The sequence below is a fragment of the Pantoea eucrina genome (assembly GCF_001691555.1).
Classification (GTDB): domain Bacteria; phylum Pseudomonadota; class Gammaproteobacteria; order Enterobacterales; family Enterobacteriaceae; genus Pantoea; species Pantoea borealis.
Window position 1 is genome coordinate 2386158 of the sequence record NZ_MAYN01000008.1, and the last position, 57671, is coordinate 2443828.

The window sequence follows — 57671 nt, forward strand, 5'->3', positions numbered from 1 at the left end:
CTTCGCGGTAGTGAGTTTTGAACTGATGGAAGCGTTCTCCGCGCCGTTTGCCCTGCAGGTACGGTTGGTGAGCAGTAACCCGGCGGTGGATTTTACGGCGGTGATGGACGCCCAGGCGATGCTTATGGTGACTGAAACCGGGGTGGTACAGCGCACGGTGAACGGCATTGTCACTGCTTTTGAGCAGGGAGATACCCTGATGCGAATTCAATGCTACAGTTTTCTGATGATAACCCAATCCAAGGTATCGGATTTTCAGTGCCGCTGGTGAACATTGCGAATGACGATGCCATTGATAAGTTGGTGGGAAAAATTTCGGAGCATAGAGAATGCCTCCTAGTACCTAGACTGGCCCCAAAAGAGTAGATTTTTGTTGCCCTCCTGGCGGCCAGCCCACTATCCAATCCTTAAAACGAATGGAAGAAGTAGTACCTATGACCATCAGTGTGCTCTGTTTCTATTGAGACAAGCACCTGCTAACTCGCTAGAATATGCCCATCAGTTCACGTTAAAACTTCAGATAAATGATTGGTCAAAACATCCATACTACAATCGTATCCTCGACTTACGATCTGCTTAAGGAAACCGACTCAGCCCTTTTGAGATTGTGTGACCGGGCTAGCTCGCTGGTGCTAATCGTAAACTCAACTGAACAAGGCATATTGCCTTGTTATCTGTCAGAAGAGATAACGTTGCTCGAGCTATCTGAAGAGCTATGTGAACACTTGCTACCGCTATCACGTGGTGATCGATCCCGTAAGGCACCAGATATCCTCACTCAAATGTTAAATTGCATAGCGTCTGAAGTAGTATGGATTGACAGGATTCAAGCTCTATTTGAACCATCTCTGGAGCTAGATCCTTTGCGCCAGCTACAAGAGCTGGCGCGTATCAAGCCTATCATCGCTATCTGGCCTGGGCAGATTACAGAACAATTTTTAACCTTTTCAGTTCCGGGAAGGGCCGATTATCAATCTTACACAGCGAATGAACTGGCAAATCTGCCCATCATTCACTTTGTTGAGCAGAGGGAATATAAATGAAAAAGTACGGAGAGCTCATTCAATTTGAGCCCGTCACAACTATCATCAAACTCAAGGAGTCTGCTGAACAGCACAAAGCTCAGCAGTTGGTGGCGTCTTATGTTATCTCGGACAAGATGGCACTAAAACTGGCTGACATCATCATTCCACAGTTGCAGTTTGAAGAATCAGTTGATAACAAATCTCTCTGGGTTGTCGGTAACTACGGCTCAGGTAAATCACACCTAATGTCAGTGATCTCGGCAGTTGCTGAGTTTCCAGAACTTGCAAAATGTATTACTAACGACAAGGTTCGCCACGCTGCAGGCAAAATTGCCGGAAAATTTAAAGTCATTCGCTTTGAGGTCGGGGCTAGCAAAAAAGCCTTTGCTGATATCGTCACAGACAACCTGACATCCAGCTTGGCGGAAATGGGGATTGATTATCAATTCCCCTCTATGGATGAAATCTCATCCAATCACAAACCCTACTTTGAAGAGATGATGGCGCTATTTCATCAACGCTATCCAGATCAAGGTTTGCTTTTGATTTGTGATGAAATCCTCGACTACCTGCGCTCACGGAACCAGCAACAACTACCATTGGATATGGCGATGATGCGCGTCATGGGAGAAGTAATTGATGGCACACGCTTCCGGTTTATTTGTGGTGTTCAGGAAGCCATTTTCGACAGCACTCAATTAGCTTTTGCTACGCAGGAAGTCAAACGCATTCGTGACCGTGCAGAGCAGGTATTGATCACACGTGACGATATCAAATATGTGGTCGCTGAACGTTTGCTCAAAAAAGATGCCCAGCAACTGCACTGGATCCGTGAGTATCTGCAACAATTCACGTCTTGTTTTGATCGCATGAATGAAAGACTCGACGAATTTGTTCGGATGTTCCCTGTTCATCCTGACTACATCAATACTTTCGAGCGAGTTCATGGTGCAGGCATCGAACAACGACAGGTATTGCGTAGCCTCTCGCGGCAGATGCAAGCTTTAATGGAGCAACAAGTCCCCCTGGATAAGCCGGGAGTATTCTCTTATGACACCTACTGGGATGAACTCAGAAGTGATCCCAGCGCCAAAACCAATCCTGATGTAGGTCAGGTCATTGATGTCGGTGAAACCCTGTTTACTCGTATTGATCAAGCCTATCCAACCGCAACTGAAATAGACTTTGCCAAACGCCTTGTAGCCGGTTTGGCAATCCATCGTTTGACTGTTGGTGATGTTTATAACGAGATGGGAGCAACAGCTGCCGAGCTACGTGACTCACTCTGCCTCTATCTGCCTGGTATTGAGCAACTGCCCGGAGAAAAGAGTAAAAATCTAGAAACTCAGATCGTTGCTGTACTGACTAAGATTCGAAAAACCGTTAATGGCCAGTTCTTTTCAAAGAACAAGGCAAACGATCAGTTCTTTTTGGATTTGAAAAAGAATGAAGATTTTGATGCTTACATCGAAAACAAGATTCCCTTGCTTACGGATGATAGTCGTAACGGTGCCTATCGTGAAGCTATGCTGCAGATCCTGGAAGAAACTGATATGCAGCAACCCAATATTCAGATGTGGCGGCACGAACTGAAATGGTTGGATCGCAATGTTAACCGTCCAGGATGGATGTTCTTAGGCTCGCCTAATGAACGAGAAACAGCCAAGCCGCCGCTCGATTATTACATGTACTTCATACAGCCATATAACCCGCCAAAACAGAAAAAAGAGCACATCCGCAGCGATGAAGTGCTATTTATTCTGCAAAATGCTGACGGCGATTTTGATCGCAGCCTAAACTACTATGCAGCCGCTATCGATTTACATGCTTCTGCTACAGGTAACGCCAAGAATGTCTACAAACTTAAGGCGGATGGTTATCTGAGAGAGATGCAGAGTTGGCTAAAAAGTCATTTCAAAGATGCCTACATTGCCCAATACATTGGGCAAAGCAAGCCGATGATGGACTGGCTCAAAGGTACATCTGTCCGCAACATTTCTGGGCTCGGCGATAGCCAAATTGGCAGCCTCAAGGATATTTTTGAATCCGTTGCCAGCCATATCTTGGCTAATCACTTTGTTTCGTTGGCACCCGAGTATCCCACTTTTAGTCAGTGGATCACTTATGAAAACATCGAAAGTGCCGCCAAAGATGCGTTAAGTGTTGTCTCTGGTGGAGCTGCGACCAAGCGAGCCAATGCCGTCCTTGACGCACTTGAATTACTGGATAGCGATAAAATTTCCCCGCTACAATCACGCTATGCCCAAGCTGTTTTAGCTGTTTTGCAAAGCAAGCCACAGGGCCAGGTGGCCAATCAGGCAGAACTGCTGGAGGCAATCAATTCCCGACTCTATTTTAAGCCAGAAAGCTTCCGACTAGAGCCGGAATGGCTGTTAGTCCTGATCGCCTGTTTGGTTTATAGCGGCGAGCTTGAATTAGTAGTGGTCGGCCATACCCTGACTGCCAGTGATGCCGTCAAATTCAAATCCGTTCCATTTGATGTACTGAAAGACTTTAAACATATCCAATCGCCCAAGGATTTTAATGTTACCGCATTAAAAGCCCTACTCACTTTGTTGGACATGAATGACGGTTTAGCTACCACGATCCAGCAAGGTGACGAGAGCATCGTACGTGAAATGTTAAAGCGTACAGAATTACTGGTTAACGAACTAGTCAAGGGGCAGCAGAGCGTCAAAGAACGTTTGCCGTTATGGGGACAATTAGTTCTGGAAGAAAGTGAAGAACAAACGCTGTCAACACAACTAGATGAGCTTAAAAACTTTTTGGAAACAATCCAACGCTATGACAAACCAGGTAAGCTGAAAAACCTCAAGGTGACGGCTTCAGAAATTGCCTGTTTCCAGCAAATACTTCACGCATGGCGAAATTTTGTGCAACTCAAGGCGGCAGTTAACGATCTGACCCCATTATGTACTTACCTCAAAGAGGCTCAGTTGGTACTGCCAGAGCAGCACATATGGCAAGAACAAGTGAAATTGGCTCGTGATGGGCTAAGACAAGGTTTTGCGGATCCATCATTACGATGTGATGAGAACTTCAAAGCAACGCAGATCGCTATTCTGTCTGGGCTAAAAACAGATTATGCGAAGTACTATATTGAACTCTATATTCGGGCTCGTCTCGACAGCAGTGAAGAGAAAACTAAATCCAAACTTCTAAGCGACGATCGTCTTGCAGAATTGGATATTTTGAGTGGCATCACCTTGCTCCCTGCCCAACAGTTAGTTGATTGGCGTAAAGAGGCAGCACAATTACAAGCGGCTAAGCCCATTGATCCCAAACAACTGGCGATGAATGCCAATCCGGTAGAATTCAATGCTCGTCAAGAAAGCAGCAAGGCTCCGGCCAGTGAGCAATTAAAAAATCTGGAACAACGATTAGACAGTTTACAAAGCGATTGGCTTAGTAATCTGAATAGCCTGCTCGATGATCCGTTTATTAACCTCGAGCTGCTCAAACCCAATCAAACACAGTTAATTCGCGATTTTATTCAGAACGGTCAGCTCCCTGAGTCACTTGATGCAACCTTTATACAAGCGGTAAACCAAGTACTAGCAGGGTTAGAAGAGTTAAGAATTAACTCGGTCGAACTTATTAATGCCTTGGGAAAAGGCCTTCCCCTGAGCCGTGACGAAGTAGCTGAGCGCTTTAATCGGCTGCTCGACAAGCTTTGTCAGGGTAAGGACATCAATAAAGTTCGTATCATTATCGATTAATATAGACTTGCGGGTAGAACATAGTTCATATCCGCCATAGGAAGCATTATGCAACAAGACAGCTTATTCTCCAACGAGAACTCATTACAGGAACAAAAAGTAGGTCAAGTGACCTGCTTGGGAAAGACTTTCGATAACGATCAAGCTCGTCGAGAATATTTTTTGGCTTTGCTAGCGGAAAAACTTAAAGACCCAGAATTTCGCAAAATAGAAGGATTTCCCATCGGTAGTGATGAGAACATTTTGAACCTAAGTGATCCACCTTTTTACACGGCCTGCCCTAACCCATGGATAGAGGATATTGTTGCAGAATGGGAATCAAAAAGCCTATTTAGAGAAGAAAAATATCATAGGGAGCCATTTGTCGCAGATGTTAGCGAAGGTAAGCAAGAGCCTATTTACAATGCCCATACTTATCATACTAAAGTCCCCCATAAAGCAATAATGAGATATTTTCTTCATTATACTGAACCTGGTGATATTGTCCTCGATGGGTTTAGCGGCTCAGGCATGGCCGGGGTGGCAGCACAGATGTGCGCCAGTCAAGAAGAAATTAGAAAACTAGGCTACATCGTCGATACTCAAGATGGTTCGGTTAGTTCTGACGGAGTTGTTTTCAGTCATGTTGGCGCTAGAAAATGTATTTTAAATGATCTTTCCCCTTCCGCCAACAATATTGCTTTTGGAAGCAACAGTCCAATTGATGTCACTCGTTTGCACAAAATTGCAAATAGCATTTTATCTTCGGTCAAGGAGAAGTATTCATGGATGTTCAAGACTATCGACCCTGAAACGGGAAATACTGTCGATGTCAAATACTATGTATGGAGTGAGGTGCTACAGTGTAATAGCTGCTCTAACGATGTTGTTTTTTCTGACAATGCATTATCCGAGGATTATTCGAAAGTTTCTGATAACTTTCAATGTAAACACTGTGGAGTGACTCTCAACAAGAAAGATTTATTACCTGTCTACGAAAAATACATTGACCAATATAGTAAAAAAATGCTTGAAAGACCAAAAAGAGTCATGACTCTAGTGTGTTTTTCAAGAAAACGAAGAAATATCATTAAAAGACCTGATGAGCACGATCTAAATATTATCAATGAAGTCATGAAGTTAAGTGAGAATATTTACTTCCCTAGTAATGAAATTCCCGACATGCAAATGATGCGAGTAGGGAGGATGAAACCATCAAAAATTAGTCAAATCAATCATTTCTATTATGAAAAAATAAGAATAATCTTATCCAATTTATGGCAAGAAGCTAACTCCATTGATGATTTTGGGATAAGAGAAGCACTATGTTATTGGCTAGATTCTCATTTCGTAAATTTATCTTTAAGGAATAGGTTTAGGCCGGGAGTTTCGTTTCCTTATAATCCAATGGCGGGGGTTTTTTATGTGCCAATGATGAGTTCGGAAGCAAATCCTTTTGTTGCATATGAAAATAAGCTAGAGAGAATACTAACAGCATTCAATTCCATCGAAAAATGCAAAGATAATTTTGTGATAAGCTGTGGTTCAGCTAGCAATCTAAAAATACGCGACAATACAATAGATTATATTTTTACAGATCCGCCATTCGGTGAGAACATTTACTATTCTGATCTAAATTTCTTCATAGAGGCATGGAGAGGTGTTTTCACGAATGTGGAAAAAGAAGCCATTATTGACCGAGTTAAAGGAAAAGACCTAATTACCTATATAAATATAATGTGTGATAGTTTTAAAGAATACTTCAGAGTATTGAAACCGGGGAAATGGATAACAGTGGAATTTTCTAATACACAGTCATCTGTTTGGAATGGAATTCAAACTGCATTATCTAATGCTGGCTTTATTGTTGCTGGTGTTTCTATACTAGACAAAATAACTAATACATTCCAAGCTGTCAACACAACAACAGCGGTAAAACAAGATCTTGTTATCTCAGCTTATAAACCAAATTCAGATTTTGAACAACGTTTCAAAGCTGAGCTTAATACTCCAGATGGTGTTTGGGATTTCATTTTCACACACTTGAATTTCTTACCTGTAATAAAGCAGCAAAATGGTGCGCTAGTTTATATTTCAGAAAGGGATCCGAGAATTCTCTATGATCAACTTGTCGCATATTACGTTAGAAGTGGCCACCCTGTGCCAATGTCTAGTATAGAGTTCCAAACGTCTATAGAACAACGGCTTGTTATACAAGATGGAATGGTATTTTTACCTGAACAATCTGTAGAATACGCCAGAAAGAAGATTTTGGCAAAAGAACTCATTCAAGCATCTTTATTTGTTAAAGATGAAGCAACAGCTATTAGTTGGTTAACTCAATTACTTAAGAGAAAACCTTCAGTTTTTTCAGATGTGAATCCACTATTTATGCAGCAACTAGGAGGATGGAGTAAAAATGAGATTGTTCTGGATCTGCGTGAACTTTTAACACAAAACTTTCTCTGCTATGACGGGCAAGACGAAGTGCCTGATCAAATTCATAGCTATCTATCCAGCAACTGGAAAGAACTTAGAAACCTGCCGAAAAACGATCCCGCATTAGTTGCCAAAGCGAAAGATCGATGGTACCTACCAGATCCAAACAAAGCTAGTGATTTAGAAAGGCTACGTGAAAAATCGTTGCTAAAAGAGTTTGAAGAGTACAGGGCCACCAAGAAAAAACTAAAAGTCTTCCGCATCGAAGCAGTGCGGGCTGGCTTTAAGATGTTATGGGAACGACAGGAGTATCCTGCTTTAATCGCCGTAGCCGATAAATTACCAAGCAGCATATTGGAAGAAGATCCAGTGTTATTGATGTATTTCGACCAAGCGGTTACCTTGAGTCAAGTCGATACCGATGACGAGTGGTGATAAACAATGTGGCAGGTAGGTGACTGGGCCTGGAGTCAGGCCCATCAACAATATGTCAAAGTGATTGAATCTGCTGGCCTCTGGGGCCAGCAGCATTACCGTGTCTGGTTACAGCAACAAGATGTAGTACTCAAGGTATTAGACACCGATCTCTACAACCAACCGGTACAGACAATCGTGACGGCTGATACGTTATGCTACTTGGCCACTGCAGCCAAAATTGCCAACGTCCAGCAGGAAGATACTTTACTGGCACCAATAGAATCGAATGTCATTCCTTTGCCGCACCAGCTGAAGGCGCTCACCAAGGCAATGAGCCAAAAACAGGTGCGCTATCTGTTTGCTGATGAAGTAGGTCTGGGCAAAACCATCGAGGCTGGACTGGTCATGCGTGAATTGAAGTTGCGCGGACTGGCAAAGCGAATACTAGTTTGCGCACCTAAAGGGTTGGTTAGTCAGTGGGTAAGTGAAATGCAGACCCACTTCAACGAGTCATTCCAATTGATGCTGCCCGGTGAACAAAAACCGCAGAATGAACATGACAATATCTGGTCACGTTATGATCAAGTTGTCTGCCCTGTCGACAGTATCAAGCCCATTGAAAGCCGCAAAGGATGGCCACTCAAACAACTTAATGAGTACAACAAGCTTCGTTTTGATGACCTGTTGGCTGCGGGTTGGGACCTTATCATCATTGATGAAGCCCATCGTCTCGGCGGTAGCACCGACCAGGTCGCCCGTTACAAGCTAGGCCAAGGTTTGGCCGAAGCAGCTCCCTATTTATTGTTATTATCCGCTACACCACATCAAGGCAAAAGTGATGCTTTCCACCGTTTGATGGCCCTGCTCGATGCCGAAGCCTTTCCAGATGTAAGCTCGGTCTCACAGGAGCGGGTCCAGCCATTTGTGGTGCGTACTGAAAAACGGATCGCCATCGATGGCGAAGGTAAGCCACTTTTTTGTCCTCGGCAAACAGAAATGGTTGCCGTTGCCTGGCAAGCCCGGCATGAATTACAGCGTCACCTCTATGAAGAGGTGACTGAGTACATTAAAGAAGGCTACAACCAAGCCCAAGCCAAACAACAAAATGCTATTGGCTTTTTGATGATATTAATGCAGCGTTTGGTGAGTTCTAGTAGTGCGGCCATCTCACGAACCCTCGCCCGTCGGCTAAAAGTACTAGAAAATAAGCGGGTAGAAGAAGAATTACCTTTGGCGTTTGCCGATGAGTGGGTGGATCTGGATGGTCAAACCCAGCTGGACGAATTATTAGCTCAGTGCCAAACATCGTTGGAGAATGAAAAAAACGAAGTGCGCCGTTTGCTAGCGTTAGCGGAGCAATGTGTAAGTGCCGAAAATGATGCCAAAGCCGAAGCCTTACTCGATTGGCTCTACCGCCTACAGCAAGAAGAGGGAGATCCATACCTGAAGATGCTGGTGTTCACAGAGTTTGTGCCGACCCAAGAAATGTTGGCGCAGTTCTTAGTTGAACGAGGTATCAGTGTCGTTAGTCTCAACGGCTCAATGGATCTGTCAGAGCGTAAAAAGGTACAAGCTGCCTTCGCCAGTGATACTCGCATTCTGATTTCAACCGATGCCGGTGGAGAAGGTCTAAACCTTCAGTTCTGCCATGTGATTGTTAATTACGATATGCCCTGGAATCCGATGCGCATGGAACAACGTATTGGCCGCGTCGATCGTATCGGCCAACAGCATATCGTTCGCGCACTGAACTTTGTGCTCGAAGATACCGTTGAGCACAGAGTTCGCGAAATTCTCGAAGCGAAGTTACAAATTATCCTCGAAGAGTTTGGCGTTGATAAGACCAGCGATGTATTGGATTCCTCTGCTGCTAATCATCTGTTTGATGAGTTGTTTATCACATCGATCACTGATCCTGCTTTAATGGATCAGGAGTTAGCTAAAGCCCTAGCCACCTTAAGAGACGGTGCAGTGGACAAGCGGCAACAGGATGCACTGTTTGGTGGCGGAGATCCCTTATCTGCTGAGGACTATCGCCAAGCCTTGAACCATCCATTACCCTATTGGGTACAGAGCATGGTCGCTAGTTACTTGCGCTGGCAACGTAGTATGCAGCATCCAGCTGATTTTACTGACGAAATTGATGGGAGTCATACTCTAACTTGGCCAGATGGTGCAACATGGAGTGGAATAACCTTTATTGGGAAAATCGCCCAGCAACAGCCAAGTTTCACGCACCTAACGCTCGAAAACCCCAAGATAAAAGGGCTGTGTAGTCAATTACCTGTTTGGAGTCAAGCACAACCCATCCCCAGTGTTGCTGTTAAGTCACTACCAGCCGGAGCGAATGGTTATTGGGCATTATGGAGTATCCGCCTTGTGGCTGGCCATGAGCGACGCTGCCAATATATGCCAGTCTATATCAAGCCCAACGGTCAATATTACGCAACAGCATCCCAAAGAGTCTGGGATGCTGTCTGTAGTAAAGAATTTGATATTTTACCTCAAGACTTAGCAGTCGATTCTTTTTTACATCAGTCGATCTATGCTCTTATGCATAAGGCGGCACAAGAGGAAGGAAAAGCTATCTTCGAAAGCATGTTGACAGCTAATCAGACCGATTTAGATAACCAGGTTGAAAAAGGTGAATACTCATTTAATGCAAGAAAAAAAGCAATAGAACGAGTTGGATTACCAGAGGTTCGCCAATTTCGCTTGCGTCAATTAAGTAGTGAATATGCTCTGTGGCTCCAGGATATAGATAAAAAACGCAGGGTGATTCCTGACATGGTTTTACACACCATTATTGAAATTAAAGGATGAATATGACTTGGCAGGATGACGTTATTCATAAAGTAAATTTGGATGGGGATTTTGTATACATCATAAACGATCCAGATGGACTACTATATGAGCCTGTTATAGCAACCTCACTTCAAGAAAAAAATGCGTTCATTTTTGATGATGATGACCCATTAGCATTACGTCTGGCCTATGAAACATGGCGTAGTGATGAGAATAAAATATCTTTCCTTATTCGACTGGCGGCAGAGAGTGATATTTTTATACCTCATGATATCCATCGTGAGTCAAAAGAGATTGATTTTCATCTATCAGAATTTTTCCAGGATATTGATTCAGATATACTAAGATTACTACCAGCTGAGTTTTATCAGTCAGTCATGGATGCACTGAAGTCATTTGCACCAGGTAGGCTTAGCCCACAATCCAGTCTAGATTTCTTATTGCGCCATATATATAGAATTGCACCTGAGATAATCCAATCCAGTACGGACCTCGTTAGGTTATTGATTAGAAAGCATTATATTGGTATTGAAATGCCAATGCCAATTGAAACGAGACTAATTCATCTACTGAGTTTAGTGCCGAGTTTTGGTTTATGGAATGTCAATCAGCTTATTTCCAATAAATCTTATTTTTTTGATTTCCTTCAAAAACAATGGGAAATATACTTACAAGATGAAGAAAAGAGTTCTATCTCCTTTGCACCTCGACCAAATACTCAGCTAATTGTTCCCTTTGCTGATGGTGACGTTCGCATTTTTATTGATAATCTTTTTGCTGAAGGCATTATAAAACCAGTAGCGATAAAAAACTTACCTCCTGAACACTGGGCATCATTTGCTGTATTAAAAGAACCAAAACTAACAGAAAAAGAACGAATACTACACCTACTTAATAATGCAAAAAAAACATTCAACCAATACTCAGATGAAAGTGCAAATGCAGATTTCTGGCTTGAGCAGTCACGTTCTCTTGGTATCATGAATGCCATTTTTTATCAAAATAAAAAATTGCCTGCAGTTGAAGTTTTGTTTGATGACATTAAAAATATTAACACTGATGTGGATGAATTATTTCAACGTTGGTTACTAATCAACTATGCGAAAATACAAACCATACCAACTGTTCGTTACCCATCTATGTTGCATAAAGTTCCTGACTGGATATCACGCAGGATAGATTCTGGCAATAAAATTTGTTTGCTTGTTTTAGATGGTATGGGGGCTCGCCAATGGCCATTATTACGTAAGCAATTGCAAATATGCGAAAATATTTCAATAGAAGAGCACTCTTGTTTTGCTTGGGTGCCAACGATAACATCAATTTCACGGCAAACCTTGTTCTCAGGGAAACGTCCATTTTTGTTTGGTGAATCCTTACTGACTACAAATAAAGAAGAACAACTATGGATTAATTATTGGATGGATAAAGGCTTAAGCAAACGAGAAATTAAGTATGCAAAGAAAATTGAGAACTATTCAGTCGATGAATGGCAATCACTAGTTGGGTCACTACCAGTTAAAATTGCCGGTTTAGTCATAAATTTTATCGATGAACAGATGCACGGAATGAAAATGGGAATGGCTGGACTAAATGTATTGGTTGATAGCTGGCTGGCCGAATGGAAATTCAAAGATAAAATTTCAGACCTGCTGGAGAATGGGTTTGAAATTATAATTACTTCAGACCATGGTAACCAAGAGGCTATCGGTATGGGATATATAAATGAAGGGGTAAAAGCGGAGACTCGGGGAGAACGAGTACGAATTTATAATAACCCCAGTCTGCGAGACAGCTCTGCTGCAAACTATCAAGATTCTGTGATAGTATGGCCCGGTCCTGAGATGGGCCTGCCAAAAGGGACATATCCTTTGCTAGCCTGCTCTGATAAAGCCTTTAAAAGTAAAGGGGATGTCGTTGTAGGGCATGGCGGAATCAGCCTCCATGAGGCAATAGTGCCTTTCATTATTGTTAACAAAAAGTAGTTAGTTATGATTAAAACTCCAGGTTTCTGCCGCCACATCGAGAAAGAATGGCTTGAACAAACGCTCCGCTGGGTTGCTAGCGAAGCAGATAGTGTGCAATTAAATAAAAACCTGGAAGTATTCCTTGGTACGTATATAGCGACTAAAGAAAATCGGCGCAAAGCTCGAAATTTATTAACCTCAATTTGGATGCGACCAAAAAATAAAGATGTTTTTTTTGAGACAGGCATTCAATTACATCAAGAGATAGATGCATTTTCATTACCTATTCACTGGGGAATGTTAATCGCAAAAAAACCTTTCTTTGCTGAGGTTGCTCGTTTTATCGGCCGACAAGCTAGGCTAAATGACGTATTTACCTTTTCTCAAGTATTTAGCCGAATGAGTATGTTATATGGCGAGACACAAGCAACCAGTAGAGCACTAAGTGCTGTTTTAAGGACTATGATCGAATTAGGGGTGATAGATAGAAGTAATAAACTAATATCATATTCGATCGTTCCAATTCAAGAAAAAGTTAGCAACAATATCGCAAATTGGTTAACCACCGCTGCTATGATTTCATTGAATAAAGTTAGCATTAGTCTTGATGAAGTATTAGCTGATCAAGTGTTCTTCCCATTTCAAATTGATATCAACTTGAATACACTTGATGTATCAACATTTGAATACTTGCAGCAAGGAAACTCAATAGTCGTTTTCAAAAGGAATCTTTACTCATGAAACCCATTATTGGATTCAATCGGCATTTAGAGATGGATTGGCTTGTTCAAACCGCATCCTGGTCGGCGAATGGGATTCACGGGCAGGCATTGAAAAATAAAATTGATAGTTTACTTGCCCCTAGTTTTGACAGCAAAGTAGCACAAGATAAAACTAGAAATCTTCTTTTTGGCATTTGGGATTCAGAATCGAAATCGGTGCCCAAAGCATTTCATTCCGACGCCTGCAAATTGCTCATTGAACACAGTGAAATAAATATAGCTATTCATTGGGGAATGATGCTTGTTAAATACCCCTTCTTTTATAATATCGTAATACAAATTGGTAGAATGACCAAGCACGAAGGTCTGTTCATTTACAATCAATTAGAGCAACGCATTACTGAAAGCTATGGGGATACTTCAACTATCAAGCGTTGTATGCAATTTGTTGTTCGAACCCTAATAAATCTAGAATTGTTATCTAACCCTAAATCAGGCACATACCAGTTGCGAAAATCAATTGCGATTAATCACGATAACGTTATCGCTTGGCTGACTGAGGTATCAGTCAGAGCTCAAGGAAACTCTAGCAAAAGTATGTCTGCTATTATTAATGACCCAGCTTGGTTCCCCTTCGATATAAACTTTAATGAAAACAGATTATCGTCTAATATACGACTAGATGTTCATCACCAGGCTAATGATGCCATTATTTTCCTATGATGATAATTTTGTTAAATTTTAACATCACTTCTATCACATGCTTGGTTAGTATAACTTTAGGAAACTAACCCAGCATATGCAACCAGATAAAAATAGAACGCTCATTTTTGAAATAATGAGCCCCCCAATAAATAAACCACTATAAACATTTAATTAAAACAACAATTCACCTCTGACACAACTTAGATTTCGCTTTATCATTCACAATAAATCATGACTGAAAAAAGATGATTCATTTATATAAACCTTAATAAGAATTCAATGTAAGGCATAACAATTTTTAATTAATACACATTAGTTATTAAAACCAAAAAAAATATACTATAGGCACATAAAACATGCGACATTTTAGATTGCAATAATGGGGACGGTTAACCGTCCTTTTTTACAACCAATGTTTTGGAATGGATAATTCAAATGTACGAGCAACATAGTCGAGCGTTTTAATGTATTCATTATGCTTCGCTACATCAATAGGTTGCCCTGCTTTACGTAGTTCCAACATTTGCTGCAGCTCAGGAAGGTTAAACATTCCTAGTTTATAGAAACTCCCCCATGATGGCGTACCAAAGAGATTATAAATAACGATTGTGTTATCGCGCTCGCTTGCTAATCTCTTCTTTCCAGATATTTTAGTTAATGCATTTTCTGCTTCATCTTTATCTTCGTATGTATTAAGAAGCTTCATCTTTTTAGCCCATAAAAATTAATGTTCAAATTCAATTAATTGTTTCCGGGTAGCGGTTGCTACCCGGAAACAATTACTTATTTACTTTAGCAAAATCAAACGGACTAACCCCCTTATCCCGATTCGCATCCAGATAATCCGCCCACCACTGCACCATCAGCCTACGCTCCCCCAAGTGTTCAGCCTTATGAATATAAGCAGCACGCACAGAGTTACGCTCCTGATGACTCATCTGCCGCTCTACCGCATCTTTCGACCACAACCCCGATTCAATCAATGAACTACATGCCATGGTTCTAAAGCCATGCCCGCAAACCTCTACTTTCGTATCGTAGCCCATCACCCGGAGTGCTTTATTAACCGTGTTCTCACTCATCGGTTTACGCGGATCGTGATCACCAACGAAAATCAGCTCTCGGTTTCCACTTATGCTTTTGATCTTTTCCAGAATGGTCAGAGCCTGACGTGATAAAGGAACAAGATGAGGAGTACGCATCTTTGATCCTCGATGTGAATGCTTCACACCTTTCAATGGCTCACGTTCTCCCGGAATCGTCCACATTGCAGTGTCAAAATCGACTTCTGACCAGCGTGCAAAACGCAGTTCACTAGATCGAATGAAAACCAACAACGTTAGCTCCACAGCTAAGCGTGTTAGTGGTCTGCCGGTATATGAGTCGAGACGATGAAGTAGTTCAGGAATACGATTAAGTTCTAGCGCAGCACGATGTTGCCGTTTAGCTGTGGCGACGGCTCCAGCGATCTCTTGGGCAGGGTTGTAATCGATTAAACCACTTTGCACGGCAAATCGCATAATTGCTGTAGTTCGTTGCTGTAAACGCGCCGCCACCTCAAGACGTCCAGACATCTCTACGGCCTTGATGGGTATAAGTAACTCTCTGGTTTTTAATTCAGTTATATTCCGCTTACCAATCGCATCGAATAGATTATCTTCAAGACTTTTAAGAACCCGGCCACTATGTGACTCAGACCATTTTTGATTGCTTGCGTGCCAGTCTCTGGCAACAGATTCAAATGTGATGACCTCTTTAGCCTGTTCTTCTTTTACTGCACGCTTATGTTCACGAGGATCGACGCCAGCAGCAACAAGTCTCCTGGCCTCTTCCCTCTTTTGACGAGCATCAGCCAGAGATGTCTCTGGATAAACACCAAAAGCCATCAGGTGTTGTTTACCGCCAAAGCGGAAACGAAAGCGCCAGTATTTGGAGCCGTTAGGATGTATCAACAAAAACATGCCATCGCCATCGACGAGCGAGTATTCCTTTGCTTCTGGTTTTGCCGAACGCACCTTGGTATCAGTCAGGGCCATGATGGTATTCCTTCCATATGCTGCCGTGAGTATATAAGCATTATCGAACCAGCATATATACTCGGTTCTATACTCACAAGCATGTTGATGTGGGGTAACTCAGATTGACGTCAGTTGACTGATAAGCGGGGTAAAGCCTTGCGGGGACTGGATTTTAGGCATAAAAAAAGACCTCAATTGAGGTCTATTTACATACTAATGGTGCCGAAGGCCGGACTCGAACCGGCACGTATTTCTACGGTTGATTTTGAATCAACTGCGTCTACCGATTTCGCCACTCCGGCATGGATAAGGATACGGAAAACGCTGGCGATTATACCGTTACCCGTGGGGTGTGCAACCGCTATTGAGCAGTGCGTGCGCTGAGCGTTGAAAAAAACAGCGTCATCATCGCCTCTGAAACCAGAACACTCTCAATCTGCATGGCCCTGCCCGCTTCTCCGGAACTTTCTGAGATCCTGTGCCTCATATCCTGCATTATCGGCGTCTGAAAGACGGAACCATGAGGTTACACATGAGTAAATCAATGCAACGCGGCGTTTGGGCATGGGGTATGGCAGCAGCACTGGTCGCGGGCAGCGCATCGGCGGCGAGCTGGCAGGATCAGCTGAGCAGCGCTGCTTCTCAGCTCTCGCAGCAGCAAAACAGCAATACCATCACCAGCAGCAACGGCGCGCAGAGCGGCGGGCTGTCGCTCTCCACGCTGACCGGCCTGCTGAACGGCGGCGATAAAGCGGTGAGCGCCAGCAATATGACCAACGCGGCGGGCGTGATGGAGTACTGCGTGCAGCATAACGTGGTGGATAACAACGTGAAGTCGGTGAAAGAGCAGATGCTGAGCAAACTCGGCCTGAGCAGTCCGGCGGCGCAGGAGCAGAAAACCGATTATCAGCAGGGTATCGCGGGCCTGCTCAACACCGGTAACGGCCAGCAGCTTAATCTGCAGAGCCTGAGCAACTCGCCAATGGGTGAGAAGCTTAAAACCAAAGCGTGTGATGTGGTGCTGAAGCAGGGTAAAAAATATATCGGCATGTAATCAGCGCCGTGTGCCGGGGCGCTGTCCCGGCCTTATCGTGCTGATGAATGAGATTTTTTATGGCCGGATGCGTACGCTGCTGGCCTCCCCATGTTTTTCCGGGCGTCCTGACGCTATAGTGAGATTTTGCAGCAAACAGGACAGCGCGCATGAAAGGCATCAACATAGCGATTTACTTCGATCCCGATCTGATTCGACTCTGCGTACATGAGCAGGATGACAGCTACCTCAACCAGACTTTTCAGTATGACGACAGCGTCATTGAAGAGATTTATCAGTGGCTGGAACAGTACACGCCAAAGCGCACCCATATCTGTCTGATTGAGCACGACACCGCCGATATCCTCGCCGATGAGCTGACCGATAACGGCTATCACGTTCATCAGGTGAGCCAGCATGACCTGCTGAGCTGGTTCGCCAGCGAGCCGCCTGCTACGCCGGATGGATCGCCGGTGCGCGCCCTGCTGCGCTATCTCGAGAGCGAACGCCCGGCGGAGTATGAGTCGCGCACGCCGCAGATCGAAGCGCTGATGGATCTGCTGGATGAGCTCGATGCGCTGGAGGGCGTGGATGAGGTTGAGGATGAAGATGGCCTGCCAGACAACGTGCTGCGCCTGATGAAACAGAAAAAAATCAGCGCTGAAGATGCCGCGCAGCGCCTGCTGCCGGACGTTAACGAGCGCATCCGCGAACACCTTATCAGCTACCCTGAACTGATGACGCCCGAGCTGCTGGAAGATTTTTTCCCCGAGATGATCGAAGCGCTCGACACGCCCAAGCACTGAGTAATACGTCCTGTCGCAGGGCTGCGCATGCGGCCCTGCCCTGCGGAGATGCATCATGCTGGAACTCTTCAAAGCGATAGGCCTCGGGCTGGTGGTGATCCTGCCGCTGGCGAACCCTCTGACGACCGTGGCGCTGTTTTTAGGGCTGGCGGGCGAGATGAATTTTCAGGAGCGTAACCGTCAGGCCCTGCAGGCGTCGGTCTATGTGTTTCTGATCATGATGGTCGCCTGGTATGCCGGTAACGCGGTGCTGCACACGTTTGGCATCTCGATTCCCGGCCTGCGCATGGCGGGCGGGCTGATCGTCGCCTTTATCGGCTTTCGCATGCTGTTTCCGGCAAAGCCGGTCGGCCATTCGGTAGAAGCGCGCCATAAAAAAGATGAGCAGGATGCCAGCGACGATCCGCGCGAGACGGTGAATATTGCCTTTGTGCCGCTGGCGATGCCCAGCACCGCCGGTCCGGGCACCATTGCGATGATCATCAGCTCAGCCTCAACGGTGAAAGCCGGCGTCGATTTTCCCGCCTGGGTGGTGATGGTCGCCCCGGTGCTGACTTTCCTGGTCGTGGCGCTGATTTTATGGATTTCCCTGCGCAGCTCCGGCGCGATTATGAAGCTGGTGGGTAAAGGCGGCATTGAAGCGATTTCGCGCCTGATGGGTTTTCTGCTGGTCTGTATGGGTGTGCAGTTTGTGATTAACGGCGTGCTGGAAGTGGTGCGCACGTTTCATTGAGTTTTGTGCGGATATCGGCCGGGGCGCCATTAATGGCGTCATTAAATCACGTGCGGAAATCGGCCAAGGCGCCATTAATGGCGTCATTAAATCACGTGCGGATATCGGCCAGGGCGCCATTAATGGCGCCCCTACGGGGGATGGATATTATTGAATGTCGTACGAACCCCGCAGGGGCGCATTTATGCGCCCCTGGTCAAATCCAGGCGTCGTTGAATCACGTGCGGTATAGGCCAGGGCGCCATTAATGGCGCCCCTACGGGGGATGGATATTATTGAATGTCGTGCGAACCCCGTAGGGGGCGCATTTATGCGCCCCTGGTCAAATCCAGGCGTCGTTGAATGTCGTGCGGATATCGGCCAGGGCGCCATTAATGGCGTCATTAAATCACGTGCGGAAATCGGCCAGGGCGCCATTAATGGCGTCATTAAATCACGTGCGGAAATCGGCCAGGGCGCCATTAATGGCGTCATTAAATCACGTGCGGATATCGGCCAGGGCGCCATTAATGGCGCCCCTACGGGGGGATGGATATTATTGAATGTCGTACGAACCCCGCAGGGGGCGCATTTATGCGCCCCTGGCTGAGGATATTATCCGGGCGTTCCCGTATAGCGGTTAATGCAGGGTTTTGCGGACGTCGGCGACCTGCTCTTTGGTCACGGCCGCGGCGCGGTTGCTCCAGCCCTGGCGAACGAAGGTGGCGAGCTGTGCGACCTCTTCGTCGCTCAGGCGCTGGCCGAAGCCCGGCATCGCCAGCGTTGACGGCGCTTTAGCCGTTGAAGGCTGCTGCGCGCCGACGAGGATCGTGTGGATCAGCCCCGTCGGATCGCCTGCGTTCACGATCGTTGCCTGATCCAGCTCGGGAAAGATCCCCGGCGCACCCTTGCCGGTCACGAAGTGGCAGGCGCCGCAGTTGTCGAGATAGAGACGCTCGCCTTCGCTCAGGTTCTTCGCGGCCGTCAGTTTCGCTTCGGTCTGCTGCTGCGCCTGCACGTTGTAGGCCTGCAGCGGCGGATTACCGCCGAGGAACTTCAGGTATGCGGCAATCGCTTTCAGATCGGCGTCGGTCATATGGGAGCTGGAGTGCTCAATTACCGACTTCATCTCACCGCCTACCGCAGCTTTATCGTTCCGCCCGGTCTGCAGGTAATCGATCACCTCCTGCTCGCTCCAGTGCGGCATGCCGCGCAGCGACGGCACATCCCAGTTATTCAGGCTGCCGCCGGCGAGGAAAGTTTTGTCGCTGCTGTCGAGCGATTTCTCATTCATGCCGAGACCGCGCGGCGTGTGGCAGCTGCCGCAGTGGCCAAGACTCTCGACGATATAGGCACCGCGATTCACTTCAGCAGAAGCGCCGCCAATCGGCTGAAACGGCTTGTCGGAGGTAAACGCCCAGTTCCAGAAGCGCATACCCCAGCGCTGGCTGAACGGGAAGCTCAGCTTCGTCTCCTGCGGCTGCTCGCTGCTCGGCTTTACGCCCTTCATAAAGTAGACCCAGAGCGCGTGCATATCGGCATCGCTGATCTTCGCGTAGTCCGGATACGGCATGGCCGGATAGAGGCGTGAGCCATCCGGCAACACGCCTTTACGTACCGCGTCAGAGAACTGCTGTTCGCTGTAGTTGCCGATGCCGTGCGCTTTGTCCGGCGTGATGTTGGTGGAGTAGATCGTGCCCAGGTTCGACTCAATCGCCAGCCCGCCCGCGTAGGCCGCTTTACCTGCCACGCTGTGGCACGCCATGCAGTCACCCAGCCGCGACAGATACTCGCCCTGCTTAATCAGGGCCGCTTCATCTTCCGCCTGCGCCTGCAGCGCCACGCCGCTCAGCGCCAGCGCTGCCAGTAATGCTAATTTTTTCATCTGCTTATGCCTGTACCAGTGGGCCGGGGTTCTTCAGATACTGCTCTTTGATCGCCTGCGCCGCCATCAGGGTGATCGCACCGATGGTATCGGTCGGGTTCGCCTGGAAGTTTTGCGGGAAGGCGTTGCCGCCCGGCACAAAGACGTTATGCACGTCCCAGCTCTGCAGGTATTTGTTCAGCGCCGAGGTTTTCGGGTTATCGCCCATCACCGCGCCGCCCACGTTGTGGGTCGAGACATATTTGGTGAGGTCAAAATCAGCGCCCATCGGCAGGAAGCTCATGCTCATGCTGTCCGGGTTCAGCTCTTTGGCAATGTCGCCCACGATGCCTTTCAGATGCTGCTGCAGCTTCAGCTCGTTCTCTTTCCAGTTAAAGGTCATACGCAGCAGCGGGTTGCCGCGATGATCGGTGTAGTGCGGATCGAGATCGAGATAGATATCGCGATAAGACTGGCAGGTGGTGGTGATGCTGATCTTCATCGAATGGTTGTACCACTGCTCCAGCCCCTCTTTGTATCCCATGCCCCAGGCAGGCGTGCCTTTCGGCAGCGCAGCGGCCATCGGCGTACCGGTCGCCTGCGAGCTGTGGATCTTGGCGCCGCCGAGGAAGCCGAGGCCCGGGCCGTCAAAGTTGCCTGGCGAGATGTCATTGAACATCTGGCCGGTCGCGCCGGCGGTGGCGTAAGAGTTAAAGTTCTTATCTTTAAAGAACAGCGTGGCGCCGCCGTTGGAGAGAAACGCATAGTTGCGCCCTACCACACCCTCTTCGGTGATCGGGTTATACGGCTTGCCGATACCGGATAGCAGCATCAGACGCACGTTGTAGAGCTGGAAGCTGGAGAGCACCACAATTTTGGCTGGCTGGAATACTTCGTTGCCATCCACGTCGTAGTAGATCACGCCTTTTGCGGTTTTGCCATCCTCGTGCAGCACGACTTTAACCACTTCAGCGTTCACTTCGTAGGAGAAGTTCGGCAGACGCTTCAGCGCATCCATCACCGCCGTCTGCGGTGATGCTTTGGAGTAGTTCAGGCACGGATATTTTGAGCAGTAGCCGCAGTAGTTGCACGGTGCAATCTGGTTGCCGTAAGGGTTTTTCCACGCGCGCGATACGCAGGCTGAAGGGTTCGGGAACGGGTGATAGCCGAGCTTCTTCGCCGCCTCTTTAAACATGACGTTGTTGAGCGTGTCGTCCAGCGCCGGCAGCGGGTAAGGCTCTGAGCGCGGCCCTTCAAACGGATCGCCGCCTTCGAGGATCTGACCACGCAGGTTACCGGTAGTGCCGGACTGCCCGCAGATCAGCTCAAACTTATAGAAGTAAGGCTCAATCTCTTCCCAGCTGAACGGGAAGTCCATAACGCGCATATCATCCTGCAGAATGCCCGGCTTATACGCCTGATCAACATAGGTTTTCAGTTTGATATCGGTCGGGGTCGGACGGATCAGTACTGCCGTCCAGTGCATACCTGCGCCGCCCACGCCGGTGCCGGGTGCAAAGGCGCCCCATTTGCGGGTAGGCAGTGCAGTCTGATCCATATTGTAACGCACCGTCACCGCCACCTCTTTCGGCGTGGCGAAGACTTTGTTACGTACGTTATAGGCGTATTCATCGGCCGGCTTCGGGTAGGCGAAGTCGGGATAGTCGCGCTCGCCGCCGCGCTCCAGCGCGCGCACCTCGAGTCCGGCCAGCGCCAGCTCGATACTCATCAGCGAGCCGGCCCAGCCGAGGCCGCATACAACGACATCGACTTCTTTTTTTGTAATCTGTGCCATGTTAATTCTGTCTCACATACCAAATAGGGAAATTCAGGCGCGCTGGCCCAGCAGGCTGACCGGCCCGAGCGGATACGGCACGTTGTGCTGCTTCACCCATTCGGTAAAGCTGGCGCGGGCGCCCGGGAAGCCGATAGCGATCCACGCTTTCATGCCTTTATTGCCGCCATACATCGGGTCGGCAAGATAACCATGTTTGGTATCAGCCAGCAGCTGGCTGAAGAACTGTGAGGCTTTCAGCGCCGGCTCGCCCAGCGCCGCAAAATCGAGACCATCATTCTTGTTGATACGGGTCAGCACGGCATCTTTCTCTTCCGTGCTCAGCTCGTGGAAGGCTTTCTGATAGGTCGTCTGCGTCCACTGATCCACCAGCTTGATGGCGGTGCGGTACATCTGCTGCGGCGTAAACGGGATCTGATACCCCATGGTCGCCGGGGCGTGCACATCAAACGGTCCCTGCAGATAGATTTCTGCACCGAACTCCGGCGTGTGCAGCTGCTGGTCGATAAAAATCGGCACGTTGGTTTCCAGCGCGCCGGGCGCCTTGCCGCTGCCGCCAGCCGGGATCAGACGGTCGGTTGCTGCCAGGATAAACTGCCATTCACTGGCGCTGAAAAAGATCGGTTTATAATCGGCGAGTTCCGGCGCGGCCATTTCTGCCGCCTGCGCGGCGGTAACGCCTTTTAATAGCAGGTCGCTGACCGGCAAAGCCAGCAGCGCCCCGAGTAAAAATTTACGTCTGGTGGTGGGTTTTTCTAACAGCATGGCGCGACAATTCTCACTAGCTAAGAAAGATAATTTATATTTTTGTTAATGACGTTATAAATCGGCAAACAAGCGGGCAATCTTATGGATACAAATATTTCAGGATGTAAAAATTAAATTAAAAATGTTTTTTAAATGAAGAATGGTTATTTTTTTGCGGTGTACACGGTACATAGCAGTGCCACTTATTAACTGAAATTGTGGTTTAAACCCGCTAAAAGCAGGGGTTTTTAGCGCTTTATCTTGATATAACGCTGAAAGCGCTGCATTGAAGAAATAATCGCCCGGCGCAACTGTTGAAAATAAATCACGCTTAAAAGGCAGTTATTGTGAGCGTAAATATTCAGCTTTGTTAACTTTGAGCCAGATTTCTCTCTATCTGCGTTTTATTTATCCAGCTGGCGTATAAAAATCAGGCACAATAATTAATTTCGGGTATTAATTTTATATTCTGGCAATGCTCAGCATAAACCGGCTTATTGATGTGGTACCGTCTGTCTTTATTTGCCGGGAGGATGACGTTGATCCCAGCGCCCGCATCTTTGCCTGTAACCTTCCGGTGGCCTCTGCTTTTTCAGGCGATCAGTTGCGCTACCGCAGGCTGCGCTTGCTATCCTTGGTGTCATAACGCATTGCTGAAGAGCGAGAGATTATGACCACTCCCCTGCTGATTGCTCAAACCCCCGATATCCGGCTGTCGCTGCTCCCGGCGATGGCAAACCGTCACGGGCTGATCGCCGGCGCCACCGGCACCGGTAAGACCGTTACGCTGCAGAAACTGGCAGAATCCTTTTCACAGGCTGGCGTGCCGGTGTTTATGGCTGACGTCAAAGGTGATTTAAGCGGCATTGCCACCCCCGGCAGCGCCTCTGAGAAACTGCAGGCGCGGCTGGCGCAGATTGGCGTCAGCGACTGGCAGCCGCACGGCAACCCGGTGATGCTATGGGATATCTTCGGCCAGCAGGGCCATCCGGTACGTGCCACCGTTACCGATCTGGGTCCCCTGCTGCTCGCCCGTCTGCTGGGGCTGAATGAGGTGCAGTCGGGCGTGCTGCAGATTATTTTCCGCATTGCGGACGATCAGGGACTGCTGCTGCTCGATTTCAAAGATTTGCGCGCCATGACGCAGTATATCGGCGATAACGCCAAAGCCTTTCAGACGCAGTACGGCAACATCAGCAGCGCATCCGTGGGTGCGATCCAGCGCGGCCTGCTGGCGCTGGAGCAGCAGGGAGCAGAGCATTTCTTCGGTGAGCCGATGCTCGATATCCGCGACTGGATGCGCTGCGACGAGCAGGGACGCGGCTATATCAATATTCTCGCAGCCGAAAAACTCTATCAGCTGCCCAAACTCTACGCCACCAGCCTGCTGTGGCTGCTGGCGGAGCTGTATGAGCAGCTGCCGGAAGCGGGCGACCTGGATAAACCGAAAATGGTGTTCTTCTTCGATGAGGCGCATCTGCTGTTCAGTGATGCGCCGCTGGTGCTGCTGGAAAAGATTGAGCAGGTGATCCGCCTGATCCGCTCCAAAGGCGTTGGCGTCTGGTTCGTGACGCAGAACCCGTCAGATATTCCGGATAAAGTACTGGGCCAGCTCGGTAATCGCGTGCAGCACGCCCTGCGCGCCTTTACGCCGCGCGACCAGAAAGCGGTAAAAAGTGCCGCTGAAACCCTGCGCGCTAATCCGGCGTTCGATGCCGTAACGGCGCTTCAGGCGCTCGGTACCGGTGAGGCGCTGATCTCTTTCCTCGATGAGAAAGGCAGCCCATCCATCGTGGAACGCGCTATGGTGATTGCTCCCGGCTCACGCATGGGGCCGCTGACGCAGGATGAGCGCAACGCCCTGATCAACCACTCGCCGCTTTATGGCAAATATGATGAGGAAGTCGATCGCGAGTCAGCCTTTGAGCGGCTGCAGCAGGGCGTCGCCACTGCACCGCAGCAGTCGGCGGCACCGGACGTTAAAGGCGCTGACGTGAAGGTTGAGAGCGGTATTCTCGGCGGCCTGAAAGAGATTCTGTTTGGTACCACCGGACCGCGCGGCGGTAAACGCGACGGCGTGGTGCAGAGCGTGGCCCGCAGCGCAGCGCGCCAGGTGACCAGCCAGATCGTGCGTGGCGTGCTGGGCAGCCTGCTCGGCGGTCGCCGCCGTTAAGGACTCTCTGCTAAGATCGGGTTATGGATAAATATCAACAACTGAAGCGCAGCAAACAGCTGGCGCTGGCGCTGCTGCTGGCGGCAGCGGCAACCTTTATCGTTACGCTGTTTCTGCCACCCAATTTCTGGGTACTGGGCGTTAAAGCGATCGCGGAAGCGGCCATGGTCGGCGCACTGGCCGACTGGTTTGCAGTGGTGGCGCTGTTTCGCCGCGTGCCGCTGCCGCTGATTGCGCGCCATACGGCCATTATTCCGCGTAACAAAGATCGCATCGGCGAGAACCTTGGTCGCTTTGTACAGGAGAAGTTTCTCGATACCGATTCGCTGCTGGCGCTGATCCGCCGCAATAATCCGGCACAGCTGCTGGCGCAGTGGCTGAACGCGCCGGGCAACGCCGATCGTGTAGGGCGTCATCTGCTGCAGGTCATGCGCGGCTTTCTCGATCTCACTGACGATGCACGCATTCAGCAGTTTATGCGCCGTGCCGTGCATCGCGCGCTGGATAAGGTCGATCTGACGCAGTCCAGTGCGATGATCCTCGACAGCCTGACTAAAAATAACCGTCATCAGGCGCTGCTGGATGCGGCGATTGAACAGCTGCTGCAGCTGCTGCACAAACCCGGCACGCGTGAGTTTATCGCCCTGCAGATTGTGCGCTGGCTGAAGCGTGAACATCCGGTTAAAGCCAAAGTATTGCCGACCGAGTGGCTGGGCGAGCACAGCGCCACGCTGGTGGCTAACGCGGTGGATTCGATTCTCGATGAAGTGGCACGCGATCAGGGGCACGAGCTGCGTCTCGGCTTTAACCGTGCGGTGCAGCGGCTGATTGACCAGCTGAAAAACGATCCGGAGATGGCGGCGCGCGCAGAGTCAGTTAAGCAGTGGCTGAAAGAGGATGAGTCGCTGAATCGCTATATCGGTGAGCTGTGGCAGGATCTGCGCGCCTGGCTGAAGCGCGATCTCAGCAGCGATGATTCCCGCGTGCAGGAGCGGGTACGGCTGGCGGCGCTGTGGCTGGGAGAGACCCTGCTGGCCGATGAGGCGTTACGCAGTTCGATGAATCAGCATCTGGAGGATGCGGCGCGCAGCGTGGCACCGGAGTTTGCTGCTTTTCTGACGCGTCACATCAGCGATACGGTGAAAAGCTGGGATGCACGTGATATGTCACAACAGATTGAGCTGAACATCGGGCGCGATCTGCAGTTTATCCGCATCAACGGCACGCTGGTCGGCGGCACCATTGGCCTGCTGCTTTATCTGCTGTCGCAGTTGCCCGCGCTTCTGCAGACGCTGCGCTGACCGGCAGAGGCTGAGCCAGGGCGCCATGATTAACCCAGGGTGCCATGATTAACCCAGGGCGCCATTAATGGCGCCCCTACAGTGCTGCTCGCAGAGGGCGCATTAATGCGCCCCAGGTTCAGGCCAGAAACCAAACAAGCAGGATGCCATAAATAACCCAGGGCGCCATTAATGGCGCCCCTGCGTTTATCTGTAGGGGCCTCATTAATGAGGCCCTGGCGCATAAATGCGCCCCTGGTTCAGGCCGAATACCAAAAAATAAGGGCGCCATAAATGGCGCCCTGGATCTGTCCCGCTTAGCGTCGTTTCAGCAGCAGATAGAGGCTGATAGCGAAGAAAGCGCCGCTGGGCAGGATTGCCCCCAATATTGGCGGCAGGCCGTAGACCAGGCTCAGCGGACCAAAAATCTGATCCAGCACGTAGAACAGGAAGCCGAAGCTGATCCCGGTCACCACGCGCACGCCCATCGATACGCTGCGCAGCGGGCCGAAGATAAAGGAGAGCGCCATCAGCATCATGACCGCCACGGAGAGCGGCTGGAAGATTTTACCCCACATATTGAGCTGATAACGGCCCGACTCCTGTCCGCTCTGCTTCAGATATTTGCTGTAGTTATACAGCCCGCTGATTGAGAGCGCATCCGGGTCCAGCGCCACCACGCCCAGCTTGTCCGGCGTCAGGTTGGTTTTCCACTCGCCGTTCAGGCTCTGCGAACCGGTGATCTGCTTTGGATCGGTAAGGTCTGACTCATCGACCTGTGCCAGCTCCCACCGTTTACGCGCCTGATCCCAGGTCGCGGTGGCCGCATAGCGCACGCTCTGCAGACGGCGGGCGTCGTTAAAGCGGTAGATGCTGACACCATCAATCTCATTGTCGCCTTTAATGCGTTCAATATAGATGAAGTCGTTGCCATCCTTCGCCCAGAGGCCGTTCTGCGTGGAGACCAGCGATCCGCCGTAAAGCTGCTGCGCACGGAAATTACGTGCCATCTGCTCGCCCTGCGGCGCTACAAACTCACCGACGGCCATGGTCAGCAACACCAGCGGGATCGCGGTTTTCATGACGGAAAGCGCCACCTGCAGGCGGGTAAAGCCGGACGCCTGCATCACCACCAGCTCGCTGCGCTGCGCCAGCGTGCCCAGGCCCAGCAGCGCGCCAAGCAGCGCCGCCATCGGGAAGAAGATCTCGATATCTTTCGGCACGCTCAGCAGGGTGTAGTAGCCCGCGTCCAGCGCGGAATACGCGCCCTGCCCGGTTTTGCGCAGCTGATCGACAAACTTGATAATGCCCGACAGCGACACCAGCATGAACAGCGTCATCATGATGGTGTTGAAGATGGTTTTACCGATATAGCGGTCAAGAACCTTAAACATCACACCGACCCTCCGCGGCTGAAACGCGCCCGCAGACGACGCATCGGCACGGTATCCCAGGCGTTAAGCGCGACTGCCAGTGCCAGATACGCGATGTTGACGGTCCACATCCAGATCGCCGGATCGAAGCGCCCTTTGGCCGCATTGGAGCGCAGCGAACTCTGTAGCAGGAAGAAGATCAGATAGAGCAGCATCGCAGGCAGCATCGACAATACGCGGCCCTGACGTGGATTGACCACGCTAAGCGGCACCACCATCAGCGCCATAATCAGCACCGAGAAGACCAGCGTCAGACGCCAGTGCAGCTCGGCCTGGAACTGCGGCGTTTTGGTGTTGATCAGCGTAAGCAGATCGGCCTGATCGGCATCGTTAGGATCGAGCGTCGCTTCTTTGTAGCCCACTACCGCCTGATAGTTCACAAAGTCAGTGATGCGGAAATCACGCAGCAGCGCGGTGCCCTCAAAGCGGGTACCTTTATCCAGCGTCACCACCTGTGAGCCATCTTTACGCTGCTCCATATGGCCGCTGTCTGCCAGCACCACCGACGGACGCGCGTTGCCTTTGGGCCGCAGCTGCGCCAGGAAAACGTTGCCGAAGGTGTTGCCTTTCACATTCTCGACAAACAGCACGGTATTACCGTCGCTTGAGGTCTGGAACTGTCCCGCAGCCAGCGCAGCAGCGCCCGGGTTAGCCTTGGCATTCTGCGTAACCTCATCCTGATAACGCGATGACCAGGGGCCGAGCCAGATAACGTTGACCGCCGCCACCAGCGAGGTCATCAGCATCAGGATCATCGCCGCTTTAACCAGTAACCCTTTACCCAGACCGCAGGCGTGCATCACCGTAATTTCACTTTCGGTGTATAGCCGGCCCAGCGTCATTAAAATCGCCAGAAACAGGCTTAAGGGTAAAATAAGTTGCGCCATTTCAGGCACACCGAGTCCTAACAAGGTCAGAACCAGATTTGTGGGGATTTCGCCATCCACCGCTGCCCCTAAAATCCTGACTAACTTCTGACAAAAGAAGATCAGCAGCAGGATAAACAGGATAGCCAGCTGGCTTTTGAGCGTTTCCCGAACCAGATATCTAATAATGATCACGCTTAGTACGCCTGTGAAAACTTGTCTTTTTGCAGGAAAATCGCTAGTTTCAACGCTTATCAGCCATTTTTCTTCATCAATGGCCGTATTGGTCGCTAAAATGGTCTGTTAATGCGTCAGGGTGGTGAAAAAACATCACATTGTCACCCCACTCATTATGACCAGCGGCGTTAAATTGTCATGGCGTCGCGCCAAATAATGGGTGACGAACGCGCTACATTCTAACGACAGCTACGGCCGTTGTCTTTAAGATTCAGGAGAGTGCATGGAGTTCAGTGTAAAAAGCGGCAGCCCGGAAAAACAGCGGAGCGCCTGCATTGTTGTAGGCGTTTTTGAGCCGCGCCGTTTATCGCCCATTGCCGAACAGCTGGATAAAATCAGCGACGGCTATATCAGTGCGCTGCTGCGCCGTGGCGAACTGGAGGGCAAAGTCGGTCAGACGCTGCTGCTGCACCATGTGCCGAATATTCTCTCTGAACGTATTCTGCTGATTGGCTGCGGCAAAGAGCGCGAGCTGGACGAGCGTCAGTATAAGCAGGTGATCCAGAAGACCATTAATACGCTGAATGACACCGGCTCCATGGAAGCAGTCTGCTTTCTGACCGAGCTGCATGTTAAAGGCCGTAATACCTACTGGAAAGTGCGCCAGGCGATTGAGACCTCGAAAGAGGCGCTCTACAACTTTGATCAGCTGAAAAGCAATAAAGTTGAGCCGCGTCGCCCGCTGCGCAAGCTGGTGTTCAATGTGCCAACGCGTCGCGAACTCACCAGCGGTGAGCGCGCCATCCAGCATGGCCTCGCCGTAGCAGCCGGTGTGAAAGCAGCAAAAGATCTCAGCAATATGCCGCCAAATATCTGTAATGCGGCCTATCTCGCCTCGCAGGCTCGCCAGCTGGCGGATGCTTACAGCAAAAACGTCACCACCCGCGTTATCGGCGAACAGCAGATGAAAGAGCTGGGCATGAATGCCTATCTTGCGGTCGGCGCCGGTTCGCACAATGAGTCGCTGATGTCGGTCATTGAGTACAAAGGCAACAGCGATCCTGACGCGCGTCCGATTGTGCTGGTGGGCAAAGGGCTGACCTTTGACGCCGGCGGTATCTCTATCAAGCCTGCTGAAGGCATGGATGAGATGAAATATGATATGTGCGGCGCGGCCTCGGTTTATGGCGTAATGCGCATGGTGGCAGAACTCAATCTGCCGCTGAACGTGGTAGGCGTGCTGGTGGGCTGTGAAAACATGCCGGATGGCCGTGCGATGCGCCCAGGCGATGTCCTGACCACGATGTCAGGCCAGACCGTTGAAGTGCTGAACACTGACGCTGAAGGCCGTCTGGTACTGTGCGACGCCCTCACCTACGTTGAGCGTTTTGAGCCTGAAGTCGTGATTGACGTGGCGACCCTGACCGGTGCCTGCGTGATTGCGCTGGGTCACCACGTCAGCGGCCTGCTTTCGAATCACAACCCGCTGGCGCATGAGCTGATCAGTGCTTCTGAGCAGTCAGGCGACCGCGCGTGGCGGCTGCCGATGGCCGATGAGTATCAGGAGCAGCTGGAGTCGAACTTTGCCGATATGGCGAATATCGGCGGACGTCCGGGCGGTGCAATCACTGCGGCCTGTTTCCTGGCCCGCTTTGCACGCAAATATAACTGGGCGCACCTCGATATCGCCGGTACCGCATGGCGCTCCGGTAAAGCCAAAGGCGCTACCGGGCGTCCGGTGCCGATGCTGTCGCAGTTTCTGCTGAACCGTGCAGGCCTGAACGGCGACGATTAATCGGTATTGCGCGTCCTGTGGCGGCATTTCCCCCGTAGGGGCGCCATTCATGGCGCCCGGTTTGATGCGCGTGCGGAACGTGATGACGCCATTCATGGCGCCCGGGGTTGATACGCATACGGGACGTGATGACGTCCAAACGGTGCGGTGTTTGACCAGGGGCGCATTAATGCGCCCCCTGTGGCGGCATTCCCGTAGGGGCGCCATTCATGGCGCCCGGGGTTGATACGCGCACGGGACGTGATGACGTCATTAATGGCCCCTCTGCGATTGATACCGGCCTTAATATTGGACGCACGCCGCGCGCTGAAGCACAATGCTCTCTGTTGTTACTGATGGAATTTAGCCCGCCATGAAAAACGCCACCTTCTATGTTTTAGAGTCAGAAAGCGCCAGTGATGGCCTTAGCGCGATTGAAGCGCTGGTGTGCGATCTGGCTGCTGCCCGCTGGCGTGAAGGTAAACGCATTCTGATCGCCTGTGAAAGCGAAGCGCAGGCGAACCGGCTTGATGAGGCGCTGTGGCAGCGTCCGGCAAACGCCTTTGTGCCGCATAATCTGGCCGGTGAAGGTCCGCGTTATGGTGCGCCGGTAGAACTTGCCTGGCCACAGCGGCGTAGCAGCGCGCCGCGCGATCTGCTGATCAGCCTGCTGCCGGCGTTCGCAGATTTTGCCACCGCTTTCCATGAAGTGATAGACTTCGTACCGTATGAAGAATCCCTGAAACAACCGGCGCGCGATCGCTATAAAGCCTATCGCAGCGTTGGTTTCCAACTGAAAACGGCGCCACCACCCCCGCCGCAAACGACATAGCAGAAATGGACAAGACATATAACCCGCAAGATATCGAGCAGCCGCTCTACGAGCACTGGGAACAGCAGGGCTACTTTAAACCAAATGGCGATACCAGCCAGGAAAGCTTTTGCATCATGATCCCGCCGCCGAACGTCACCGGCAGCTTGCATATGGGTCACGCCTTCCAGCAGACCATCATGGATACCATGATCCGCTATCAGCGCATGCAGGGTAAAAATACCCTGTGGCAGGCGGGCACTGACCATGCCGGTATTGCGACGCAGATGGTTGTGGAGCGTAAAATCGCCGCTGAAGAGGGAAAAACGCGTCAGGATTATGGCCGTGACGCCTTTATCGATAAAATCTGGCAGTGGAAAGCGGAGTCCGGCGGCACCATCACCCGCCAGATGCGCCGCCTCGGCAACTCCGTGGACTGGGAGCGCGAGCGCTTCACTATGGATGACGGCCTCTCCAATGCGGTGAAAGAAGTGTTTGTGCGCCTCTACAAAGAGAACCTGATCTACCGCGGCAAACGCCTGGTAAACTGGGACCCTAAACTGCGCACCGCTATCTCCGATCTGGAAGTAGAAAACCGCGAAAGCAAAGGCTCGATGTGGCATATCCGCTATCCGCTGGCGGATGGCGCGACCACCGCAGACGGCAAAGATTATCTGGTTGTCGCCACCACCCGTCCGGAAACCCTGCTGGGCGATACCGGCGTTGCTGTTAACCCGGAAGATCCCCGCTATAAAGATCTGATCGGTAAAGAGCTGATCCTGCCGCTGGTAGATCGCCGCATTCCGATCGTCGGTGATGAGCACGCCGATATGGAAAAAGGCACCGGCTGCGTGAAGATCACCCCGGCGCACGATTTCAACGACTATGAAGTGGGTCGTCGTCACAAGCTGCCGATGATCAACATTCTGACCTTTGACGGCGATATTCGCGCCCGGGCAGAAGTGTTCGACACCAACGGTGAAGCAAGCACCGCCTGCTCCGATGAGATCCCGGCTGCGTTCCAGGGCATGGAGCGCTTTGCCGCGCGTAAAGCGATTGTCGCTGCCGTGGATGAGGCGGGCCTGCTGGATGAGATCAAGCCACACGACCTCACGGTGCCGTACGGCGATCGCGGCGGCGTGGTCATTGAGCCGATGCTGACCGATCAGTGGTACGTGCGTACCGCGCCGCTGGCGAAAGTCGCGGTGGAAGCGGTTGAAAACGGCGATATCCAGTTTGTGCCGAAGCAGTATGAAAATATGTACTTCTCCTGGATGCGCGATATTCAGGACTGGTGCATTTCACGCCAGCTCTGGTGGGGTCACCGCATTCCGGCGTGGTATGACAATGACGGCAACGTCTATGTCGGCCGCACCGAAGAAGAGGTGCGTCAGGAGAATAACCTGGCCGCAGACGTGGCGCTGCGTCAGGATGATGACGTGCTGGATACCTGGTTCTCCTCCGGCCTGTGGACCTTCTCTACCCTTGGCTGGCCGGAGAACACCGAAGCGCTGCGTACCTTCCACCCGACCAGCGTGCTGGTGAGCGGCTTCGACATTATCTTCTTCTGGATCGCGCGCATGATCATGCTGACCATGCACTTCATCAAAGATGAGAACGGCAAGCCGCAGGTGCCGTTTAAGACCGTCTATATGACCGGTCTGATCCGCGATGAAGAGGGACAGAAGATGTCGAAGTCGAAAGGCAACGTCATCGATCCGCTCGATATGGTTGATGGGATTTCGCTGGAAGCGCTGCTGGAGAAACGTACCGGCAACATGATGCAGCCGCAGCTGGCGGAAAAAATCCGCAAGCGTACCGAGAAGCAGTTCCCGGACGGCATCGTGCCATCAGGCACGGACGCCCTGCGCTTTACGCTGGCCGCGCTGGCCTCAACCGGACGCGATATCAACTGGGATATGAAGCGTCTTGAAGGCTACCGCAACTTCTGTAATAAGCTGTGGAACGCCAGCCGCTTTGTGCTGATGAATACCGAAGATCAGGACTGCGGGCAGCAGGGCGGCGAGCTGAAGCTGTCGCTGGCGGACCGCTGGATCCTGAGCGAGTTCAACCGCACGGTGAAAGCGTACCGTGAGGCGCTGGACAGCTATCGCTTCGATATCGCGGCCAATATTCTCTATGACTTCACCTGGAACCAGTTCTGCGACTGGTATCTGGAGCTGACCAAGCCGGTAATGAACAGCGGCAGCGAAGCGGAGCTGCGCGGCACGCGTAACACGCTGGTAACGGTGCTGGAAGCCCTGCTGCGTCTGGCACACCCGATTATTCCGTTTATTACGGAAACTATCTGGCAGCGCGTAAAAGTGCTGAAAAACATCGATCATGACACCATTATGCTGCAGCCGTTCCCGCAGTATGACGCGGCGAATGAGGATGCCGCAGCGCAGGCAGACATTGAGTGGATGAAACAGGCGATTGTCGCGGTACGTAATATCCGTGCTGAGATGAACATCGCGCCGAGCAAGCCGCTGGATGTCCTGCTGCGCGACTGCTCCGCTGACGCACAGCGTCGCGTGGAAGAGAACCGTAACTTCCTCTCCCGTCTGGCGCGTCTTGCGAGCCTGACGATCCTGCCGGCGGGCGAGAAAGGCCCGGTCTCTGTGACCAAAATCGTTGAGGGAGCAGAACTGCTGATCCCGATGGCCGATCTGGTCAACAAAGAGGCGGAGCTGGAGCGTCTGGCGAAAGAGCTGCTGAAGCTGGATGTTGAGATTGAGAAGATCCAGACCAAGCTGGCGAACGAAGGCTTTGTGTCGCGTGCACCGGAAGCGGTGGTCGCGAAAGAGCGCGAGCGCGTGGCGGAGATGGAGCAGTCAAAAGCAAAACTGATTGAACAGCAGGGCGTGATTGCGGCATTGTAAGCGCTTAAGACCTGTTCGCTAACCGAAGCCGGGCTCTGCCCGGCTTTTTTATTACCGGAATTCTGCCATGAGCACCCTCACCTCACTGAATCTGCAGGTCCGTCCGATCTGCGCCGCGGACAACCTGCCGATTGCACAGGTGATCCGCACGGTGTCAGCCGAGTTTGGCCTGACCGCGGATAAAGGCTATACCGTCGCCGATCCTCAGCTTGATCGCCTGTTTGAACTCTACAGCACGCCTGCAAGCGCCTACTGGGTTGTGGAGCTGGAGGGCAAGGTTGTGGGCGGCGGCGGCATTGCGCCGCTGGCGTGCAGCGCACCCGATATCTGCGAGCTTCAGAAAATGTATTTTCTGCCGCAGGTGCGCGGGCGCGGTCTGGCACGTGAGCTGGCGCTGCGCGCGCTGGAGTTTGCTCAGGCACAGGGATTCCGCCGCTGCTACCTGGAAACCACAGCCAGCCTGACGCGGGCGATTGCGCTTTATGAAGCGCTGGGATTTACGCATATTGACCGCGCCATGGGCTGTACCGGTCACGTCGATTGCGAAGTGCGGATGCTTAAAACGCTGGCGTAGAGAGCCCTATTCAGAACGCAGGCACGCCGCTGTGAAAACGCAGTTCCGCATCCGGCTCGCCGATCAGGCGCGCTTCCGCCGCGCCGATCGCCTGTACGCGCGGTGTAATATCGCGCGGCGAGATCTGCGCCGCCAGCGCAAGATAATCCTGATAGTGACGCGCTTCTGAACGCAGCAGCGAGATATAAAACTTCTCCAGCTGCGCATCCAGATGCGGTGCCAGACTGGCAAACCGTTCGCAGGAGCGCGCTTCAATATAGGCGCCGCAAATCAGCTTATCCACCAGCGTATCGGGCTCATGGGTGGTGACTTCACGCAGCAATCCTTTGGCGTAGCGGCTGGCGGTGATTTTGCGGTAAATCAGGCCTCGCGCCTGCATGATCTCCCATACCTGGTAAAAGTGGTGCAGCTCCTCTTTGATCAGCAGCACCATCTTCTCTACCATCTCATCTGCCCACGGCAGCTCGTTGCGCACGATAACGCTTTTGGTCAGATTTTTATGCGCATTAATGAAGTCGCTGCTGTGCGCTTCGCCAAAAACAAACGCCTCATAGGGTTCAAGCCACGCCAGAATGGCCTCGCCGCTCGGTTTATCCGCCACATATTTCCGGATCAGCCACACGGCGGTCTGCGCAGCTTTCAGCTCGCACACCATGTGATCGGTCAGCAGCAGCGTAAGATTTTCCGGCTTGCGCGCCTCCAGGATCCACGCCTCAGGCGTGCGGCAGTGCAGGAACTGGTGAATAGGGGCTAATAGCGGAGCGTAATTCATTGGTGGTCTTTACAGGCAGGTAAGTGAAACGGGCGACAGACGCCGCCCGGTACGATCAGTGACGGACGCCGTTATCCTCGCCGTCATCGTCCATCTCTTCATCTTCGTCTTCGTCATCTTCCGCGTTGGGATCTTCGAAGTAGGTGCCCCAGCCGTCATAATCAACGTTGTATTTGCCCACCAGGTTCACCAGCTGCTCAACCTGTGCATCGATCAGTTCAGGTTTCAGCGCAGATTCGCTGAGGATATCCACACACATCACCGTGGTGCCATCTTCCAGCTCCAGCTCTTCCGGCTCGGTGACTTCATAGCCCAGCTTAAACGCATCAACGGCGGCTTTTTCCAGCGAGTCGAAGTTGTTGCAGGAGAGATGGTGTTCAATGGTGTAGAGCGCATCCGGATCGCTTCCGTCATCCAGCAACTCTTCGATGATCAGACGCGTCTCTTCGCGCTGTTCTTCCAGCAATGCTTCGTATGCCATGGGTAAGTCCTCAAAATGGTGGCAGTGAATGCAATTATTTTCCCATACTGCCTCGCGCGCCACTACACAAAACAGAAAGTTTATTTGCGCCGGGGTTGAAAATGAATATTCATACGGTTAGATTGAATTTTAATTCATTATCGAACGGCTTACGGAGCAAAGCATGAGCCAGTTATATTTGAAACATTTCCTTCGGTTACTGGATTTTACCCCGGCAGAGATCGCCAGCCTGCTGTCGCTGGCCGCTGAATTGAAACAGGCTAAAAAAAGCGGCAGTGAACCCCGCTACCTTACCGGCAAAAATATCGCGCTCATCTTCGAAAAAGACTCGACCCGTACCCGATGCTCTTTCGAAGTTGCCGCTTACGATCAGGGTGCGAATGTGACATACCTCGGGCCAGGCGGCAGTCAGATTGGTCATAAAGAGTCCATGAAAGATACCGCCCGGGTGCTGGGACGCTTCTACGATGGCATTCAGTATCGCGGCTATGGTCAGACCCTGGTGGAAACACTGGCTGAACATGCCGGCGTACCAGTCTGGAACGGCCTGACCGATGAGTTTCACCCTACGCAGCTGCTGGCCGATCTGCTCACGATGCAGGAGCAGCTGCCGGGTAAAGCGCTGAGCGACATGACGCTGGTGTATGTGGGCGACGCACGCAACAACATGGGCAACAGCATGCTGGAGGCCGCCGCGCTGACGGGGCTGGATTTGCGTCTGGTCGCCCCTGAAGCATGCTGGCCGGAGACGGAGCTGGTAGAGACCTGCCGGGCAGCGGCGGCGCAGACCGGCGGAAAAATTACGCTGACGGAGAATATTGCCGAAGGCGTACAGGGTGCAGACTTTATCTATACTGACGTCTGGGTCTCAATGGGCGAGGCGAAATCGGTATGGGAAGAGCGTATTGCTCTGCTGCGCCCCTATCAGGTTAACCGCGCGATGCTGGCGCTGACCGGTAATCCGCAGGTGAAGTTTCTGCACTGTCTGCCCGCTTTTCATGATGATAAAACCACCCTGGGCCAGCAGCTGGCCGCACAGTACGGGCTGGAAGAAGGAATGGAAGTCAGCGACGAAGTATTTGAGTCGGCGCACAGCGTCGTGTTCGACCAGGCGGAAAACCGCATGCATACCATTAAAGCGGTGATGGTGGCCACGCTGACCCAGCGCTGATTAACGCCAGGCAAACGTTTACTTAGCGCTTGCTGCCCGCCTGTGAATGCGTATAATGCGCCACAATTTGCCGGAGGAAACATGCCACAGCGCCAGCCACATTTTGCTGCTCCCGTCCGCCTGAACGCAGGCGGCACCGCTGTTTCTTTCCGCTATTCACCGATCGTTATAAAGCCCCTGTAAAGGGGCTTTTTTTTGTCCGCTATCCGGCAGCACTGAGGAGAAAGCTATGGCTAACCCGCTATATCGCAAACACATCATTTCCATCAACGACCTCAATCGCGATGAACTGGAGCTGGTGCTGCACACCGCTGCCCGGCTTAAGGCGCAGCCGCAGCCTGAGCTGCTGAAGCATAATGTGATTGCCAGCTGTTTTTTCGAAGCCTCTACCCGGACCCGCCTCTCGTTTGAGACGGCGATGCATCGCCTGGGGGCATCGGTGGTCGGGTTCGCCGACGGCGGTAACACCTCGCTGGGCAAGAAAGGCGAAACGCTGGCCGACACCATTTCCGTCATCGGCACCTACGTTGACGCTATCGTGATGCGCCATCCGCAGGAGGGTGCGGCGCGTCTGGCCACGGAATTTTCCGGCGGCGTACCGATCCTCAACGCCGGCGATGGTGCGAATCAGCATCCGACGCAAACCCTGCTCGATCTCTTTACCATCCGTGAAACGCAGGGGCGGCTTGATAACCTCAGCGTCGCGATGGTCGGCGATCTGAAATATGGTCGCACCGTGCACTCGCTCACGCAGGCACTGGCGAAGTTCACCGGCAACCGTTTCTATTTCATCGCCCCGTCTGCGCTCGCCATGCCCGCTTATATCACCGATATGCTGGATGAACAGAACATTGTCTGGACGCGGCACGACAGCATTGAAGAGGTGCTGCCTGAGCTGGATATTCTTTATATGACGCGGGTTCAGAAAGAGCGTCTCGATCCGTCAGAGTATGCCAACGTAAAGGCGCAGTTCATTCTGCGCGCCGCCGATCTGCATGGCGCGCGCGCCAATTTGAAAGTGCTGCACCCGCTGCCGCGTGTGGATGAGATCGCCACCGATGTCGACAGCACGCCCCACGCCTGGTATTTCCAGCAGGCGGGTAACGGCATTTTTGCCCGCCAGGCCCTTCTGGCGCTGGTACTGAATAGCGAACTGGCAGAATAAGGAGCAATCGATCATGACTCAGGATAATAAACTGCAGGTAGAGGCCATTAAACGCGGCACGGTCATCGACCATATTCCGGCACAGACGGGGTTTACGCTGCTGTCGCTGTTCCGCCTGACAGAAACCGATCAGCGCATTACCATCGGCCTTAACCTGCCTTCCGGCGAGATGGGACGTAAGGATCTGATCAAAATTGAGAACACCTTTCTCACAGAAGATCAGATCAACCAGCTGGCGTTCTATGCGCCGCACGCCACGGTGAACCGCATCGATGAATATGAAGTGGTCGCCAAGATTACGCCAGCGCTGCCGGCGCGCATTGAGCAGGTGCTGACCTGCCCGAACAGCAACTGCATCAGCCGCAGCGAGCCGGTTTTCTCCAGCTTTGCCGTAAAACAGCGTGATGACGATATCCACCTGCAGTGCAAATATTGCGAGAAGTCGTTTGCCCGCCATGTGGTACTGGGTCACTGGTAATCATCTGACTGCTCCCTATAATGGGAATCCTGGCTTACGCGGCAGGCGTCCCGCCGGTCGCGCACTTCTGAGGAGAAACGATGTCTCGCGAAATCAGTACGGAACAGGCACCCGCCGCTATCGGTCCCTATGTGCAGGGCGTGGATCTCGGCAGCATGATTATCACCTCCGGACAGATCCCGGTTGATCCGGCAACCGGTGCGGTCGCGGAGGACGTGGCGGCACAGGCGCGCCAGTCGCTGGAGAACGTAAAAGCGATTGTTGAAGCCGCAGGCCTGCAGGTCGGCGACATTGTCAAAACCACGGTCTTTGTCAAAGATCTCAACGATTTTGCCACGGTTAACGCCACTTACGAGGCGTTCTTTACTGAACATCAGGCCAGCTTCCCGGCGCGCTCCTGCGTGGAAGTCGCCCGCCTGCCTAAAGATGTCAAAATTGAGATTGAAGCGATCGCCGTACGTCGCTGATCCCCTGTCCCTCTGCCTGTCGGGAGAGGGACTCGCCACTTCCTTGCGGCATATCAAGCCATACGCGATTAATCCCCGCTCAGACACAACATATAGCCATTACACTACCTGGAATATCTATATATAGTCCAGGGAGCGTGTATGCCGGTAACAGTAATAAAGCGCGACGGCTGCAAAGTAGCGTTTGACACACAGCGGATTGAACAGGCCATCGCGGCGGCGGCAGAGGCCGTGGCGCAGTACGATCCCGCCTGGTGCCGGGCACTGGCTGAAGAGATCGGTCAGCGGCTGGCCACCCATGCAGAAGTTGATATTCATGAGATCCAGCAGGCGGCGGAAGACGCGCTGATGCATGCCGGCAAGCCGGCGGTGGCGCGCGCGTGGATTGAGTATCGTCACGACCGCGATCGGGCGCGCGAGCAGCGCAGCAGGCTGCATCATGCGATCAGGGGGTTAGTGGAGCAGACCGACACGGCGCTGCTGCATGAGAACGCCAATAAAGACAGTAATGTGATCCCGACACAGCGCGACCTGCTGGCGGGCATCGTGGCAAAACATTATGCGCAGCAGCATCTGCTGCCGCGTGCGGTCACAGAGGCGCATGAGCGTGGCGAGATCCACTATCACGATCTCGATTACGCCCCTTTCTTTCCGATGTTCAATTGTATGCTGGTCGACCTGCGCGGCATGCTGACGCAGGGCTTTAAAATGGGCAATGCGGAGATTGAGCCGCCCAAATCGATTGCCACCGCGACCGCTGTCACCGCGCAGATCATCGCGCAGGTCGCCAGTCATATTTATGGCGGCACAACCCTAAACCGTATTGATGAAGTGCTGGCGCCGTTTGTGGAATTAAGCATGGCGAAGCATCGCCGGATTGCCGCGGCGTGGCAGATCGAAAGCGCTGAAGCGTATGCCCGTGAACGCACTGAAAAAGAGTGCTTTGACGCGTTTCAGTCGCTGGAATATGAAGTCAATACGCTGCACACCGCCAATGGACAGACCCCCTTTGTGACGTTTGGCTTCGGGCTTGGCACCTGTGAAGCCGCGCGCATGATCCAGCGGGCGATTCTGCATAACCGGATCGCCGGACTGGGTAAAAATCATAAAACGGCGGTATTTCCCAAGCTGGTATTTGCCATCCGCGACGGCATAAACCGGCGACCAGGCGACATGAATTACGATATCAAACAGCTGGCGCTGCGCTGCGCTGCTAAACGTATGTACCCCGACATCCTCAATTATGACCAGGTTGTGGCGGTGACCGGCTCATTTAAAACGCCAATGGGCTGCCGCAGCTTCCTTGACTGCTACGAGGAGCAGGGAGAGCCGGTACATGACGGGCGCTGCAACCTTGGCGTGGTGACGATCAACCTGCCACGCATTGCGCTGGAGGCGCAGGGAGATGACGATCGCTTCTGGCAGCTGCTTGACCAGCGGCTGGCGCTGACGAAGCAGGCGCTGATGACGCGTATCGCGCGTCTTGAACGGACCAAAGCGCGCGTAGCGCCCATTCTCTATATGGAAGGTGCCTGCGGCATACGGCTGCAGGCGGATGAAGAGATTGGTGCCCTGTTCCGCAACGGGCGGGCGTCGGTTTCGCTTGGCTTTATTGGCCTGCATGAGACGCTGAATGCGCTGAGCGGAAACAGGCAACACCCTTACGATTCACCCGAACTGCGGGCAAAAGGGCTGGCCATTGTTTCCCGCCTGCACGCGGCGGCCAGCGCGTGGAAAGCGGAGAGCGGCTACGGCTTTAGCCTCTACAGTACGCCGAGTGAGAACCTGTGCGATCGCTTCTGTCGCCTCGATGCAGCGGAATTTGGTGTGGTTCCGGGCGTGACCGATAAAGGCTACTACACCAACAGTTTCCACCTTGATGTAGAGAAGAAGGTAAATCCGTACGACAAAATCGATTTTGAAGCGCCCTATCCGGCGATCAGCAGCGGCGGCTTTATCTGTTACGGCGAATATCCCAGCCTGCAGCATAACCTGAAAGCGCTGGAAGATGTCTGGGATTACAGCTACCACCGGGTGCCCTACTACGGCACCAATACGCCGATTGATGAATGCTACGCCTGCGGCTTCAGCGGTGAGTTCAGCTGCACCAGCAAAGGCTTTACCTGTCCCGCCTGCGGCAATCGCGATCCCGCCCGGGTTTCCGTCACGCGCCGCGTCTGCGGCTATCTTGGCAGCCCGGATGCCCGCCCCTTCAATGCCGGTAAACAGCAGGAGGTGCAGCGACGCGTGAAGCACATGAGCGGCGGGCTGCCAAAATGATGCGTATTCATGGCTATTATGACATCGACGTGGTGAACGGGCCGGGTACGCGCTGCACGCTGTTTGTCGCGGGCTGCAAGCATCAGTGCCGGGGCTGTTATAACCCGCGCACCTGGCGTACCGACACGGGCACACCGTTTACGCTGCAGATGGAAGAACAGCTGATTGCCGATCTCAACGATACGCGCGTGCCGCGTCAGGGCCTGTCGCTCAGCGGGGGCGATCCGCTGCATCCGCACAATGTGCCGCATATTCGCCGGCTGGTGCGCCGCGTACGCCGCGACTGTCCCGGTAAAGATATCTGGCTCTGGACCGGCTATGAGCTGGCTGAACTTTCTGCCGCCCAGCGGGTAATACTCGACGCTATTGATGTACTGGTTGATGGCCGGTTTGTTGAGGCTGAAAAGGATGCAAAGCTGCAGTGGCGGGGCAGCCGGAACCAGACAATCTGGTGGTTGCGTCTGCTGCCGCTGACGCCGCCTGCAGAAGACATTACGCCGTCCGGCTTGCGTTTCAGTCATTAGCGTCCAGACTTGTCAGGTCACTCATGCAACGAACCCTGCGTTCGCGAACCACATGGAGAAGAGAAGATGGGCAAGAAAATAGCGGTTCTAATCACCGATGATTTTGAGGATTCTGAATTTACCTCACCAGCGGATGCTTACACCCAGGCGGGCCATGACGTGGTCACCATTGAGATGCAGGCAGGAAAAACGGTTAAAGGTAAACAGGGCAAAGCGGAAGTGAAGATCGATAAAGATATCGATCACGTCAGTGCAGCGGAGTTTGATGCACTGCTGCTGCCGGGCGGTCATTCCCCTGACGCACTGCGCGGTGACGATCGTTTTGTGCAGTTCACCAAAGAGTTTGTTGCCAGCGGCAAACCGATTTTCGCCATTTGCCACGGGCCGCAGCTGCTGATCAGCGCCAACGGCGTGCGCGGCCGCAAGATGACCTGTGTGAAAGCGATTGCGATCGATCTGCGTAACGCCGGTGCCGATTTTTACGACAAAGAAGTGGTCGTGGATGATGACAAGCTGGTCACCAGCCGCACCCCGGAAGATCTGCCGGCATTTAACCGTGAATCGCTGCGCATCCTGAACGCCTCGTAATACCCCGGACGATCGTTGTGGCCAGGGCGGCATGAATGCCGCCCTTACAATTGCACGATCTGTAGGGGGCGCATTCATGCGCCCCTGGTTTCTGCGATATACCTGAGCCAGGGCGGCATGAATGCCGCCCTTACAATTGCACGATACTTAGGGGGCGCATTCATGCGCCCCTGGTTTCTGCGATATACCTGACCCAGGGCGGCATGAATGCTGCCCTTACGATTGCACGATCTGTAGGGGGCGCATTCATGCGCCCCTGGTTTCTGCGATTTACCTGAGCCAGGGCGGCATGAATGCCGCCCTTACGATTGCACGACCTGTAGGGGGCGCATTCATGCGCCCCTGGTTTCTGCGATATACCTGAGCCAGGGCGGCATGAATGCCGCCCTTACGATTGCACGATCTGTAGGGGGCGCATTCATGCGCCCCTGGTTTCTGCGATATACCTGAGCCAGGGCGGCATGAATGCCGCCCTTACGATTGCACGATCTGTAGGGGGCGCATTCATGCGCCCCTGTCATTATGCGGTACGCTGCCAGCTGATTTTCTTCCCAAAACCCAGCGTGTTATCCGTCATCTTCAGCTCATCTATCGTGAGCTGCCAGAGCGGAGCAATCCTTTTTTTAGCTACCGGAAAACGGCGCTGATAGGCGCTTAATGCCTGCGCGTCCTCGCTGAGTTGCACCCGTCCACGATATTGCACACCTTTAAGCAGCTGAACACTTTTTGGCTGGCCATTGATGGTGCCTGCGACCTGCGGGTTATGCAGCATCATTGCACCATGCCGCGTGGCGGTGTCGCTCATCAGCCAGAATGCCATCTGTGCTTCATCAAACAGATAGTAGCAATTAGCGCACCACAGCTCTTCCGGTGCGCTGGCACAGATCGAAAGCACATGCTGTTTCTTCAGATAACGCAGTAAATGAGACAGATCGGACAAAGGTCGCTCCCTGCACATAGCCGTGAACGCGGCGGCGCGTTACACTGCCGGTGCTTTGTTTTGAGGTCTGAGAAATGGAACAGAACTGGCAGCTTTATATGCTGCAAACCGCTGCCGGGATGATCTATACCGGGATTACTACCGATGTGGCGCGCCGGCTGCAGCAGCATCAGCAGGGACGCGGCGCCCGCTCGCTGCGCGGCAAGGGACCACTGACGCTGATGTTTCACTGCCCCGCCGGTGACCGCGCTGCGGCCTCACGCCTGGAGTATCAGGTCAAGCAACTCGCCCGTACCCATAAACTGCTGCTGATCGCGCAGCAGCCGGCGTGTCTGACGACCTGGTTTACTCAGCGTGGTTGAACGGCGCAGCAAATACGACTAACCCTTCCGCGCCGCTGAACGCATCGTCAGCCAGCTTATAAACCTGAAATGCGCTTTCGCTGTCGGGCCAGCGGCAGTGCAGCCCATGGCGCGCCGCCGGCTCGAAACCCAGCGGCTGGTAAAAAGCGGGATCGCCCAGCACCACGACCGCGCTGTAGCTGAATTCGTTCAGGGAATCGAGCCCCTCATAAACCAGCTGCTTTGCAAGACCCTGCCCGCGCAACGAGCTGTCAACAGCCAGCGGGGCCAGCGCCACCCAGTTACGATCTTCACCCTGCAGCGTCACCGGACTGAAAGCAGCGTAGCCCAGCACCTGACCTTCATCGTCGGTCGCCACCACGCCCAGCGTGAGCAATCCATCTTCGCGCAGCTGCTGTACCCGTTCAGCCTCAGCTGTCGTCGCAAAACTGCGTTTTAGCAGGCTATCGATGCCGGCAGCATCAACGCCAATCTCAGTACGAATTAACATGGCATCCCCGTGCGTGACGCATAAGCCTGCGCCTCCTGTTTCCTTTCTGCTTTAGCCAGAGCAGCTACCAGCAGCAAGTCATTGGCTTCGCCGCGAAACCCGGCATCTGCTTCGGCATCGCGTGAAACGGTCAGACGCCGCCTGCAGCGTAGCGATGCGGCAAAACTGACTCGCAGCAATCCGATCGCCCAGGCCGCGCCCTTGCAGAAAGTCTAACTCACCTTTGACGAAAACATGACGAAATTGCGCGTTTAAGAGTTGTTGCAAAAGACTTTTTTCCGTCCGGTTTCCGGTTACGCCCGCAATAAACGCGTAATCAGAAGACTTTTTCCGCCAACAGGCAGTGTACAGACGCGAACAGTGTAGCGCAGCGCATTCTGTAAAATGTGATCAATTATGCCACGTCAGTCGCACGGGGTTCTGTGCTGAGATCAACAAGGTGGTCACTGCGCGTCAGGAAAAGCGGGAGACCCCGCGGGAAATGGTTAATAAAGGCACAATCCGGCTATATCCCTGCCCGTAATAGCAGTTTTAATATGGGTAATGTTGCGTAATACTTATGGCAGCAGGCTGCTCAACGCCTGCGCCATCATTTGCTGGAGTACTCATGTCTGAGAAAAAACCTGTTCGCCTGTCCGTGCTGGATCTGGCTCCTATTCCGCAAGGCGCGTCTGCGCGCGACGCCTTTCACAACTCACTGGCGCTGGCGCGCCAGGCGGAAGCGCTGGGTTTCCACCGCTACTGGCTCGCTGAGCATCACAACATGACCGGCATTGCCAGCGCAGCAACTTCGGTACTGATTGGTTATCTCGCAGCAAACACCGAAACTCTGCGGCTTGGCTCCGGCGGGATTATGCTGCCCAATCATGCGCCGCTGGTGATCGCCGAACAGTTTGGTACCCTGGAGTCGCTCTACCCTGGCCGTATCGATCTCGGGCTGGGCCGTGCACCGGGTTCCGATCAGCGCACGATGATGGCGCTGCGCCGTCATCTCTCCAGCGCTCAGGCTGACAGCTTCCCGGAAGATGTCGCTGAACTGCTGCGCTGGTTTGACGCTGAAGAGGGCGAACATCATCCGGTACAGCCTGTGCCGGGACTCGGCCTGAAAATTCCGGTATGGCTGCTCGGTTCAAGCCTCTATAGCGCCCAGCTGGCGGCGAAGCTCGGGCTGCCGTTTGCCTTTGCCTCGCATTTTGCTCCGGATCTTCTGCTGCAGGCGCTGCACCTGTATCGGGAAAAATTCCAGCCTTCAGCGCGGCTGGCAAAGCCATACGCTATGGTGTGTGTGAATATAGTCGCGGCGGATAGCGAACGCGACGCGCGCTTCCTGTTTACCTCTATGCAGCAGCAGTTTATCAACCTGCGCCGCGGTAAACCGGGCCCGCTGCCTGCGCCGGTGGAAAATATGGACAACCTCTGGTCACCGTCAGAGCAGTATGGGGTGCAGCAGGCGCTGAGCATGTCGATAGTGGGCGACAGCGAAAAGGTGCGTCACGGTCTGGCTGCGCTGCAGCGTGAAACGCAGGCGGATGAGATCATGGTTAACGGTCAGATCTTTGATTCCAGCGCGCGGCTGCGCTCCTTTGCACTGGCAATGGAAGCCGCCAGCACGCTGTAACGGCTGAGCCAAAAAGATAAAAAAAGGGACGCCATATGGCGTCCCTTTTTACTGCTTAACGTTTAGCGATTATGCATCACGACGACGTGAGGTGCCTTCGTCGCGACGTGGGCCACGGCCCGCTTCACGGCTAAAGCGTCCGCCTTCGCGGCCACCTTCACGACGCTCTGAGAAGCGACGCGGTGCGCCTTCACCACGTGGTGCACTGTCGCCACGCGGTGCGCTGCTGCGACGCTCGCCACCGAAGTCACGACCGCCACTGCGGCGCTCAGTACGTTCGTGCGGCTGCGCATCACCCAGCAGCTGCATATTCATCGGCTTGTTCAGAATACGCGTGCGGGTAAAGTGCTGCAGAACCTCACCCGGCATGCCTTTTGGCAGCTCGATGGTAGAGTGCGTGCCAAACAGCTTGATGTTACCAATGTAGCGGCTGCTGATATCACCTTCGTTAGCGATAGCACCCACAATGTGGCGAACTTCAACGCCGTCATCGCGGCCCACTTCAATGCGGTAAAGCTGCATTTCGCCAACGTCACGACGCTCACGACGCGGACGATCGCCATCACGGCTCTCACCACGGCTGTCACGGTCACGACGCGGACGATCAGCGCGGTCATCACGATCGCGGAACTCACGACGCTGCGGACGCGGCGCGTCAGCCGGTACGATCAGCGGACGTTCACCCTGAGCCATTTTCAGCAGGGCTGCTGCCAGCGTTTCGATATCCAGCTCTTCTTCCGGCTGCATTTTGCTCAGCAGTGCACGATACTGATCCAGATCGCTGCTTTCCAGCTGCTGCTGAACTTTAGCGGCGAACTTAGCCAGACGACGTTCACCCAGCAGCTCTGCGTTTGGCAGTTCTACTTCCGGAATAGTCAGCTTCATGGTGCGTTCAATGTTGCGCAGCAGACGACGCTCGCGGTTCTCAACGAACAGCAGCGCACGGCCAGCACGACCCGCACGACCGGTACGGCCAATACGGTGAACATATGATTCCGCATCCATCGGGATATCGTAGTTTACGACCAGGCTGATACGCTCTACGTCCAGGCCACGGGCCGCAACGTCGGTAGCAATCAGGATATCGAGACGGCCATCTTTCAGGCGCTCCAGCGTCTGCTCACGCAGTGCCTGGTTCATGTCGCCGTTCAGCGCGGCGCTGTTGTAGCCACTGCGCTCTAAGGCTTCAGCCACTTCCAGCGTTGCGTTTTTAGTCCGCACGAAAATGATCGCTGCATCAAAATCTTCTGCTTCCAGGAAACGCACCAGCGCTTCAGTTTTACGGCCGTAAGCGGTCCAGTAAGACTGTGAAATATCCGGGCGCGTGGTTACGCTTGACTGGATACGCACTTCCTGCGGATCTTTCATGAAGCGTTTGGTAATACGACGAATCGCTTCTGGCATAGTTGCAGAGAACAGTGCGGTCTGATGACCTTCCGGGATCTGCGCCATGATGGTTTCAACGTCTTCGATGAAGCCCATACGCAGCATTTCATCAGCTTCGTCCAGTACCAGACCACGCAGGTTAGAGAGGTCCAGAGTGCCACGTTTCAGGTGGTCCAGCAGGCGACCCGGGGTACCCACAACAATCTGTGGTCCCTGACGCAGGGCGCGCAGCTGTACGTCATAACGCTGGCCGCCATACAGGGCCACGACGTTGACGTTACGCATGTGTTTAGAGAATTCTGTCATTGCTTCAGCCACCTGCACCGCCAGTTCGCGGGTCGGTGCCAGCACCAGGATCTGTGGTGCGCGGACAGAAGGATCAACGTTGTTTAACAGCGGCAGTGAGAACGCCGCGGTTTTACCACTACCGGTCTGCGCCATACCCAGAACATCGCGGCCCGCCAGCAGGTGAGGAATACACTCAGCCTGGATTGGGGAAGGCTTAACGTAGCCCATACCGTTCAGAGATTCGAGGATGTCGGCGTTCAGGCCCAGATCAGCAAAAGTGGTTTGAATATCAGTCATGTAGTACACGTGCCTCTTAGATTGCGGCGGCCAGTCTACATAACTCGTCGTGAAAATTTTCAGTCATTTTCATCAAAAAGTGTGAACCGGCTCAAATTAGAAGTTTTGACGAACAGAAAAGCCCTCACCTCTTAAGGTGATGACTTTACAGGTACAACAGGCAATAAAAGTTCGTCAGCTATTGCTGGTCAGATTCTGATAAATCGTCTTGTGTCTGGCCGAGTTGCGCCAGTTCCAACAATGCGTATCGGTGTTCAACAAAGTTGTTAACGTTGTTAGACACCGCCAGTTTGAACAACGCTTTCGCGTCGTCCTTCTCCCCCAGACTTAGGTAGTACTTACCTAAATAGAAGTTGGTTTCACTGAGATGTTCAGCGAGCGAGGTGTTATCCGTTGCGTCCGCCTTGAGACGTTCCATCAATGTTTTTTCACTGATGTCGCCCAGGTAGAACTCGACAATATTCCATCCCCATTGGTCCTTAGCCGCTTTGTCATAACGCTGTTTCAGCGCTACTTTAGCCTGGTCTTTATCCATCTCGCGTTCAGTGAGATAGAGCCAGAGGCTGCGGAACGGATCGTTAGGATCGTCTTGATAAAACGCCAGCAGATCATCTTGCGCTAACCTGTATCGACCACCGTAGTAGAGAGCGATACCGCGGTTCAAATGCGCATAATTGTAAGTTGGATCAAGCTCAAGTACAGAATCAAACGCTTCGTAGGCGGCATCAAAGTTGCCAGCCTGCGTTAAGTATATACCAAGATAGTTAAACACTTCTGGCATATCTGGTCTTATAGACAGCGCTTGCGAGAAATCGTTCCGCGCCAGTGCCCTCAGACCCAAACTATCATACAACACTCCGCGCTCATATAACAGCTGTGCGCGTTCATCGTCGGTCAGGGCCCGACTGGCAAGAATTTGTTCCATTCGCGCCAGAATGACCTCTTGCTGCAGTGTGGGCTGCAAAGGTACTGCCAGAACTTCGTTCTTACGCCAATTGGAGTTGCTGCATCCTGCCAGCGAAATAGCTGTCGCAACAATACACCAGCGCAAAAAAGGCTTCATTTCCCACTCCCGATACAAACATTGGGATAACCATCCTGTCATCCGCCTGCTATGCACAAGGGTTCCCGCCCTCGCGATGATACCCCGGCGGTGTCAACTTATCGGCACAGCCGCCGAAATCTGACGCTACCAGGGTATACAAACACCCCTTCCCGCCAGGCAGGAAGGGGCTAATCAGGACACGCTTATTCGGCGTCAGAAGCGTCCACAGCAGCAGCGGCGTCTGCCGGCTTCTGCTCAGTGGCTTCTTTGATGCTCAGACGTACACGGCCCTGACGATCAACTTCCATCACTTTAACCGGTACTTCCTGACCCATCTGCAGATAGTCAGTCACTTTCTCTACGCGCTTGTCGGCGATCTGAGAAATATGAACCAGACCTTCTTTACCGCCACCGATAGCCACAAACGCACCGAAATCAACGATACGGGTCACTTTACCGGAGTAGATGCGGCCTACTTCGATTTCAGCGGTGATCTCTTCGATACGACGAATCGCTTCTTTCGCTTTCTGACCGTCGGTCGCAGCGATTTTTACGGTACCGTCATCTTCGATTTCGATGGTAGTGCCGGTCTCTTCGGTCAGCGCACGGATCACCGAGCCGCCTTTACCAATCACATCTTTGATCTTGTCAGAGCTGATTTTGATGGTGTAAATACGCGGTGCGAATTCAGAGATTTCCTGACGCGGCGTGCTGATAGCCTGTTCCATAACGCTCAGGATATGCAGACGCGCACCTTTAGCCTGGTTCAGCGCAACCTGCATGATTTCGCGGGTAATGCCTTCAATTTTGATGTCCATCTGCAGCGCAGTAATACCATCACGGCTACCGGCTACTTTGAAGTCCATATCGCCGAGGTGATCTTCATCGCCCAGGATGTCAGACAGCACGACAAACTTCTCATCTTCTTTCACCAGACCCATAGCAATACCGGCAACGGCTGCTTTGATCGGGACACCTGCATCCATCAGGGCCAAGGAAGCACCGCACACGGAAGCCATAGAAGAAGAACCGTTTGACTCAGTGATTTCTGATACAACACGTACGGTGTACGGGAACTCTTCCTGCTTAGGCATCACTGCCAGCACGCCGCGCTTCGCCAGACGACCGTGACCAATTTCACGACGCTTCGGTGAGCCAACCATGCCGGTTTCGCCCACGGAGTATGGAGGGAAGTTGTAGTGGAACAGGAAGCTGTCGGTACGCTCGCCCATCAGCTCATCCAGGTTCTGCGCATCACGTGCGGTACCCAGTGTGGCAGCAACCAGCGCCTGCGTTTCACCACGGGTGAACAGTGCAGAGCCGTGCGTGCGCGGCAGTACGCCGGTACGGACGTCCAGACCACGGATCATATCTTTCTCGCGACCATCGATACGCGGTTCACCGCTCAGAATGCGGGTACGAACCACGTTCTTTTCCAGGCTATGCACGATATCGCCGATTTCTGCATCATCCAGCGCAGCATCTTCAGCCAGCAGCGCAGCAACCGTTTCATCTTTGATCACGCCAACCTGCGCGTAACGCTCCTGCTTGTCGGTGATGCGGTAAGCATCAGCGATGCGCGCTTCAGCCAGTGCCGCAACGCGTGCAATCAGCGCATCGTTAGTGGCTTCTGGTTTCCAGTCCCAGCGCGGTTTGCCCGCTTCGGCAACCAGTGCGTTGATGTTTTCGATAACAACCTGCTGCTGGTCGTGGCCAAATACCACAGCGCCCAGCATCTGCTCTTCAGTCAGAATATCGGCTTCAGATTCAACCATCAGTACCGCATTCTGGGTACCGGCAACCACCAGGTCCAGACGTGACTGTTTGATCTCATCTGCGGTCGGGTTCAGGACATACTGGTCGTTGATGTAACCAACGCGAGCAGAACCGATTGGGCCGTTGAACGGAATACCTGACAGTGACAGCGCAGCGGAAGCGCCAATCATTGCAACGATGTCCGGGTTAACCTGAGGGTTAACAGAAACCACAGTCGCGATAACCTGCACTTCGTTAACGAAGCCTTCCGGGAACAGCGGACGCACCGGGCGGTCAATCAGACGCGCAATCAGAGTTTCGCCTTCGCTTGGACGGCCTTCACGGCGGAAGAAGCTGCCCGGGATACGACCAGCAGCGTAGGTACGCTCCTGATAGTTAACGGTCAGCGGGAAAAAGTCCTGGCCTGGCTTCGCTTTCTTCTGGCCAACCACGGTAACAAATACCGCGGTGTCGTCCATGCTTACCATCACTGCTGCGGTAGCCTGACGTGCCATCATGCCGGTTTCCAGCGTGACAGTATGCTGACCATATTGGAATTTGCGTACGATCGGATTCAGCAAAATTAACATCCTTAAATTCAGGGCAGAGCCATTGCGGCCCGCCAGTAGTAACCGATCTTTGTCGCATCCTCGCGACTAATGACAACCCTCAACCGCCCCTGCGGCAAAGCCTCTCATTAGCCGCGCGAACCTCTGCAAACAAAGATCACACTCAGCAACAATACATGACTTTGGTCTGGATTGCTGCGGATTGCTCGAAAAAAGGGGCCTTAAAGGCCCCCTTTTCGCGAAACTCGCACAAATCTGATCGTCAGATGCGTTTTTTTGCATAATGCATGTAATACATCCTTGATCAGATTCTTCAGACTTAGCGACGCAGACCCAGGCTTTCGATCAGGCTGGTGTAGCGAGCAACGTCTTTACGCTTCAGGTAGTCCAGCAGCTTACGACGCTGAGATACCATGCGCAGCAGACCGCGACGGCTGTGGTGGTCTTTCTTGTGCTCAGAGAAGTGACCCTGCAGGTGGTTAATCTGAGCAGTCAGCAGAGCAACCTGAACTTCAGTTGAACCGCTGTCATTAGCGCCACGACCATATTTAGCAACGATCTCTGCTTTAGCTTCTACGCTTAGAGACATAATAAACTCCAGTAAAAAAATGAATGTATGGGTGCCGATCTCTAATTCAGCAGCCCGCTTTTAAAGCCGAACTATTCTACTCTGCGCCCGCAGGCAACGCAAATGCGCTGTTGCAGCGAAGCTGAGCAGCGCGGTCAGCCAGGAAACTCCACCACCAGACGGCGGGGCGCGACCCGTCCATCGGCGGCTATTTCAGCCATGCCGATAAATTTTTGTGTTTCGCCTTCCGTTACCCGCACAAGTCCTGTTGCCGGCGCGTTTGCAGCCTGAACGGGCATACCCTGCTTAAAGCAGGCAGCAACGGCTACAGGCAGATTGACTACCGGAAAGTCTTCTGCCGGGCTGTCCATAGGCAACAGCAGCGCATCAAGTGCACTGTAGTCAGGCGTTTCAGCCGCTGTCGCGTCTGCTGCCACCGCCTGCAGCTGCTCCAGCGTCATCATTCGTGCAATCGGGTAGCGTGCGACCTGCAGGCGACGCAGCATAATGACATGCGCACCACAGCCCAGCTTCTCGCCCAAATCGTCGATAATGGTACGAATATAGGTACCTTTGGAGACGTGGATCTCCAGCTCCAGCTCATCACCTTCCCAGCGAATAAACTGCAGCTCAAATACGGTAATTGGCCGGGCTTCACGCGGTACGGTTACGCCTTCGCGCGCATACTCATACAGTTTACGCCCCTGATATTTCAGGGCCGAAAACATGGTCGGCACCTGCATCGTATCACCGCGAAAACTCTCCAGCGCTGCATCCAGCTCAGGCTGGCTGAAGGTCACCGGACGCGTTTCCACAATGTTGCCATCTGCGTCGGAGGTATCCGTACGCTCGCCCAGCCGGGCGATAACGCGATAGCGCTTATCAGAGTCGAGCAGATATTGCGAAAACTTAGTGGCTTCGCCCAGGCAAACCGGCAGCATGCCGGTGGCAAGCGGGTCCAGCGCACCGGTATGACCCGCTTTGTTGGCATTAAACAGGCGCTTAACTTTTTGCAGCACATCGTTAGACGACGCGCCCTGATGCTTATCGAGCAGGAATACACCGTGTACGTCGCGGCCGCGACGACGAGGACGACTCATCAGTCCTCCTTGTCATCTTCCGCCGGGGTTTCACCGCGCCGCTCTGCATCGTTTCTGATCACGTTAGAGACCAGATTCGACATGCGCATCCCTTCAATCAGTGAATTGTCATAGAAGAAGGTCAGCTCCGGCACGATGCGCAGACGCATCGCCTTGCCCAGCAGAATGCGGATATAGCCTGACGCCTCTTTCAGCGCTTTCAGACCATTTTTTACCGCTTCCTCATCCTGATCGTTCAGGAAGGTCACAAATACTTTGGCATAGGCCAGATCGCGCGACACTTCAACGCCAGAGACCGTCACCATCATGCCCAGACGCGGATCTTTGATTTCGCGCTGCAGAATAATCGCGATCTCTTTTTGCAGCTCCTGAGAAACCCGCTGCGGGCGACCAAATTCTTTCGCCATAATGATATCTCCCAAATAATTCGGGAGGCCAGTGGCCTCCCAAATTGCAGTACATCGATAATAGAATTATGCGATGGTGCGTTTAATTTCAATGATTTCGAACACTTCGATCATATCGCCAACGCGAACGTCGTTGTAGTTCTTCACACCGATACCACACTCCATGCCGTTACGCACTTCGTTGACATCATCTTTGAAGCGACGCAGGGATTCCAGCTCGCCTTCATAGATAACCACGTTGTCACGCAGAACACGGATTGGGTTGTGACGCTTGATGTTGCCTTCGGTAACCATACAGCCCGCGATCGCGCCAAATTTCGGTGATTTAAACACATCACGTACTTCGGCCAGACCGATGATCTGCTGTTTGAATTCCGGCGCCAGCATACCGCTCATCGCAGCTTTCACTTCGTCAATCAGATTATAGATGACAGAGTAGTAACGCAGGTCGACGTTTTCAGAATCAATCACGCGACGCGCAGATGCGTCAGCACGGACGTTAAAGCCGAGGATAATTGCGTTGGAAGCAGCCGCCAGCGTAGCGTCGGTTTCGGTGATACCGCCCACGCCAGAACCGATAATCTTCACCTTCACTTCGTCGGTGGAGAGTTTCAGCAGCGAGTCGGAGATCGCTTCTACCGAACCCTGTACGTCAGACTTCAGTACGATGTTCAGCTCGGAAACTTCGCCTTCAGTCATGTTCGCAAACATATTTTCCAGCTTGGACTTCTGCTGACGCGCCAGTTTCACTTCGCGGAATTTGCCCTGACGATAGAGTGCGACTTCACGCGCTTTCTTCTCGTCACGCACCACGGTCGCTTCATCACCCGCTGCCGGCACGCCAGACAGACCGAGGATTTCGACCGGAATGGATGGGCCTGCTTCCTGTACTTCACGTCCCAGCTCATCACGCATCGCACGTACACGGCCATACTCGAAGCCGCACAGAACGATATCGCCCTTGTTCAGCGTACCTTCGCGTACCAGCACGGTAGCAACCGGACCACGACCTTTGTCGAGGAAGGATTCGATAACTACGCCGCTCGCCATACCTTCACGAATTGCGGTCAGCTCCAGCACTTCCGCCTGCAGCAGAATGGCGTTCAGCAGATCGTCGATACCGGTACCTGCTTTCGCAGAAACGTTAACGAACATGTTTTCGCCGCCCCACTCTTCCGGAATGATTCCGTACTGAGTCAGCTCATTCTTCACACGGTCCGGATCGGCTTCTGGCTTATCACACTTGTTCACGGCAACCACAACCGGTACGCCGGCCGCTTTTGCGTGTTGAATCGCTTCGACGGTCTGTGGCATCACGCCATCGTCCGCTGCAACGACCAGGATAACGATATCCGTTGCCTGCGCACCACGAGCACGCATAGCGGTAAACGCGGCGTGTCCCGGGGTATCCAGGAAGGTGACCATGCCGTTTTCAGTTTCAACGTGATAGGCACCAATGTGCTGGGTGATACCACCCGCTTCGCCAGAGGCGACTTTCGTTGAGCGGATGTAATCCAGCAGGGAGGTTTTACCGTGGTCAACGTGACCCATGATGGTCACAACCGGCGCACGGCTTTCCTGTGCTGCATCGGTATCACGATCGTCCATTACCGCTTCTTCCAGCTCGTTCTCGCGGCGCAGGATCACTTTATGACCCATCTCTTCCGCGACCAGCTGTGCAGTTTCCTGGTCGATAACCTGGTTGATAGTCGCCATCGCGCCCATCTTCATCATCGCTTTGATGACCAGTGAACCTTTCACTGCCATCTTGTTCGCCAGTTCAGCTACGGTGATGGTTTCGCCGATAATCACGTCGCGGTTAACGGCCTGAGCGGGCTTGTTAAAGCCCTGCTGCAGCGCGCTAGGTTTGCGATGCTTACCGCCTTTACCGCCGCGAACCTGCGCACGCGCTTCTTCACGGTCGGTTTTGGCTTCTGAATGCTTGTTGCCTTTTTTCGCAGGACGCGTGGCTTTAGCGGTGGTACGTGCACGTGCACGGCCCGCTTCAACCTGACGATCGTTTTCGTCTTCTGCCTGACGGGCATGAGTTGAAGTTGTGACGTGGTAGTCACCCTTATCTTCTTCCTCAGGTTTGTCCCACTCAGCGCCTTTCTCTTCTGCCAGGCGGCGCGCTTCTTCTGCTACGCGGCGTGCACTCTCTTCAAGCTTACGGCGAGCTTCTTCTTCGGCTTTACGCTTCAGTTCAGCCGCTTCAGCTTCGCGACGGGCTTTATCAGACTGCGTAGCCTTGGTCACTTCATCGGTAGGTTGGTTTGTCACTTTATCTTTTTCCGCTGCTTCACGCTTGGCCTTGTCAGCGGCTTCGCGCCTGGCTTTATCTTCGGCTTCACGTTGCGCTTTTAATTCAGCCTCGCGACGGGCTTGTTCTTCCGCCTCGCGACGCGCCTGCTCTTCCGCTACGCGCTGTGCCTCGGCTTCCGCTTCTGCCTGAGCCTGCTGCTCAGCTTCTGCATCACCCTTCACGTATGTGCGCTTTTTGCGAACTTCAATTTGCACCGATTTACTTTTACCCCCGGTGCCCGGAATATTCAAGGTGCTGCGCGTTTTGCGCTGCAACGTCAGTTTACCTGAACTGGTTTGACCGTGCTCACGGTTCAGGTGGGACAGTAATGTCTCTTTCTCTTGCTGGGACACCGCGTCGTTTTCAGACTTAGGGATCCCCGCATCAGCAAATTGCTGTACCAGGCGATCGACCGGAGTCTGAATTTCGGCGGCCAGCGATTTTACGGTTACATCTGTCATGCTGTTCCTTCCTGTTATTACGCGTCATCGCCGAACCAGCAGATATTACGTGCAGCCATAATCAGCGCACCGGCCTTCTCATCATCCAGCCCTTCAATATCTGTCAGATCGTCAACACCTTGCTCAGCGAGATCTTCCAGCGTGCAAACGCCTTTTGACGCCAGGCGATAGGCCAGCGCACGATCCAGGCCTTCAAGATTCAGCAAGTCCTCAGCGGGCTCCTGATTACCAAGGCTTTCTTCTTTCGCTAATGCCAGGGTGGTTAACGCATTTTTGGCTCGTTCACGCAGGGCTTCAATGGTCTCTTCGTCGAGGCCGTCAATTTCCAGCAGCTCGTTCATTGGCACATAGGCCAGTTCTTCCAGCGAAGAGAAGCCCTCTTCCACCAGTATGGTGGCGAACTCTTCGTCGATGTCGAGATGTTTCGTGAACATATCGATTGCTGCATGGGCTTCAGCCTGATGCTTCGCCTGCAGATCGTCGACGGTCATCACGTTCAGCTCCCAGCCGCTCAGCTGGGAAGCCAGACGCACGTTTTGGCCATTACGGCCGATCGCCTGAGCCAGATTACCGGCCTCAACAGCGATATCCATGGTGTGATTATCTTCATCCACCACGATCGACGCCACATCGGCAGGCGCCATGGCGTTAATTACAAACTGTGCCGGGTTATCATCCCACAGCACGATATCGATACGCTCGCCGCCCAGCTCACTGGAAACAGCCTGTACGCGCGCGCCGCGCATACCGACGCAGGCACCTACCGGATCGATACGCTTATCGTTGGTTTTTACCGCGATTTTAGCGCGTGAGCCCGGATCGCGGGCGGCTGCTTTAATCTCGATAACTTCTTCGCCAATTTCCGGTACCTCAATGCGGAACAGTTCGATCAGCATCTCAGGTTTGGAGCGGGTAACAAACAGCTGAGCACCGCGCGCTTCAGGACGCACAGCATACAGCACGCCGCGAATACGGTCGCCCGGACGGAAGTTCTCACGTGGCAGCATATCTTCGCGGACGATTACCGCTTCGGCATTGCTGCCCAGATCCAGCGTGATGTTGTCGCGATTCACTTTCTTCACCTGACCGGTGATGATGTCGCCTTCCTGCTCGCGGAACTGATCCACAACCATCGCGCGTTCAGCTTCACGTACTTTCTGAACGATAACCTGCTTCGCAGTCTGTGTGGTGATACGGTCAAAGGTGACAGATTCAATCTGATCTTCAACGTAATCGCCCAGATTGAGCGCTTCATCTTCGAAGCGAGCCGCGTCCAGCGTAATTTCACGCGTAGGCTGAGTAACTTCGTCAACGATTACCCAACGACGGAACGTATCGAAATCGCCGCTGCGACGGTCAATACTGACGCGCACGTCGATCTCCTGCTCATACTTCTTTTTGGTCGCAGTGGCC

47 protein-coding genes, 1 tRNA gene and 1 pseudogene (2 of these 49 cut by a window edge) are annotated in these 57671 nt (G+C 52.6%); 27 read left to right on the top strand and 22 right to left on the bottom strand.

Going from position 1 to position 57671, the window contains the following annotated elements:
• The 8 genes from BBA90_RS17370 to BBA90_RS17405 form a co-directional block, all read left to right on the top strand.
• A protein-coding gene (locus BBA90_RS17370; RefSeq protein WP_065650232.1) for a contractile injection system protein, VgrG/Pvc8 family crosses the window boundary here: on the top strand, window positions 1-271 show its 3' portion. Its footprint begins 59 nt before the window's first position; 271 of the gene's 330 nt are visible here — the last part of the coding sequence; the start codon falls outside the window, past its left edge; it ends in the stop codon at window positions 269-271.
• A gap of 253 nt (window positions 272-524) precedes the next feature.
• Entirely contained in the window at window positions 525-1043 is a 519-nt protein-coding gene (gene brxF, locus BBA90_RS19215) for a BREX-3 system P-loop-containing protein BrxF (RefSeq protein WP_139074205.1), read from the top strand.
• Complete coding sequence (locus BBA90_RS17380) at window positions 1040-4765, top strand: DUF6079 family protein (protein WP_065650234.1); 3726 nt, start codon at window positions 1040-1042, stop codon at window positions 4763-4765. The genes brxF and BBA90_RS17380 overlap by 4 nt, the downstream gene beginning before the upstream one ends.
• A gap of 48 nt (window positions 4766-4813) precedes the next feature.
• A complete protein-coding gene (locus tag BBA90_RS17385) occupies window positions 4814-7618 on the top strand; it encodes a DNA methyltransferase (RefSeq protein WP_065650235.1) in 2805 nt (934 codons plus the stop codon).
• A 6-nt stretch (window positions 7619-7624) separates the two neighbouring features.
• The gene (locus tag BBA90_RS17390) at window positions 7625-10423 is read left to right on the top strand and encodes a DEAD/DEAH box helicase (RefSeq protein ID WP_065650236.1); all 2799 of its coding nucleotides are present in this window, start codon (window positions 7625-7627) and stop codon (window positions 10421-10423) included.
• 2 nt (window positions 10424-10425) lie between these two features.
• Window positions 10426-12390, top strand: coding sequence for a BREX-3 system phosphatase PglZ (gene pglZ / locus BBA90_RS17395; RefSeq protein ID WP_065650237.1), 1965 nt, complete (start codon window positions 10426-10428; stop codon window positions 12388-12390).
• A gap of 6 nt (window positions 12391-12396) precedes the next feature.
• Window positions 12397-13113, top strand: coding sequence for a hypothetical protein (locus BBA90_RS17400; RefSeq protein ID WP_065650238.1), 717 nt, complete (start codon window positions 12397-12399; stop codon window positions 13111-13113).
• Complete coding sequence (locus BBA90_RS17405; RefSeq protein ID WP_065650239.1) at window positions 13110-13817, top strand: hypothetical protein; 708 nt, start codon at window positions 13110-13112, stop codon at window positions 13815-13817. The genes BBA90_RS17400 and BBA90_RS17405 overlap by 4 nt, the downstream gene beginning before the upstream one ends.
• 385 nt (window positions 13818-14202) lie before the next feature.
• Here BBA90_RS17405 and BBA90_RS17410 read toward each other — a convergent pair whose 3' ends face one another.
• The 3 genes from BBA90_RS17410 to BBA90_RS17420 form a co-directional block, all read right to left on the bottom strand.
• Window positions 14203-14505, bottom strand: a complete 303-nt coding sequence (locus BBA90_RS17410; RefSeq protein WP_065650240.1) for a hypothetical protein — start codon at window positions 14503-14505, stop codon at window positions 14203-14205.
• A gap of 73 nt (window positions 14506-14578) precedes the next feature.
• A complete protein-coding gene (locus tag BBA90_RS17415; protein ID WP_065650241.1) occupies window positions 14579-15835 on the bottom strand; it encodes a tyrosine-type recombinase/integrase in 1257 nt (418 codons plus the stop codon).
• A gap of 199 nt (window positions 15836-16034) precedes the next feature.
• Window positions 16035-16119: transfer RNA gene (locus BBA90_RS17420), tRNA-Leu, on the bottom strand.
• A gap of 230 nt (window positions 16120-16349) precedes the next feature.
• Between BBA90_RS17420 and BBA90_RS17425 the strand changes: the two genes are divergently transcribed.
• The 4 genes from BBA90_RS17425 (at window position 16350) to BBA90_RS17440 (ending at window position 18978) form a co-directional block, all read left to right on the top strand.
• Window positions 16350-16871, top strand: coding sequence for a DUF2501 domain-containing protein (locus BBA90_RS17425; protein WP_430914194.1), 522 nt, complete (start codon window positions 16350-16352; stop codon window positions 16869-16871).
• A gap of 149 nt (window positions 16872-17020) precedes the next feature.
• Window positions 17021-17656: a hypothetical protein gene (locus BBA90_RS17430; RefSeq protein ID WP_065650242.1), complete on the top strand. Its 636-nt coding sequence runs from the start codon at window positions 17021-17023 to the stop codon at window positions 17654-17656.
• A 55-nt stretch (window positions 17657-17711) separates the two neighbouring features.
• Entirely contained in the window at window positions 17712-18389 is a 678-nt protein-coding gene (locus tag BBA90_RS17435; protein WP_065650243.1) for a MarC family NAAT transporter, read from the top strand.
• Window positions 18390-18699: 310 nt separating this feature from the next.
• On the top strand, window positions 18700-18978 hold the full coding sequence (locus tag BBA90_RS17440; RefSeq protein ID WP_139074206.1) for a hypothetical protein: 279 nt from the start codon (window positions 18700-18702) through the stop codon (window positions 18976-18978).
• Window positions 18979-19008: 30 nt separating this feature from the next.
• Here the strand turns inward: BBA90_RS17440 and BBA90_RS17445 are convergent, their stop codons facing one another.
• The 3 genes from BBA90_RS17445 to BBA90_RS17455 are packed head-to-tail and all read right to left on the bottom strand — an operon-like array spanning window position 19009 to window position 22792.
• Window positions 19009-20253, bottom strand: a complete 1245-nt coding sequence (locus tag BBA90_RS17445) for a c-type cytochrome (RefSeq protein WP_065650245.1) — start codon at window positions 20251-20253, stop codon at window positions 19009-19011.
• 4 nt (window positions 20254-20257) lie between these two features.
• Window positions 20258-22027, bottom strand: coding sequence for a GMC family oxidoreductase (locus tag BBA90_RS17450; protein ID WP_065650246.1), 1770 nt, complete (start codon window positions 22025-22027; stop codon window positions 20258-20260).
• A gap of 33 nt (window positions 22028-22060) precedes the next feature.
• Entirely contained in the window at window positions 22061-22792 is a 732-nt protein-coding gene (locus tag BBA90_RS17455; protein WP_065650247.1) for a gluconate 2-dehydrogenase subunit 3 family protein, read from the bottom strand.
• Between the two features lie 652 nt (window positions 22793-23444).
• On the opposite strand from BBA90_RS17455, the gene BBA90_RS17460 reads away from it, so the two are divergent.
• Together BBA90_RS17460 and BBA90_RS17465 are read left to right on the top strand one after the other, a co-directional pair.
• A complete protein-coding gene (locus tag BBA90_RS17460) occupies window positions 23445-24947 on the top strand; it encodes a helicase HerA-like C-terminal domain-containing protein (RefSeq protein WP_065650248.1) in 1503 nt (500 codons plus the stop codon).
• 23 nt (window positions 24948-24970) lie between these two features.
• Window positions 24971-26248: a DUF445 domain-containing protein gene (locus BBA90_RS17465; protein ID WP_065650249.1), complete on the top strand. Its 1278-nt coding sequence runs from the start codon at window positions 24971-24973 to the stop codon at window positions 26246-26248.
• A gap of 296 nt (window positions 26249-26544) precedes the next feature.
• Here the strand turns inward: BBA90_RS17465 and lptG are convergent, their stop codons facing one another.
• Window positions 26545-27621: an LPS export ABC transporter permease LptG gene (gene lptG / locus BBA90_RS17470; RefSeq protein ID WP_039382335.1), complete on the bottom strand. Its 1077-nt coding sequence runs from the start codon at window positions 27619-27621 to the stop codon at window positions 26545-26547.
• Window positions 27621-28721 carry an LPS export ABC transporter permease LptF gene (gene lptF, locus BBA90_RS17475; RefSeq protein ID WP_065650250.1) on the bottom strand — a complete coding sequence of 367 codons (1101 nt, stop codon included), beginning with the start codon at window positions 28719-28721 and terminating at the stop codon, window positions 27621-27623. The genes lptG and lptF overlap by 1 nt, the downstream gene beginning before the upstream one ends.
• 265 nt (window positions 28722-28986) lie before the next feature.
• On the opposite strand from lptF, the gene pepA reads away from it, so the two are divergent.
• From pepA to BBA90_RS17495, 4 genes are all read left to right on the top strand, one after another.
• The gene (pepA, locus tag BBA90_RS17480) at window positions 28987-30498 is read left to right on the top strand and encodes a leucyl aminopeptidase (protein WP_039382329.1); all 1512 of its coding nucleotides are present in this window, start codon (window positions 28987-28989) and stop codon (window positions 30496-30498) included.
• Between the two features lie 352 nt (window positions 30499-30850).
• Window positions 30851-31309, top strand: coding sequence for a DNA polymerase III subunit chi (locus BBA90_RS17485; protein ID WP_065650251.1), 459 nt, complete (start codon window positions 30851-30853; stop codon window positions 31307-31309).
• A gap of 5 nt (window positions 31310-31314) precedes the next feature.
• Window positions 31315-34170 carry a valine--tRNA ligase gene (locus BBA90_RS17490; protein ID WP_065650252.1) on the top strand — a complete coding sequence of 952 codons (2856 nt, stop codon included), beginning with the start codon at window positions 31315-31317 and terminating at the stop codon, window positions 34168-34170.
• A 67-nt stretch (window positions 34171-34237) separates the two neighbouring features.
• Entirely contained in the window at window positions 34238-34744 is a 507-nt protein-coding gene (locus BBA90_RS17495; protein ID WP_065650253.1) for a GNAT family N-acetyltransferase, read from the top strand.
• A 10-nt stretch (window positions 34745-34754) separates the two neighbouring features.
• Here the strand turns inward: BBA90_RS17495 and miaE are convergent, their stop codons facing one another.
• Both miaE and rraB read right to left on the bottom strand, forming a co-directional pair.
• Window positions 34755-35516: a tRNA isopentenyl-2-thiomethyl-A-37 hydroxylase MiaE gene (gene miaE / locus BBA90_RS17500; RefSeq protein WP_065650254.1), complete on the bottom strand. Its 762-nt coding sequence runs from the start codon at window positions 35514-35516 to the stop codon at window positions 34755-34757.
• Between the two features lie 55 nt (window positions 35517-35571).
• The gene (gene rraB, locus BBA90_RS17505) at window positions 35572-35997 is read right to left on the bottom strand and encodes a ribonuclease E inhibitor RraB (protein WP_039382316.1); all 426 of its coding nucleotides are present in this window, start codon (window positions 35995-35997) and stop codon (window positions 35572-35574) included.
• 163 nt (window positions 35998-36160) lie between these two features.
• On the opposite strand from rraB, the gene argF reads away from it, so the two are divergent.
• The 7 genes from argF to BBA90_RS17540 all read left to right on the top strand — a co-directional run bounded on the left by argF (window position 36161) and on the right by BBA90_RS17540 (window position 42670).
• Window positions 36161-37168, top strand: a complete 1008-nt coding sequence (argF, locus tag BBA90_RS17510) for an ornithine carbamoyltransferase (protein ID WP_065650255.1) — start codon at window positions 36161-36163, stop codon at window positions 37166-37168.
• Between the two features lie 229 nt (window positions 37169-37397).
• Window positions 37398-38333, top strand: a complete 936-nt coding sequence (gene pyrB, locus BBA90_RS17515; RefSeq protein ID WP_065650256.1) for an aspartate carbamoyltransferase — start codon at window positions 37398-37400, stop codon at window positions 38331-38333.
• 13 nt (window positions 38334-38346) lie between these two features.
• Entirely contained in the window at window positions 38347-38811 is a 465-nt protein-coding gene (pyrI, locus tag BBA90_RS17520) for an aspartate carbamoyltransferase regulatory subunit (RefSeq protein ID WP_065650257.1), read from the top strand.
• 80 nt (window positions 38812-38891) lie between these two features.
• A complete protein-coding gene (gene ridA / locus BBA90_RS17525; RefSeq protein ID WP_065650258.1) occupies window positions 38892-39278 on the top strand; it encodes a 2-iminobutanoate/2-iminopropanoate deaminase in 387 nt (128 codons plus the stop codon).
• A 141-nt stretch (window positions 39279-39419) separates the two neighbouring features.
• Complete coding sequence (gene nrdD / locus BBA90_RS17530; protein WP_065650259.1) at window positions 39420-41558, top strand: anaerobic ribonucleoside-triphosphate reductase; 2139 nt, start codon at window positions 39420-39422, stop codon at window positions 41556-41558.
• Complete coding sequence (gene nrdG / locus BBA90_RS17535) at window positions 41555-42082, top strand: anaerobic ribonucleoside-triphosphate reductase-activating protein (RefSeq protein ID WP_084798771.1); 528 nt, start codon at window positions 41555-41557, stop codon at window positions 42080-42082. Before nrdD ends, nrdG begins: the two co-directional genes overlap by 4 nt.
• Window positions 42083-42148: 66 nt before the next feature.
• Window positions 42149-42670 carry a type 1 glutamine amidotransferase domain-containing protein gene (locus tag BBA90_RS17540; protein ID WP_065650260.1) on the top strand — a complete coding sequence of 174 codons (522 nt, stop codon included), beginning with the start codon at window positions 42149-42151 and terminating at the stop codon, window positions 42668-42670.
• A 520-nt stretch (window positions 42671-43190) separates the two neighbouring features.
• Here the strand turns inward: BBA90_RS17540 and BBA90_RS17545 are convergent.
• Window positions 43191-43610, bottom strand: a complete 420-nt coding sequence (locus BBA90_RS17545; RefSeq protein ID WP_065650261.1) for a YhbP family protein — start codon at window positions 43608-43610, stop codon at window positions 43191-43193.
• Between the two features lie 74 nt (window positions 43611-43684).
• Between BBA90_RS17545 and BBA90_RS17550 the strand changes: the two genes are divergently transcribed.
• On the top strand, window positions 43685-43972 hold the full coding sequence (locus tag BBA90_RS17550; RefSeq protein ID WP_065650262.1) for a GIY-YIG nuclease family protein: 288 nt from the start codon (window positions 43685-43687) through the stop codon (window positions 43970-43972).
• On the opposite strand, the gene BBA90_RS17555 is transcribed toward BBA90_RS17550, so the two are convergent.
• Together BBA90_RS17555 and BBA90_RS19700 are read right to left on the bottom strand one after the other, a co-directional pair.
• On the bottom strand, window positions 43956-44462 hold the full coding sequence (locus tag BBA90_RS17555) for a GNAT family N-acetyltransferase (RefSeq protein WP_065650263.1): 507 nt from the start codon (window positions 44460-44462) through the stop codon (window positions 43956-43958). The two genes, BBA90_RS17550 and BBA90_RS17555, sit on opposite strands and share 17 nt — an antisense overlap.
• Window positions 44463-44521: 59 nt before the next feature.
• A pseudogene (locus BBA90_RS19700) lies at window positions 44522-44741 on the bottom strand (ubiquinone anaerobic biosynthesis accessory factor UbiT); the annotation flags it as partial.
• A 328-nt stretch (window positions 44742-45069) separates the two neighbouring features.
• Between BBA90_RS19700 and BBA90_RS17560 the strand changes: the two are divergent.
• Window positions 45070-46080 carry a luciferase-like monooxygenase gene (locus BBA90_RS17560; RefSeq protein ID WP_065650264.1) on the top strand — a complete coding sequence of 337 codons (1011 nt, stop codon included), beginning with the start codon at window positions 45070-45072 and terminating at the stop codon, window positions 46078-46080.
• Between the two features lie 69 nt (window positions 46081-46149).
• Here BBA90_RS17560 and BBA90_RS17565 read toward each other — a convergent pair whose 3' ends face one another.
• The 9 genes from BBA90_RS17565 to nusA all read right to left on the bottom strand — a co-directional run.
• Window positions 46150-48051 (bottom strand): DEAD/DEAH family ATP-dependent RNA helicase, encoded by a 1902-nt coding sequence (locus BBA90_RS17565; protein ID WP_065650265.1) that lies wholly within the window; start codon window positions 48049-48051, stop codon window positions 46150-46152.
• A 16-nt stretch (window positions 48052-48067) separates the two neighbouring features.
• Complete coding sequence (gene yrbN, locus BBA90_RS19705) at window positions 48068-48124, bottom strand: protein YrbN (RefSeq protein WP_100229640.1); 57 nt, start codon at window positions 48122-48124, stop codon at window positions 48068-48070.
• Window positions 48125-48229: 105 nt separating this feature from the next.
• Window positions 48230-49114: a lipoprotein NlpI gene (nlpI, locus tag BBA90_RS17570; RefSeq protein ID WP_065650266.1), complete on the bottom strand. Its 885-nt coding sequence runs from the start codon at window positions 49112-49114 to the stop codon at window positions 48230-48232.
• 185 nt (window positions 49115-49299) lie between these two features.
• On the bottom strand, window positions 49300-51432 hold the full coding sequence (gene pnp, locus BBA90_RS17575; protein ID WP_065650267.1) for a polyribonucleotide nucleotidyltransferase: 2133 nt from the start codon (window positions 51430-51432) through the stop codon (window positions 49300-49302).
• A 307-nt stretch (window positions 51433-51739) separates the two neighbouring features.
• A complete protein-coding gene (rpsO, locus tag BBA90_RS17580; protein WP_010615981.1) occupies window positions 51740-52009 on the bottom strand; it encodes a 30S ribosomal protein S15 in 270 nt (89 codons plus the stop codon).
• Between the two features lie 134 nt (window positions 52010-52143).
• Window positions 52144-53088: a tRNA pseudouridine(55) synthase TruB gene (truB, locus tag BBA90_RS17585; RefSeq protein WP_065650268.1), complete on the bottom strand. Its 945-nt coding sequence runs from the start codon at window positions 53086-53088 to the stop codon at window positions 52144-52146.
• Window positions 53088-53495: a 30S ribosome-binding factor RbfA gene (gene rbfA / locus BBA90_RS17590; RefSeq protein ID WP_039382283.1), complete on the bottom strand. Its 408-nt coding sequence runs from the start codon at window positions 53493-53495 to the stop codon at window positions 53088-53090. The genes truB and rbfA overlap by 1 nt, the downstream gene beginning before the upstream one ends.
• Window positions 53496-53561: 66 nt before the next feature.
• The gene (gene infB / locus BBA90_RS17595; RefSeq protein WP_065650269.1) at window positions 53562-56258 is read right to left on the bottom strand and encodes a translation initiation factor IF-2; all 2697 of its coding nucleotides are present in this window, start codon (window positions 56256-56258) and stop codon (window positions 53562-53564) included.
• A 17-nt stretch (window positions 56259-56275) separates the two neighbouring features.
• A protein-coding gene (nusA, locus tag BBA90_RS17600) for a transcription termination factor NusA (protein WP_065650270.1) crosses the window boundary here: on the bottom strand, window positions 56276-57671 show its 3' portion. Its footprint extends 92 nt past the window's final position; 1396 of the gene's 1488 nt are visible here — the last part of the coding sequence; its start codon lies off the right edge, out of view — the gene reads right to left on this strand; its stop codon occupies window positions 56276-56278.

Bases quoted from the DNA above. Each gene is read 5' to 3' on its own strand.
- brxF (WP_139074205.1), top strand. From the start codon at position 525: ATGATTGGTCAAAACATCCATACTACAATCGTATCCTCGACTTACGAT.
- BBA90_RS17380 (WP_065650234.1), top strand. From the start codon at position 1,040: ATGAAAAAGTACGGAGAGCTCATTCAATTTGAGCCCGTCACAACTATC.
- BBA90_RS17385 (WP_065650235.1), top strand. From the start codon at position 4,814: ATGCAACAAGACAGCTTATTCTCCAACGAGAACTCATTACAGGAACAA.
- BBA90_RS17390 (WP_065650236.1), top strand. From the start codon at position 7,625: ATGTGGCAGGTAGGTGACTGGGCCTGGAGTCAGGCCCATCAACAATAT.
- pglZ (WP_065650237.1), top strand. From the start codon at position 10,426: ATGACTTGGCAGGATGACGTTATTCATAAAGTAAATTTGGATGGGGAT.
- BBA90_RS17400 (WP_065650238.1), top strand. From the start codon at position 12,397: ATGATTAAAACTCCAGGTTTCTGCCGCCACATCGAGAAAGAATGGCTT.
- BBA90_RS17405 (WP_065650239.1), top strand. From the start codon at position 13,110: ATGAAACCCATTATTGGATTCAATCGGCATTTAGAGATGGATTGGCTT.
- BBA90_RS17410 (WP_065650240.1), bottom strand. From the start codon at position 14,505: ATGAAGCTTCTTAATACATACGAAGATAAAGATGAAGCAGAAAATGCA.
- BBA90_RS17415 (WP_065650241.1), bottom strand. From the start codon at position 15,835: ATGGCCCTGACTGATACCAAGGTGCGTTCGGCAAAACCAGAAGCAAAG.
- BBA90_RS17425 (WP_430914194.1), top strand. From the start codon at position 16,350: ATGAGTAAATCAATGCAACGCGGCGTTTGGGCATGGGGTATGGCAGCA.
- BBA90_RS17430 (WP_065650242.1), top strand. From the start codon at position 17,021: ATGAAAGGCATCAACATAGCGATTTACTTCGATCCCGATCTGATTCGA.
- BBA90_RS17435 (WP_065650243.1), top strand. From the start codon at position 17,712: ATGCTGGAACTCTTCAAAGCGATAGGCCTCGGGCTGGTGGTGATCCTG.
- BBA90_RS17440 (WP_139074206.1), top strand. From the start codon at position 18,700: ATGCGCCCCTGGTCAAATCCAGGCGTCGTTGAATGTCGTGCGGATATC.
- BBA90_RS17445 (WP_065650245.1), bottom strand. From the start codon at position 20,253: ATGAAAAAATTAGCATTACTGGCAGCGCTGGCGCTGAGCGGCGTGGCG.
- BBA90_RS17450 (WP_065650246.1), bottom strand. From the start codon at position 22,027: ATGGCACAGATTACAAAAAAAGAAGTCGATGTCGTTGTATGCGGCCTC.
- BBA90_RS17455 (WP_065650247.1), bottom strand. From the start codon at position 22,792: ATGCTGTTAGAAAAACCCACCACCAGACGTAAATTTTTACTCGGGGCG.
- BBA90_RS17460 (WP_065650248.1), top strand. From the start codon at position 23,445: ATGACCACTCCCCTGCTGATTGCTCAAACCCCCGATATCCGGCTGTCG.
- BBA90_RS17465 (WP_065650249.1), top strand. From the start codon at position 24,971: ATGGATAAATATCAACAACTGAAGCGCAGCAAACAGCTGGCGCTGGCG.
- lptG (WP_039382335.1), bottom strand. From the start codon at position 27,621: ATGTTTAAGGTTCTTGACCGCTATATCGGTAAAACCATCTTCAACACC.
- pepA (WP_039382329.1), top strand. From the start codon at position 28,987: ATGGAGTTCAGTGTAAAAAGCGGCAGCCCGGAAAAACAGCGGAGCGCC.
- BBA90_RS17485 (WP_065650251.1), top strand. From the start codon at position 30,851: ATGAAAAACGCCACCTTCTATGTTTTAGAGTCAGAAAGCGCCAGTGAT.
- BBA90_RS17490 (WP_065650252.1), top strand. From the start codon at position 31,315: ATGGACAAGACATATAACCCGCAAGATATCGAGCAGCCGCTCTACGAG.
- BBA90_RS17495 (WP_065650253.1), top strand. From the start codon at position 34,238: ATGAGCACCCTCACCTCACTGAATCTGCAGGTCCGTCCGATCTGCGCC.
- miaE (WP_065650254.1), bottom strand. From the start codon at position 35,516: ATGAATTACGCTCCGCTATTAGCCCCTATTCACCAGTTCCTGCACTGC.
- rraB (WP_039382316.1), bottom strand. From the start codon at position 35,997: ATGGCATACGAAGCATTGCTGGAAGAACAGCGCGAAGAGACGCGTCTG.
- argF (WP_065650255.1), top strand. From the start codon at position 36,161: ATGAGCCAGTTATATTTGAAACATTTCCTTCGGTTACTGGATTTTACC.
- pyrB (WP_065650256.1), top strand. From the start codon at position 37,398: ATGGCTAACCCGCTATATCGCAAACACATCATTTCCATCAACGACCTC.
- pyrI (WP_065650257.1), top strand. From the start codon at position 38,347: ATGACTCAGGATAATAAACTGCAGGTAGAGGCCATTAAACGCGGCACG.
- ridA (WP_065650258.1), top strand. From the start codon at position 38,892: ATGTCTCGCGAAATCAGTACGGAACAGGCACCCGCCGCTATCGGTCCC.
- nrdD (WP_065650259.1), top strand. From the start codon at position 39,420: ATGCCGGTAACAGTAATAAAGCGCGACGGCTGCAAAGTAGCGTTTGAC.
- nrdG (WP_084798771.1), top strand. From the start codon at position 41,555: ATGATGCGTATTCATGGCTATTATGACATCGACGTGGTGAACGGGCCG.
- BBA90_RS17540 (WP_065650260.1), top strand. From the start codon at position 42,149: ATGGGCAAGAAAATAGCGGTTCTAATCACCGATGATTTTGAGGATTCT.
- BBA90_RS17550 (WP_065650262.1), top strand. From the start codon at position 43,685: ATGGAACAGAACTGGCAGCTTTATATGCTGCAAACCGCTGCCGGGATG.
- BBA90_RS17555 (WP_065650263.1), bottom strand. From the start codon at position 44,462: ATGTTAATTCGTACTGAGATTGGCGTTGATGCTGCCGGCATCGATAGC.
- BBA90_RS17560 (WP_065650264.1), top strand. From the start codon at position 45,070: ATGTCTGAGAAAAAACCTGTTCGCCTGTCCGTGCTGGATCTGGCTCCT.
- BBA90_RS17565 (WP_065650265.1), bottom strand. From the start codon at position 48,051: ATGACTGATATTCAAACCACTTTTGCTGATCTGGGCCTGAACGCCGAC.
- nlpI (WP_065650266.1), bottom strand. From the start codon at position 49,114: ATGAAGCCTTTTTTGCGCTGGTGTATTGTTGCGACAGCTATTTCGCTG.
- rpsO (WP_010615981.1), bottom strand. From the start codon at position 52,009: ATGTCTCTAAGCGTAGAAGCTAAAGCAGAGATCGTTGCTAAATATGGT.
- truB (WP_065650268.1), bottom strand. From the start codon at position 53,088: ATGAGTCGTCCTCGTCGTCGCGGCCGCGACGTACACGGTGTATTCCTG.
- rbfA (WP_039382283.1), bottom strand. From the start codon at position 53,495: ATGGCGAAAGAATTTGGTCGCCCGCAGCGGGTTTCTCAGGAGCTGCAA.
- infB (WP_065650269.1), bottom strand. From the start codon at position 56,258: ATGACAGATGTAACCGTAAAATCGCTGGCCGCCGAAATTCAGACTCCG.